General features: G+C 62.1%; 57 protein-coding genes, 1 tRNA gene and 2 pseudogenes (1 of these 60 cut by a window edge). 22 read left to right on the forward strand and 38 right to left on the reverse strand.

All coding sequences use genetic code 11. The annotated features are described in order from the left end of the window. Positions 1-296, reverse strand: the start of a protein-coding gene (locus V1294_RS27570; RefSeq protein WP_334501563.1) for an ABC transporter substrate-binding protein. 1,315 nt of this gene lie to the left of the window's left edge; the window shows 296 of its 1,611 coding nt (coding positions 1-296); it begins with the start codon at positions 294-296; its stop codon lies off the left edge, out of view. A gap of 62 nt (positions 297-358) precedes the next feature. Then, positions 359-745, reverse strand: a complete 387-nt coding sequence (locus V1294_RS27575) for a tetratricopeptide repeat protein (RefSeq protein WP_334501565.1) — start codon at positions 743-745, stop codon at positions 359-361. Positions 746-976: 231 nt separating this feature from the next. Here V1294_RS27575 and V1294_RS27580 point away from each other — a divergent pair, with 231 nt between their 5' ends. Further along, a complete protein-coding gene (locus V1294_RS27580; protein ID WP_334479240.1) occupies positions 977-1,732 on the forward strand; it encodes a proteasome-type protease in 756 nt (251 codons plus the stop codon). A gap of 13 nt (positions 1,733-1,745) precedes the next feature. Continuing rightward, complete coding sequence (locus V1294_RS27585) at positions 1,746-2,510, forward strand: SDR family oxidoreductase (RefSeq protein ID WP_334361069.1); 765 nt, start codon at positions 1,746-1,748, stop codon at positions 2,508-2,510. A gap of 113 nt (positions 2,511-2,623) precedes the next feature. On the opposite strand, the gene V1294_RS27590 is transcribed toward V1294_RS27585, so the two are convergent. Next, on the reverse strand, positions 2,624-3,850 hold the full coding sequence (locus V1294_RS27590) for an MFS transporter (RefSeq protein WP_334501567.1): 1,227 nt from the start codon (positions 3,848-3,850) through the stop codon (positions 2,624-2,626). Between the two features lie 112 nt (positions 3,851-3,962). Between V1294_RS27590 and V1294_RS27595 the strand changes: the two genes are divergently transcribed. Continuing rightward, entirely contained in the window at positions 3,963-5,213 is a 1,251-nt protein-coding gene (locus V1294_RS27595) for a NupC/NupG family nucleoside CNT transporter (RefSeq protein ID WP_334501570.1), read from the forward strand. Between the two features lie 135 nt (positions 5,214-5,348). Here V1294_RS27595 and V1294_RS27600 read toward each other — a convergent pair whose 3' ends face one another. Further along, a complete protein-coding gene (locus V1294_RS27600; RefSeq protein WP_334501574.1) occupies positions 5,349-5,897 on the reverse strand; it encodes a cupin domain-containing protein in 549 nt (182 codons plus the stop codon). A gap of 145 nt (positions 5,898-6,042) precedes the next feature. Then, positions 6,043-6,330, reverse strand: a complete 288-nt coding sequence (locus V1294_RS27605) for an usg protein (protein ID WP_334479234.1) — start codon at positions 6,328-6,330, stop codon at positions 6,043-6,045. 381 nt (positions 6,331-6,711) lie between these two features. Here V1294_RS27605 and V1294_RS27610 point away from each other — a divergent pair, with 381 nt between their 5' ends. The 5 genes from V1294_RS27610 to V1294_RS27630 all read left to right on the forward strand — a co-directional run bounded on the left by V1294_RS27610 (position 6,712) and on the right by V1294_RS27630 (position 10,286). After that, positions 6,712-7,026, forward strand: coding sequence for a co-chaperone GroES (locus V1294_RS27610; protein ID WP_108516645.1), 315 nt, complete (start codon positions 6,712-6,714; stop codon positions 7,024-7,026). Positions 7,027-7,117: 91 nt separating this feature from the next. Then, positions 7,118-8,761 carry a chaperonin GroEL gene (gene groL / locus V1294_RS27615; RefSeq protein WP_334479232.1) on the forward strand — a complete coding sequence of 548 codons (1,644 nt, stop codon included), beginning with the start codon at positions 7,118-7,120 and terminating at the stop codon, positions 8,759-8,761. A gap of 392 nt (positions 8,762-9,153) precedes the next feature. After that, positions 9,154-9,615, forward strand: coding sequence for a phasin family protein (locus tag V1294_RS27620; RefSeq protein ID WP_334479231.1), 462 nt, complete (start codon positions 9,154-9,156; stop codon positions 9,613-9,615). Positions 9,616-9,834: 219 nt separating this feature from the next. Further along, entirely contained in the window at positions 9,835-10,047 is a 213-nt protein-coding gene (locus tag V1294_RS27625) for a hypothetical protein (protein ID WP_108516927.1), read from the forward strand. Between the two features lie 41 nt (positions 10,048-10,088). Continuing rightward, positions 10,089-10,286, forward strand: coding sequence for a hypothetical protein (locus V1294_RS27630; protein ID WP_334479229.1), 198 nt, complete (start codon positions 10,089-10,091; stop codon positions 10,284-10,286). 94 nt (positions 10,287-10,380) lie between these two features. Here the strand turns inward: V1294_RS27630 and V1294_RS27635 are convergent, their stop codons facing one another. The 7 genes from V1294_RS27635 to V1294_RS27665 all read right to left on the reverse strand — a co-directional run bounded on the left by V1294_RS27635 (position 10,381) and on the right by V1294_RS27665 (position 18,549). Further along, positions 10,381-11,142 (reverse strand): Crp/Fnr family transcriptional regulator, encoded by a 762-nt coding sequence (locus tag V1294_RS27635; RefSeq protein ID WP_334479228.1) that lies wholly within the window; start codon positions 11,140-11,142, stop codon positions 10,381-10,383. Positions 11,143-11,714: 572 nt separating this feature from the next. Further along, a complete protein-coding gene (locus tag V1294_RS27640) occupies positions 11,715-12,866 on the reverse strand; it encodes a slipin family protein (protein WP_334501576.1) in 1,152 nt (383 codons plus the stop codon). Positions 12,867-13,274: 408 nt separating this feature from the next. Beyond that, positions 13,275-13,346: transfer RNA gene (locus V1294_RS27645), tRNA-OTHER, on the reverse strand. Positions 13,347-13,567: 221 nt separating this feature from the next. Then, positions 13,568-14,329 carry a signal peptidase I gene (gene lepB / locus V1294_RS27650; protein ID WP_442895467.1) on the reverse strand — a complete coding sequence of 254 codons (762 nt, stop codon included), beginning with the start codon at positions 14,327-14,329 and terminating at the stop codon, positions 13,568-13,570. 314 nt (positions 14,330-14,643) lie between these two features. Continuing rightward, a complete protein-coding gene (locus V1294_RS27655) occupies positions 14,644-15,831 on the reverse strand; it encodes a DUF2778 domain-containing protein (RefSeq protein WP_334501580.1) in 1,188 nt (395 codons plus the stop codon). A gap of 270 nt (positions 15,832-16,101) precedes the next feature. Beyond that, positions 16,102-17,442 (reverse strand): RtcB family protein, encoded by a 1,341-nt coding sequence (locus tag V1294_RS27660; RefSeq protein WP_334501582.1) that lies wholly within the window; start codon positions 17,440-17,442, stop codon positions 16,102-16,104. Positions 17,443-17,853: 411 nt separating this feature from the next. After that, positions 17,854-18,549, reverse strand: coding sequence for a DUF899 family protein (locus V1294_RS27665; RefSeq protein ID WP_334501584.1), 696 nt, complete (start codon positions 18,547-18,549; stop codon positions 17,854-17,856). 391 nt (positions 18,550-18,940) lie between these two features. On the opposite strand from V1294_RS27665, the gene V1294_RS27670 reads away from it, so the two are divergent. Beyond that, the gene (locus V1294_RS27670; protein WP_334501586.1) at positions 18,941-19,462 is read left to right on the forward strand and encodes a FecR domain-containing protein; all 522 of its coding nucleotides are present in this window, start codon (positions 18,941-18,943) and stop codon (positions 19,460-19,462) included. 11 nt (positions 19,463-19,473) lie between these two features. Next, positions 19,474-21,369, forward strand: coding sequence for a CHASE2 domain-containing protein (locus V1294_RS27675; RefSeq protein WP_334501588.1), 1,896 nt, complete (start codon positions 19,474-19,476; stop codon positions 21,367-21,369). A gap of 11 nt (positions 21,370-21,380) precedes the next feature. Here V1294_RS27675 and V1294_RS27680 read toward each other — a convergent pair whose 3' ends face one another. The 3 genes from V1294_RS27680 to V1294_RS27690 form a co-directional block, all read right to left on the reverse strand. Then, positions 21,381-22,880 (reverse strand): glycosyltransferase family 39 protein, encoded by a 1,500-nt coding sequence (locus V1294_RS27680; protein ID WP_334501590.1) that lies wholly within the window; start codon positions 22,878-22,880, stop codon positions 21,381-21,383. Between the two features lie 133 nt (positions 22,881-23,013). Then, on the reverse strand, positions 23,014-24,144 hold the full coding sequence (locus V1294_RS27685; RefSeq protein WP_334501592.1) for a glycosyltransferase family 2 protein: 1,131 nt from the start codon (positions 24,142-24,144) through the stop codon (positions 23,014-23,016). A 324-nt stretch (positions 24,145-24,468) separates the two neighbouring features. Further along, positions 24,469-24,669 (reverse strand): hypothetical protein, encoded by a 201-nt coding sequence (locus tag V1294_RS27690; RefSeq protein ID WP_334501594.1) that lies wholly within the window; start codon positions 24,667-24,669, stop codon positions 24,469-24,471. A gap of 216 nt (positions 24,670-24,885) precedes the next feature. Here V1294_RS27690 and V1294_RS27695 point away from each other — a divergent pair, with 216 nt between their 5' ends. Beyond that, entirely contained in the window at positions 24,886-25,503 is a 618-nt protein-coding gene (locus V1294_RS27695; protein ID WP_334501596.1) for a phasin family protein, read from the forward strand. Between the two features lie 175 nt (positions 25,504-25,678). Beyond that, entirely contained in the window at positions 25,679-26,503 is an 825-nt protein-coding gene (locus V1294_RS27700; RefSeq protein ID WP_334501598.1) for a DUF72 domain-containing protein, read from the forward strand. A gap of 8 nt (positions 26,504-26,511) precedes the next feature. Here the strand turns inward: V1294_RS27700 and V1294_RS27705 are convergent, their stop codons facing one another. Then, positions 26,512-27,480 (reverse strand): Bug family tripartite tricarboxylate transporter substrate binding protein, encoded by a 969-nt coding sequence (locus V1294_RS27705; RefSeq protein ID WP_334501600.1) that lies wholly within the window; start codon positions 27,478-27,480, stop codon positions 26,512-26,514. 141 nt (positions 27,481-27,621) lie between these two features. Here V1294_RS27705 and V1294_RS27710 point away from each other — a divergent pair, with 141 nt between their 5' ends. Beyond that, the gene (locus V1294_RS27710) at positions 27,622-28,089 is read left to right on the forward strand and encodes a DUF488 domain-containing protein (protein ID WP_334479209.1); all 468 of its coding nucleotides are present in this window, start codon (positions 27,622-27,624) and stop codon (positions 28,087-28,089) included. A gap of 130 nt (positions 28,090-28,219) precedes the next feature. Here V1294_RS27710 and V1294_RS27715 read toward each other — a convergent pair whose 3' ends face one another. The 6 genes from V1294_RS27715 to V1294_RS27740 form a co-directional block, all read right to left on the reverse strand. Further along, positions 28,220-29,134 carry a PhzF family phenazine biosynthesis protein gene (locus V1294_RS27715; protein WP_334501603.1) on the reverse strand — a complete coding sequence of 305 codons (915 nt, stop codon included), beginning with the start codon at positions 29,132-29,134 and terminating at the stop codon, positions 28,220-28,222. A 12-nt stretch (positions 29,135-29,146) separates the two neighbouring features. Next, complete coding sequence (locus V1294_RS27720; RefSeq protein WP_334501605.1) at positions 29,147-30,457, reverse strand: adenylate/guanylate cyclase domain-containing protein; 1,311 nt, start codon at positions 30,455-30,457, stop codon at positions 29,147-29,149. A gap of 133 nt (positions 30,458-30,590) precedes the next feature. Continuing rightward, positions 30,591-31,757: an ABC transporter permease gene (locus V1294_RS27725; protein WP_334479203.1), complete on the reverse strand. Its 1,167-nt coding sequence runs from the start codon at positions 31,755-31,757 to the stop codon at positions 30,591-30,593. After that, positions 31,754-32,698: an ABC transporter ATP-binding protein gene (locus tag V1294_RS27730; RefSeq protein ID WP_334501608.1), complete on the reverse strand. Its 945-nt coding sequence runs from the start codon at positions 32,696-32,698 to the stop codon at positions 31,754-31,756. Before V1294_RS27730 ends, V1294_RS27725 begins: the two co-directional genes overlap by 4 nt. Then, positions 32,695-33,480, reverse strand: coding sequence for an HlyD family secretion protein (locus V1294_RS27735; protein ID WP_334479199.1), 786 nt, complete (start codon positions 33,478-33,480; stop codon positions 32,695-32,697). Before V1294_RS27735 ends, V1294_RS27730 begins: the two co-directional genes overlap by 4 nt. Continuing rightward, entirely contained in the window at positions 33,477-34,199 is a 723-nt protein-coding gene (locus tag V1294_RS27740) for a TetR/AcrR family transcriptional regulator (protein WP_334501610.1), read from the reverse strand. The genes V1294_RS27735 and V1294_RS27740 overlap by 4 nt, the downstream gene beginning before the upstream one ends. A gap of 434 nt (positions 34,200-34,633) precedes the next feature. On the opposite strand from V1294_RS27740, the gene V1294_RS27745 reads away from it, so the two are divergent. The 3 genes from V1294_RS27745 (at position 34,634) to V1294_RS27755 (ending at position 36,987) form a co-directional block, all read left to right on the forward strand. Then, positions 34,634-35,668 (forward strand): IS110 family transposase, encoded by a 1,035-nt coding sequence (locus V1294_RS27745; RefSeq protein ID WP_334501612.1) that lies wholly within the window; start codon positions 34,634-34,636, stop codon positions 35,666-35,668. 410 nt (positions 35,669-36,078) lie between these two features. Then, the gene (locus V1294_RS27750; protein ID WP_334479195.1) at positions 36,079-36,450 is read left to right on the forward strand and encodes a nuclear transport factor 2 family protein; all 372 of its coding nucleotides are present in this window, start codon (positions 36,079-36,081) and stop codon (positions 36,448-36,450) included. Positions 36,451-36,675: 225 nt separating this feature from the next. Beyond that, a complete protein-coding gene (locus V1294_RS27755) occupies positions 36,676-36,987 on the forward strand; it encodes a hypothetical protein (protein ID WP_108516583.1) in 312 nt (103 codons plus the stop codon). A 180-nt stretch (positions 36,988-37,167) separates the two neighbouring features. Here the strand turns inward: V1294_RS27755 and V1294_RS27760 are convergent, their stop codons facing one another. Both V1294_RS27760 and V1294_RS27765 read right to left on the reverse strand, forming a co-directional pair. Beyond that, the gene (locus V1294_RS27760; protein WP_334501615.1) at positions 37,168-37,608 is read right to left on the reverse strand and encodes a hypothetical protein; all 441 of its coding nucleotides are present in this window, start codon (positions 37,606-37,608) and stop codon (positions 37,168-37,170) included. 35 nt (positions 37,609-37,643) lie between these two features. Continuing rightward, on the reverse strand, positions 37,644-38,732 hold the full coding sequence (locus tag V1294_RS27765; protein WP_334501617.1) for a TRAP transporter substrate-binding protein: 1,089 nt from the start codon (positions 38,730-38,732) through the stop codon (positions 37,644-37,646). Positions 38,733-39,015: 283 nt separating this feature from the next. Here V1294_RS27765 and V1294_RS27770 point away from each other — a divergent pair, with 283 nt between their 5' ends. Together V1294_RS27770 and V1294_RS27775 are read left to right on the forward strand one after the other, a co-directional pair. After that, positions 39,016-39,969 carry a cyclase family protein gene (locus V1294_RS27770; RefSeq protein WP_334479187.1) on the forward strand — a complete coding sequence of 318 codons (954 nt, stop codon included), beginning with the start codon at positions 39,016-39,018 and terminating at the stop codon, positions 39,967-39,969. Between the two features lie 287 nt (positions 39,970-40,256). Continuing rightward, positions 40,257-40,481, forward strand: coding sequence for a dodecin (locus tag V1294_RS27775; RefSeq protein WP_108516571.1), 225 nt, complete (start codon positions 40,257-40,259; stop codon positions 40,479-40,481). Between the two features lie 133 nt (positions 40,482-40,614). On the opposite strand, the gene V1294_RS27780 is transcribed toward V1294_RS27775, so the two are convergent. From V1294_RS27780 to V1294_RS27795, 4 genes are all read right to left on the reverse strand, one after another. Beyond that, positions 40,615-40,836 (reverse strand): hypothetical protein, encoded by a 222-nt coding sequence (locus V1294_RS27780; RefSeq protein ID WP_334479184.1) that lies wholly within the window; start codon positions 40,834-40,836, stop codon positions 40,615-40,617. Between the two features lie 82 nt (positions 40,837-40,918). Continuing rightward, positions 40,919-41,266: a hypothetical protein gene (locus V1294_RS27785; protein ID WP_334501620.1), complete on the reverse strand. Its 348-nt coding sequence runs from the start codon at positions 41,264-41,266 to the stop codon at positions 40,919-40,921. Further along, positions 41,266-42,546 carry a sulfite oxidase gene (locus V1294_RS27790; RefSeq protein ID WP_334501622.1) on the reverse strand — a complete coding sequence of 427 codons (1,281 nt, stop codon included), beginning with the start codon at positions 42,544-42,546 and terminating at the stop codon, positions 41,266-41,268. Before V1294_RS27790 ends, V1294_RS27785 begins: the two co-directional genes overlap by 1 nt. A 132-nt stretch (positions 42,547-42,678) precedes the next feature. Then, positions 42,679-43,197: a GNAT family N-acetyltransferase gene (locus V1294_RS27795; RefSeq protein WP_334501625.1), complete on the reverse strand. Its 519-nt coding sequence runs from the start codon at positions 43,195-43,197 to the stop codon at positions 42,679-42,681. A 395-nt stretch (positions 43,198-43,592) separates the two neighbouring features. Here V1294_RS27795 and V1294_RS27800 point away from each other — a divergent pair, with 395 nt between their 5' ends. Then, positions 43,593-44,798, forward strand: a complete 1,206-nt coding sequence (locus V1294_RS27800) for an MBL fold metallo-hydrolase (protein ID WP_334501627.1) — start codon at positions 43,593-43,595, stop codon at positions 44,796-44,798. Here V1294_RS27800 and V1294_RS27805 read toward each other — a convergent pair. The 4 genes from V1294_RS27805 to V1294_RS27820 form a co-directional block, all read right to left on the reverse strand. Next, entirely contained in the window at positions 44,781-45,227 is a 447-nt protein-coding gene (locus V1294_RS27805) for an ester cyclase (RefSeq protein ID WP_334501630.1), read from the reverse strand. The genes V1294_RS27800 and V1294_RS27805 overlap by 18 nt on opposite strands. Positions 45,228-45,355: 128 nt before the next feature. Then, the gene (locus tag V1294_RS27810; protein WP_334501632.1) at positions 45,356-45,613 is read right to left on the reverse strand and encodes a hypothetical protein; all 258 of its coding nucleotides are present in this window, start codon (positions 45,611-45,613) and stop codon (positions 45,356-45,358) included. 112 nt (positions 45,614-45,725) lie between these two features. Continuing rightward, entirely contained in the window at positions 45,726-46,592 is an 867-nt protein-coding gene (locus V1294_RS27815; protein WP_334501635.1) for an SMP-30/gluconolactonase/LRE family protein, read from the reverse strand. 224 nt (positions 46,593-46,816) lie between these two features. After that, complete coding sequence (locus V1294_RS27820; protein ID WP_334501638.1) at positions 46,817-47,227, reverse strand: DUF2000 family protein; 411 nt, start codon at positions 47,225-47,227, stop codon at positions 46,817-46,819. Between the two features lie 161 nt (positions 47,228-47,388). On the opposite strand from V1294_RS27820, the gene V1294_RS27825 reads away from it, so the two are divergent. The 3 genes and pseudogenes from V1294_RS27825 to V1294_RS27835 form a co-directional block, all read left to right on the forward strand. Next, positions 47,389-48,228, forward strand: a complete 840-nt coding sequence (locus V1294_RS27825; protein ID WP_334501640.1) for a hypothetical protein — start codon at positions 47,389-47,391, stop codon at positions 48,226-48,228. Next, a pseudogene (locus tag V1294_RS27830) lies at positions 48,225-48,440 on the forward strand (pentapeptide repeat-containing protein); the annotation flags it as partial. The gene V1294_RS27825 and the pseudogene V1294_RS27830, both read left to right, overlap by 4 nt. A gap of 75 nt (positions 48,441-48,515) precedes the next feature. Beyond that, positions 48,516-50,087, forward strand: a pseudogene (locus V1294_RS27835) (ATP-binding protein); the annotation flags it as partial. A gap of 77 nt (positions 50,088-50,164) precedes the next feature. Here the strand turns inward: V1294_RS27835 and V1294_RS27840 are convergent. From V1294_RS27840 to V1294_RS27865, 6 genes are all read right to left on the reverse strand, one after another. Further along, the gene (locus tag V1294_RS27840; protein ID WP_334504850.1) at positions 50,165-50,554 is read right to left on the reverse strand and encodes a DUF4189 domain-containing protein; all 390 of its coding nucleotides are present in this window, start codon (positions 50,552-50,554) and stop codon (positions 50,165-50,167) included. A gap of 168 nt (positions 50,555-50,722) precedes the next feature. Beyond that, entirely contained in the window at positions 50,723-52,327 is a 1,605-nt protein-coding gene (locus V1294_RS27845; protein ID WP_334501642.1) for a molybdopterin-binding/glycosyltransferase family 2 protein, read from the reverse strand. Next, complete coding sequence (locus V1294_RS27850) at positions 52,324-53,028, reverse strand: XdhC family protein (RefSeq protein WP_334501644.1); 705 nt, start codon at positions 53,026-53,028, stop codon at positions 52,324-52,326. Before V1294_RS27850 ends, V1294_RS27845 begins: the two co-directional genes overlap by 4 nt. Continuing rightward, the gene (locus V1294_RS27855) at positions 53,025-53,354 is read right to left on the reverse strand and encodes an XdhC family protein (RefSeq protein WP_025589337.1); all 330 of its coding nucleotides are present in this window, start codon (positions 53,352-53,354) and stop codon (positions 53,025-53,027) included. The genes V1294_RS27850 and V1294_RS27855 overlap by 4 nt, the downstream gene beginning before the upstream one ends. A gap of 12 nt (positions 53,355-53,366) precedes the next feature. After that, positions 53,367-54,572, reverse strand: a complete 1,206-nt coding sequence (locus V1294_RS27860) for a vWA domain-containing protein (protein ID WP_334501646.1) — start codon at positions 54,570-54,572, stop codon at positions 53,367-53,369. A gap of 128 nt (positions 54,573-54,700) precedes the next feature. After that, positions 54,701-55,606 (reverse strand): AAA family ATPase, encoded by a 906-nt coding sequence (locus tag V1294_RS27865; RefSeq protein ID WP_334479163.1) that lies wholly within the window; start codon positions 55,604-55,606, stop codon positions 54,701-54,703. Between the last annotated feature and the right edge of the window lie 39 nt (positions 55,607-55,645).

Below are 55,645 nucleotides of genomic sequence, written 5' to 3' on the forward strand. Positions count from 1 at the left end.
TTTGTATTGGTGGGATCCCACGACCAGCTTTCGGCGAGATCGGGAATGACGGTATCGATGCTTTCGTGGACTTTTGCGGGATCGAACACGACGAGATTGTTGAAGATCGCGGCAAACGGCGTCACCGAGGCAATCGTCGCTTCCTCGTGCAGCGACGTCGAAGGCGGATTGTCGTTGTGATAGAGCCGGAGCGTGCCGCCTTTTTTCTGTGCGGCAGCGGGGAACGCGGCGACCATTGCAACGCAAAGGAGCGCGATGGACGCGGCTGGTTTGAATGACGACCGCATGGCGCGCATGGTGGCCTCCCAATCTTTTTGTTCTTGTCGAGCAGCCAGACTGCCGGAGGCCGCCAGCTTAATCAATACTCGCAGTATCGGTAGTTAGAAGCCTCGCAGGCCAGCGCCATCTGCCGGGCCTGCGACATTTCCGCAGGCGTCATTTTCCTGGAGACGTCACGGAGACCAGCCTTCGCCTTGGCATCTCCGCGCTTGGCGGCGACACTGAACCACATGAAGGCGCGGGTCGGGCTGAACGTCACGCCCTCGCCCCTGCGGTACATCGTTCCAATCTGGGTTTGCGCCTTCGGATTGCCCGCTTCCGCCAGCGGACGGAACAGCCGGATCGCCGGCACATAGTCGCCGCGGTTATAGGCCACCATGCCGTCTTCCCAGGGGCCTGCCACCGCATTGGCGCTGCCCAGGAACAACGCGGCCACGATCGTGCCGATCAGAGCGGACTTCTGCATGCCCTTCCCCCACCCTAACTGCGGTTTTACCCGCCCGGCGCATGCCGCGCCACGGGAATTGGGGTTGGATGCCCCATCGAAATTGGCTACTAGAGCCTCGTCGGTTCTGATTGCATCAGAACCGAGTTCTAGTGTCTTGTTTGACGCGTTTTCTTCATGCGAACCGGTGCCCACTTCGCTCGAAAACGCTATAGTTTGGGCCGAAAAATCAGTCGCGTTCGAGGACTTGGAATGACCTATTGTTGCGGAATTCTGGTGCGGGACGGTCTCGTGATGATCGCGGATACCCGCACCAATGCCGGCCTCGACAACGTCTCGACCTTCCGCAAGCTCCATATTTTCTCCAAACCCGGCGAGCGCATCATGGCGATCGCCAGCGCCGGCAATCTGGCGATCAGCCAGTCGGTGCTGTCGACATTGACCGAGGGCATCGAAGACCCCGACACCGGTGAGGTCGAGACACTGATGAACGCGCCGACCATGTTCCAGGCGGCGCAGCGCATCGGGCGGGCGATCCGCCTGGTCCATGCCACCGAAGGCCCGGCGCTGCGATCCGAAGACGTCAGCTTCGACGTCTCCTTCCTGTTCGGCGGACAGATCAAGGGCTCGCGGATGCGGCTGTTCATGGTCTACACCGCCGGCAATTTCATCGAATGCACCACCGATACGCCCTATTTGCAGATCGGCGAGCACAAATACGGCAAGCCGGTGCTGGACCGCGCGATGCACTATGACGTCGAACTGTATGAGGCGCTGAAGACCGGCCTGATCTCGATGGATTCGACCATGCGGTCCAATCTCGGCGTCGGCCTGCCGATCGACGTGCTGGTGGTGCGCACGGATGCCTGCGTGGCCGATCTCAACCACCGCATCGAGGCGGGCGAGCCCTATTTCCACGACCTGCGCTCGCGCTGGTCGGCGGCCCTGCGCGCGGCGCACCAGAATATTCCGAGACCACCCTACAAATCCGAAACAGAAAAAAACTGAAGGCGAGGAAACAATGGCCGACGCAACAAACAAGATCGCAATCGTCACCGGTGCCGGCACCGGCGTCGGGCGCGCCGCATCGCTGGCGCTGATGAATGCCGGCTTCACCGTGGTGCTCGCCGGACGCCGCATGGAGATGCTGGAAGAAACCAAAAAGCTCGGCGACAATGTCGGCAAGAGCCTGTGCGTGTCGGCCGACATGACCAACCCCGGCTCGATCGCAGCGCTGTTCGCCAAGGTGATGGACACCTATGGCCGGCTCGACGTTCTCTTCAACAATGCCGGCATGGGCGCGCCGCCGGTGAATTTCGAGGATCTCAGCCTCGAACAATGGCAGGCGGTGGTGAACACCAACCTCACCGGCCCCTTCCTGTGCACTCAGCACGCCTTCCGGATCATGAAGGACCAGAACCCGCGCGGTGGTCGCATCATCAACAACGGCTCGATCTCGGCGCACGCGCCGCGGCCGTTCTCTGCCGCCTATACCTCAACCAAGCACGCGATTACCGGCCTGACCAAGGCTTCCAATCTCGACGGCCGCATGTACGATATCGCGGTCGGCCAAGTCGACATCGGCAATGCCGCGACCCCGATGACGGACCGCATGGTCGCCGGCCCCGGCGTGATGCAGCCCGATGGCACGATGAAACACGAGCCGCGCATGGACGCGAAGGCCGTCGGCGATGCCGTGGCCTACATGGCCGGCCTGCCGCTCGACGCCAACGTGCTGTTCATGACGGTGATGGCGACCAAGATGCCGTTCGTCGGACGCGGCTGATTCAACAGCCGTCATTGCGAGGAGCGTTAGCGACGAAGCAATCCATGCCTCCGCAAGTGGCGCAATGGATTGCTTCGCTTCGCTCGCAATGACGACTGAGGGACGCGCGCCCCCTACTCCAGCTTCTCCACCTTCCGCAGCGCCGGAAACAGCTTCATCCAGAGCAGCGCGATCGCGATCGTGCCGACGCCGCCGAGTACGGCGGCCGGCACCGTGCCGAACAACGCCGCCGTGACGCCGCTCTCGAACTGGCCGAGCTGGTTGGAGGCATTGATGAACAGGAAATTGACCGCGCCGACCCGGCCGCGCATCTCGTCGGGCGTCGAAAGCTGCACCAACGAGAAGCGGATCACCACGCTGATCGTATCGGCCGCGCCCAGCATCGCCAGCGCCAGCACCGACAGCCACATCCACTGCGAGAGGGCGAATATCACCGTCGCCGCGCCAAACACGATCACAGCCTGAAACATCCGCAATCCGATATGTCGGTTGATAACGTAGCGCGCCAGCACGATCGTCATCAGCAGCGCCCCGACCGCAGGCGCGGCGCGCAGGATGCCGAGACCCAGCGGGCCCGTTTCGAGAATGTCACGGGCATAGATCGGCAGCAGCGCCGTGACGCCGCCGAGCAGCACGGCGAACAGGTCGAGCGAGATAGTGCCGAGAATGGCCGGGTTGTTGCGGATGAAGCGGACGCCGGCAAAGATGTCACCCGCAACCGCATCCTCCGCTTTCGAAGGCTCCTGCTTCGCGATGTGGATGAAGCCGGTCAGGACCGCGCCCACCAGCCAGAATACGACAATGACGAAATACGGCAGGCTCGGCGCGAACACATAGGCCAAACCGCCGAGCGCAGGTCCCGTGATGGTCGCGACCTGGGCGGCGCCGGAGGAGATCGCGGTCGCGCGCTGCAGCGAGCCCTTTGGCGTTATCAGCGGTAGCAGCGCGGCCGTGGCGGGGCTTTCGAAGGCGCCGGCGATGCCGATCACGAAGGTGGCGATGAATATCTGCGTCACGGTGAGCCAGCCGGCAAAGGTGCTGACGGCCAGAAACAGCGCCGTCGCCGCTTCCGCGAGTTGGCAAAGCTGCACCACGCGCTTGCGCTCAAACCGGTCGGCGGCGTGGCCGGCCACGAACACCAGCAGCGCCGTGGGCAGGAATTGCACCAGCCCGACCATGCCGAGATCGAAGGCGCTGCCGGTGATGTCGTAGATCTGCCAGCCGATCGCGACCGCCGCGATCTGGCTGGAAAAGCGCGACAGGCTGCGCGACAGCAGGAAGAACAGGAACGGGGCGTGCCTGAGCAGATCGCGGGCGCCTACCGGCATCGTCGAGGACATGGGCAAGAGCGGTGGCCGAGCGCGGTGCCGATGTCAACGGGCGGGCCCGCAACACGGCATTGCGCGGCCGCGCAGCGCTGGCATAATCGTTGCCGGGGTTGGCGGGGGATTCATGCTGCAACTGCAATCTGCGTTTGGCGTGCTGGCGTTGCTGGCGATCGCATGGGCGCTTGGCGAGAACCGCCGCGCGGTTTCGTTACGGCAAATCGTGGTTGGCCTTGCCGTCACCATCGTCACGGCGCTGGTGCTGCTCAAGCTGCCGCCGGTGGCAAAGGCGTTCGGCGCCATCAACGACGCCGTCAACACAATCGCGGCGGCGACGCGCGCCGGCACGTCCTTCGTGTTCGGCTATCTCGGTGGCGGCGCACTTCCGTTCGACCTCAAGGCGCCGGGCGCGGATTTCATTTTGGCATTTCAGGCGCTGCCGATTGTGCTGGTCATGAGCGTTCTGACGACACTCTTGTTCTACTGGCGCATCCTGCCGCCGATCGTGCGCGGCATGGCGTGGCTCCTGGAGCACACGCTCGGCGTCGGCGGCGCGGTGGGACTGTCGGCCGCAGCCAATATCTTCCTCGGCATGGTTGAGGCGCCGCTGTTCATCCGCCCCTATCTGGCGCAGCTCACGCGCAGCGAATTGTTCCTGGTCATGACCGGCGGCATGGCCGGCATCGCCGGCACCGTGCTGGTGCTCTACGCCACCTTCCTCGCGCCACTGATCCCGGATGCGGCGGCGCATTTTGTCATTGCCTCCGTATTGGGCGCGCCGGCGGCGATCCTGGTCAGCCTGATCATGGTGCCGGAGACTTCGGACAAGCGCACCGGCGGATCTTTGGAAGATCCCGATATGCACGCGTCCTCGACCATGGACGCCATCGCCAAGGGTACCGCGGCCGGGCTCGAATTGCTGCTCAACATCATCGCGATGCTCTTGGTGCTGGTTGCGCTGGTCTATCTCGTCAACGCGATCCTCGGACTGTTGCCCGAGGTCGGCAGCGCCAAAATTTCGCTGCAGCGCCTGCTCGGCTACCTGATGGCACCGGTGTGCTGGCTGATGGGCCTGCCCTGGCCGCAGGCGATCACGGCCGGCAGCCTGATGGGCACCAAGACCGTGCTCAACGAATTGATCGCCTATGTCGACCTGTCAAAACTCGGCACGGATGCGCTCGATCCCCGCTCGCGCCTGATCATGCTCTATGCGATGTGCGGTTTTGCTAACTTCGCCAGCCTCGGCATCATGATCGGCGGCCTCGGCACCATGGCGCCTGAACGGCGCGAGGAGATCAATGCGCTGGGATTGAAGTCGATTGTGTCAGGCACGCTGACGACGTGTTTGATGGGGGCGGTGGTGGGGGTGATGACGTAACGCTCTCTCCGTCGTTCCGGGGCGACGCGTCAGCGTCGAACTACGATGTGCAATTGCACATCGGAGAACCTCGAGATTCTCAGGTGCGCAATTGCGCACCATAGTTCGCTTCGCGCCCCGGAATAACGGCGAGAATTACGACGCCAATTCCACCGTCTTGAACTCCGCCGGCAAAATCACTTCCAGCAATTCCACATCGTCGGAATAATCCATGATCAGATGCTTGATGCGCGGCGGCTGGGTCCAGGCGCTGCCTTCCTTCATCAGCGTCTCGCCCTGGCCTTCCATGTAGGTCTTCACCCAGCCCTTGAGCACGTAGACCATCTGGAATTCGACGTCGTGGTAGTGCAGCTTTGAAACTTCCGCCGGATTGCACGGGCCGATCAGTCGGATCACATGCGCCTGCGCCAGGCCATGGGTCGCGTCGGCAATGCCGAGGTCGCGGTAATGCGCGTAAGCGCGCAGGCCGTCGGCCTTGAAATCTTCTTCGCGGTGATGGCTGATGGCGATGCGCTGCTTCGGCCGCGCCTTGGACTTGACCGCTTTGGGGTTCGCGGCGGACACGCCCCTCGCCTTCTTGATGGTCTTGCGGGCTGAGGATTTGGCTGCCGTCTTGTGACCCGACCATTTCTTCTTTACGGCGGGCTGCGCCGCGGCGCGCGACGCGACTTTCTTCTTGGCCATGGGTGCCTCCCTTTTTGTTTGTGGCGGGAGGCTAACACAAAATTTTTTTGTAGGGTGGGCAAAGCGCAAGCGTGCCCACCATCGCGAGCGGAGTGTTAGATGGTGGGCACGGCGCAAGCGCCTTTGCCCGCCCTACGGCATCTCATCAATGCAGCCTGAACACGCCGTCGACCGCGCGCAACTCGGCCGGCTTGATCAGCCTGGAATGCGCGACCGTCACCGAAAACAGCGGGCCATCAAGCTTTTCCTGCCAGAAGGCGAGGAAATCCTTCAGCGCCGGGAATTTCGGAAACAGATCGTAATTCTGCCAGACGTAGGTCTGCAGCAATGCGGGATGATCCGGCATCCGATACAGAATTTGCGCCGTCGTCAGCCCGTAACCCAGCACCTGCTTCCGGAAATCGTCGGAAGCAACTCCAACCCGCGAGACCATGCCAAACCTCCATTGCTGGAAGCGCATTTCACGTGGTGGCCACACACCGAGCCACCCCGGCGGAGATGCGCTCACATGAGAGAAATGTGACGCACGCGACCCTCTCATCACAAGCCTAAATGTTTAATGAATTGTTGAAAATTCACGCGTTAGCAGCAGCTTACCGCACGTGCTAATACAGGGTCCTGGGTCCGGCCGACCCGGTTAATCATGATTAATGAAATTGGCAGGTGTCATATTTGAGTGCCAATTTTTCTGCTAGAAGCCCTTGTCCCCCGAACAAGTCTGGCCTAAATCAGCCGCAGCCGAGTTGGCACTCGCTGGCTCGGACTGCCAAAATTCCAGAATCTGATAACATCTTCAGAAACTTAGGAGGACTGCATGAAATTCCGTCCGCTTCACGACCGCGTCGTGGTCAAGCGCATCGACGCCGAAGAGAAGACCGCTGGCGGCATTATCATTCCGGACAGTGCCAAGGAAAAGCCCTCGCAGGGCGAAATCGTCGCCGTGGGCCCGGGTGGCCGCGACGAAGCCGGCAAGCTGATCCCGATCGACCTCAAGGTCGGCGACCGCGTGTTGTTCGGCAAATGGTCGGGCACCGAGGTCAAGATCGACGGTGAAGATCTCCTGATCATGAAGGAGTCCGACGTCATGGGCGTGCTCGACGTCCCCGCCACCAAGAAGAAGGCTGCCTAAGCGCTTCGCCTGCAACGCTCACCCTGAGGAGCGCCCGCAAGGCGCCTCCCCGACAGGGTGAGAAACAAAGATCAACTCAGGGAAACCAAATATGTCAGCTAAAGAAGTCAAATTCGGCGTCGATGCCCGCGACCGCATGCTGCGCGGCGTGGACATTCTCGCCAACGCCGTCAAGGTGACGCTCGGCCCCAAGGGCCGCAACGTCGTACTCGATAAGTCGTTCGGCGCTCCCCGCATCACCAAGGACGGCGTCACGGTCGCCAAGGAGATCGAGCTCGACGACAAGTTCGAGAACATGGGCGCGCAGATGGTGCGCGAAGTCGCTTCCAAGTCGGCCGACGCGGCCGGCGACGGCACCACCACCGCGACCGTTCTCGCGGCTGCGATCGTCCGTGAAGGCGCCAAGTCGGTTGCCGCCGGCATGAACCCGATGGACCTGAAGCGCGGTATCGATCTCGCGGTGGAAGCCGTGGTCGCCGACCTCGTCAAGAACTCCAAGAAGGTCACCTCGAACGAGGAAATCGCCCAGGTCGGCACCATCTCCGCCAACGGCGACGCCGAAATCGGCAAGTTCCTTGCCGACGCCATGAAGAAGGTCGGCAACGAAGGCGTCATCACGGTTGAGGAAGCCAAGTCGCTCGAGACCGAACTCGACGTCGTCGAGGGCATGCAGTTCGACCGCGGCTACATCTCGCCCTACTTCGTCACCAACGCCGACAAGATGCGCGTTGAAATGGACGATGCCTACATCCTGATCAACGAGAAGAAGCTCTCCTCGCTGAACGAGCTGCTGCCGCTGCTCGAAGCCGTGGTGCAGACCGGCAAGCCGCTGGTCATCGTCGCGGAAGACGTCGAAGGCGAGGCCTTGGCCACGCTTGTCGTGAACCGTCTCCGTGGTGGCCTCAAGGTCGCGGCCGTCAAGGCTCCGGGCTTCGGCGATCGCCGCAAGGCCATGCTGCAGGACATCGCCGTTCTGACTGGTGGTCAGGCGATCTCGGAAGATCTCGGCATCAAGCTCGAGAACGTCACCCTGCAGATGCTCGGCCGCGCCAAGAAGGTGATGATCGACAAGGAAAACACCACCATCGTCAACGGTGCCGGCAAGAAGGCCGACATCGAGGCGCGCGTCCAGCAGATCAAGGCGCAGATCGAGGAAACCACCTCGGACTACGACCGTGAGAAGCTGCAGGAGCGTCTGGCCAAGCTCGCGGGCGGCGTCGCGGTGATCCGCGTCGGCGGCGCGACCGAAGTCGAGGTGAAGGAGCGCAAGGATCGCGTGGATGACGCGATGCATGCGACCCGTGCGGCGGTTGAAGAAGGCATCGTGCCGGGCGGCGGCGTCGCCCTGCTCCGCGCCTCCGAGCAGCTCAAGCGCATCAGGACCGCCAACGACGACCAGAAGACCGGTGTCGAGATCGTGCGCAAGGCGCTCTCCGCGCCGGCCCGCCAGATCGCGATCAACGCAGGCGAAGACGGCTCCGTCATCGTCGGCAAGATCCTCGAGAAGGAGCAGTACAATTACGGCTTCGACTCGCAGACCGGCGAATACGGCAACCTGGTCTCCAAGGGCATCATCGACCCGACCAAGGTGGTTCGTGCGGCGATCCAGAACGCGGCGTCAGTCGCGGCTCTCCTGATCACCACCGAAGCCATGATCGCCGAACTGCCGAAGAAGAACCAGGGCGCCGGCGCCGGCATGCCTCCGGGCGGCGGCATGGGCGGCATGGACTTCTAAGTCCAGCGACTCAGGCGATCCAAGAAATGCAAAACCCCGGCAGCGATGCCGGGGTTTTTGTTTGGACGGACGATGGAAATGCCTGCCGCGACGCGACGAACGCCGACGTTCCCCTCGCAACGCTACGCTGAAGAAAAAGCTTCCTGCTCCCTGAGATATCCCTCTTATGCACAGGGCTCCGTAGATATACGATCGTATGCGTTGACAATCTCAAAAAAAATTTTTGCGAGAGTCGCAATTCGAACCGACGCTCCGCTTCTCTTGACGCAAAGTCGTATCGGGTCGGGGCTAAATCAAAGCTCATCCAAAATCTGATCGAACACGGAGCGTGAGCTCTCGTGACGCAAGCGAGCGTTGCGGAGAATGCTTTCGCTTGAGAGGAGTAATGCTGCGTGAGTGAAAGCGAAATGAAAGTAACAGCCAACGGAACCAATGTCTTCGGGATGCCGCTACCGGACTTCTCGAAATTCGCCTTGCCCGGCATCGGCGGCAACGAGCAGGCCCTCGCCCGCACCCGGGAAGGCTTCGAGAAGATCAAGGCCGCGTCGGAGGAGATGACGGAAGCGCTGCGCGAGACCTATTCGGGCAACGCCAGAAGCGCGACCGACTATGGGCTGAAGGTGCTTGAAATCTCAAACGCCAATGCCGCCTCAGCGCTCGATTTCTTGATCCATCTCTGTGGCAGCAAGTCAGCGACCGAGGTCTTCACCTTGTCGGCGGCGCAAACGCGCAAGGCGTTCGACACCGCTTCCGACCAGAACAGGGAATTGTGGGCGCTTGCCCAGAAGCTTGCGACCGAAACGGGTGAACCGATCAGGAAGCACTTCACCAAGGTTATCCACCAAGCAGGCTAAAAAAGCCCGCTCAGTTCACGTCTAGGAATTTGTTCTGAGGAGGGATCCGGCCGGTTGGAACAAGCCAAGCAGCGAGCATGCAGCCCCCACTGGCCGACGCTCGCGCTGAACAAGGTGCGCGATGCCCCCCAAGTAACCCGCACCGACAACAGGCGCATTCCAACCGGCCGGTGCTTTCTTTCGAAATACACACACAAACCAATCGCAAGGGAGGGCGACATGGGTATGGTCATGGTCAAATGTCCGCAAACCGGACTGGCGATTCCCACCGGCATCAAGACTGATCGCGAAAGCTTTGGGCGCAGCGCGGTGTTTTTCTCGCGCACGCGTTGCGTGATCTGCCACACCGATCACGCGTGGTTTGCACGCGAAGCCTGGGTCGACGAGCCGAGCATCCGGGTGCGGCGTCGCAGGGCGGCCTCCCCGGCCTAATCGTCGACACAGATCGAACGACGATCGCGATGGAGGACACCATGGCGCGCATGCAAATCTCATCTGAAACTTCAACCTGGCTGCTGCAGGCCAAGGCCTTTCTCGACGAAGCGCGACGGCGGAAGCCGGGCCCTGAACGCAACGAGCTGCGCGAGACGGCAAAGGTACTGCGCGAGCTTGCGAAACTCGAGGCGGCGTCCGAGCAAGCCCTCGAACGTGATTGGCGGCAGAGAACCTGACCGAGCGCAGGATCCGCTCGTTGATGGGCTTTTCCCGGAACGCCGCAGCAGCACGTCGCGACGTGGAAAGTTCAAGCGGTCGCGCGAAACGCGCTTACCTGACACCGCCCGATTTGATTTCGGGGGTGCGCCCGGCTTCGAGCAGACCTCTCGCGCGGGATTGGTCCGAATTCGCTAAGAGAATCTCCTCAACTTCGAGGCGCATGACCCGATGGCATTCGCACGCGGCCGCCGCGAGCCGCGCCCGGTCGATCTCGATCAGACCTCGTCGATCGGACCTGATCGCTCCGCGCGCGCGCAGATTACGCATCAGGAGCGTCACCGTCGTGCGTCGCACACCGAGCATTTGCGACAGCGCGTGCTGGGTGAGCGGGAGCGCATCATGGTCGACGCGGTCGCGCAACTGAAGCAGCCAGCGGGCCATGCGGGCTTCGACCGGGTGCAGCGCGTTGCAGGCCAAGCCGAGCTGGAACTGCATCAACATCGCCTTGACGTGATTCTGAACCATGCGTCGGATCGCGGGACTGCGGTTAAAGAGGCCAAGGAATCGCGATGCAGGGATTCGAGACGCGGTGCCGGCCGCGCGAACGACGGCTGTCGTGGCCGAAGGTGATGGCCCGAGCACCGAAAGAATGCCGACGGCTCCCTCACGCCCGATTGCCGCGGTGGCAACCGTGTGCCCGTCCGCCATGTCAATCATCAAGGTGATCGCGCCGCTGTGGGGAAAGACGACGTAATCGATATCGTCACCCGCCCGCGAAAGAACCGCGTCCTGATCGAGCGCGATCATTTCAAGTTCGGGTTCCAGCAAATCGAAGTCCGGTGCAGGCAATGCTGCAAGAAGGCGATTGCCCATTCCGCCGCGAGGCTTCACTGCGGAGAACCCGCTGTGACGTGTCTGCGGCGTTCTCCATTGGGAGTGTCGCGAAACGGCCGATTCAACATTGATTAAATTTGCTCTCTCTAAGCGTACTCACACAAACACGCTCTCACCCTAACAACAAACTCCAAACGCTCGGCCGCGAGGCGGACCTTCTGCTCGCAGGGCCTTAGGAAGTTAGATGCAAATGGGCCGACGAACGCAACCGCAAAATACGCATGGGTAACACCGTAAGCTTACGGGACCGTGCGGTTCCAATTCCGGCGCATGGCATGCCGACAGGCGTTTGCGGCCTTTGCTTCTCAATGGCGGCCGTAGCCACGACGAGAGCCGCGTCGCGCGTTGCGGTAATACAGCCACTAGTGTCACGCTATTGCACTACCGTCTCGATCCGCTCGTAACGAATAGCAGGCGGCGTGCCATTGCCGCCGGCATCGAGCGAAAAGAAAATCATGCCCACGCGACCGACGACATTCTCCAGTGGAATGTATCCTACCGCCGATCGGCGGGCATGAAAATGAAGGGCCGCCCGTGGGCGACCCTTCCTGTCACGCATTCTCCGCGGGCTTGAAGCGGACCAGCTTTGTGAGCAGCGCGTCGAAGCCCTGCCCGTCACCCGCATGAAGGTCGATCCGGCCGACCTTCTCCACCAGCCGCTCCAGCGACTCCAGCTCCTTGAGCCGGAGCAGCAGAGGGTTCTCCTCCATCAGCTTGGCGGTGTTCAGGAGCGAGCGCGTCGCCGCGGTCTCTTCCTGCCGGCGGATCAGGTTCGCCTTTGCGACCCGCTCCGCCTCCACCACCTTGTTGACGAGCTCGCGGATCTCGCCAGGAAGGATCACGTCCTTCACGCCGAGTTCGGAGACCTCGACACCGCTGTCGGCGATGCGCTCGCGCACGTAGTCGCGCAGCTCCGCATCCAGCGCAGCCTTCGCCGAGAGCACCTCGTCGAGCGTGCGGCCGGCAACCGCCTCACGGATAGCGAACTGCACCAGCCGGTACAGCCACGCATCCACGTCGGGCACGGCCGCGACCACGCGCTCGGGGTCGACGATCCGGCGGAATGCCGTCAGGGTCACCCGCAGTGCGATGCGATCCCTGGTCAGCATTTCCTGCGCGGTGATCTCGACCGCCTGGGGACGCAGATCGAGGCGCTTCACCTCGATCTTGCGGCCGGCGATCCAGAAGGCGTGCCGGCCGGGCGCGAGCCGCTCCACCAGCCGGCCCTCGACATAGAGCAGACCGGCCTCGTGGTTCTCGACCACCGCTTCCGTCACGATGGTAGGACGGTTGCGCTCGATCATCGCCAGGTGACGCGCGGTCACGCGGGGATCGCTGGCCACATCGATGCGCTCGACATCGACCGAGGTTGCGACCTTCCAGTAGACGCGCGCCTGCCAGGGCGTCATCAGGTGCACGGGACGACCGTCAAGGCTGACGATGGCGATCTCGTTCGCCTTGGTCTCGACAGCCTCGAACAGCTCGGCGGCCAGATCAGGCCGCGCGGCCTTCAGCACCGCGTAACGCTCCGCGGGGAATTCCGCGCGAACGACGCTGAAGATCTCCGCCGTCAACTGACGCCGCAGATCGAACAGCCGGTGACGACCGGGTTCGAGCACGCCCTCGAGCCTGCCGTTACGCGTCAGCAACGCGCGCTCGCCATCCTTCACTGTCAGCGTCTTCATCAGCAAATGCCAGGTCATGGCACGCCTCCATGGTTTGCCGTCCGGCCCTCGCGGGGTCGGAAAGCGGGTTTCGTTTTGCAAACGACGTGAGGACGCGGACGACGCTTCCTGAAAGCTCGGCGGGCCGGGTTTGAGCTTGCGCAGATAGCGGGCGCACGCGCTCAATCGCTCGACGTGCGTCGAGCGGTCAAACGTTGCCACCCGGCATCAACGCAAGCGGTATCCACCGCGGCGCAAAGCCGGTCTCACAGTGTCTAGGTTCGGACGAAAAGCCTTGCGGCAATACGGCCGGACTGCGACTGAAGCGCGCGTCCGGTCCCCTTCAATGGGAATCAGCGTATTAGGCTGAACCGGAGCGGAGCGGGATTCGAACCCGCGACCCGATGATTATGATTCATCTGCTCTACCCAACTGAGCTATCCTTTGTGGTGCCATAGACCGGAATCGAACCGGCGACCTTCGGGTCACCCCGACGCCCTACCGCTGAGCTACTATCGCGTCTTCACCTGGCGGAACACGAAACCGGAAACCGGCCCGCGCCAGTCGGGATCACAACGAGCCCGAACCCATGGCCAAAGCGAAGGAGCGGGTCAATAAACGAAACATCTTTCAGTTGCAAGAGCGTTTTCAAAAATTCCGCACCCGTTGTGACTTCTCCGTCACAATGCGATCAGTCGATGCCGCGGCCATAGTAAGCCGTCGCCGCGCGAAGATCGCGATCAATGCACAAGCATGCCTATGCGTTCGGTCCGCACGATCGAAGGGGCTCCGCCGGCACGGGGCGCCCGTGAAAAATAGATAAGACCTGCGCGGCCGACGATATTCTCCAGCGGTATATAGCCGACCGCCGAAAGCACCCGGCTGTCGGTGGAATTGTCGCGGTTATCGCCCAGCACGAAGATGTGGCCATCCGGGACCTGGTAAACATTCGTGTTGTCGTAGAAGCCGTTGTCGACGCAATCGAGCGTCTCATAGCTCACGCCGTTCATCAGTGTTTCGCGCCAGCGCTTGGTTCGGTTGCCATCACCTATCCCGCACGGCTCGTCGACGGCGATATCGGACAACCTCTGCCGCACGACTGGTACGCCGTTGATGAAGAGCAGTCCTTGCCGCATTTGAATAGTGTCGCCGGGCAATCCCACGACGCGCTTGATGTAATCGACCGAGTCGTCTTTTGGAATCCGAAACACAACGACGTCGCCGCGTTCCGGCACCGAGCCGAATATGCGTCCTGGAAACAGACGCGGTGAAAACGGCAGGGAATAGCGGCTGTAGCCGTAGGCATACTTCGAGACGAACAAATTATCGCCTACCAGCAACGTCGGCATCATCGAGCTAGCCGGAATGTAGAACGGATGGAACAGGAACGTGCGGAGGACGATCGGCGAGAATAGCGGGATCGCCAAAATAACGGCTACGGCAATAAGAGCGATCTTGCCCCATCGCAGTGGGGATCGGCCTGTGTCCCGAACCAATGTCATATTTGCCCAGCCCTGATCGCTCGCGACCAAAATAGCCGAGATGACGTCAAATGCAACCATACATTGTTTACAGGCAACCGTCGTCGAAACAGCTTCGTCGCCCGAATGAGCGACATCCGGGACGCTCTAACACTGCCACCGTCATTGCGAGCGAAGCGAAGCAATCCATTGCCACCTCGTGCGCGGAAAGATGGATTGCTTCGCTTCGCTCGCAATGACGTGGGTGAGCCGCGTGCGGGATCGTCCGGCCAGGCCGGACAAAAACCTCGGCGAGCTGCTTGAAATTCGAATCTGGTTTGAGGCGGCGGCGCCGCCTACTGGATCTTCGCCAGCACCGCGAGGCGGCGGATGCCCTTGTTCTTGTAGGCGTCGAGGAACGCGTAGTAGTCCTTGAACGAGACGCAGCCGTTGGACTGGCCGCTCGGCCCGAGCATGTAGGTGTGCGCGAGCAATCCGTCGCGGCCGTGGATTTTTTCCTCGCCGCCGATCGGCGTCAGCCGCAGCGCCGGCACGCCGTGAAACAGCGCCTCGCGCGGCTTCAGTTCGTAAATGTGCGGCGGCGTCACGCCCTGCATCCGCACATGCGAATAGCGCACGTCATCCATCTTGGAGCCGAGCCCCGAATGCGCTTCAAGCCTGGTGCCGTCGGGCAGATACACTGTCTTGGCGGCGATATCGTAGACCGCGGTCTGGCGGTCATAGGGCGGCGCGCCGCCCATCATCGGATTCTGGCTTCGTGTATCGATGATACTGCCGGTCACGCTGGCGTCGGCGGATGCATAGGCCAGGAACCCTCCAGCTGCCGGCTGCTTGCCCCACAGCTTTTCGACCATGGTCTGTTTGTCGTTGGAAGCAATCGACATCACGGCCGCCTTGGCGCGCTGCGCCATGTCGCGAACGGTGGAGCCGGATGCCTTCGCGGTCTTATCCTCCGCAGCCTTGGCTTCCAAAGTCTTGGCTTCGGTCTCTTTCGGCGCCGTGGCCGGAACGTTCAAGGCGAGCTTGGTAGCCGGCGTGGAAACTTTCGGCTTCGGCGTCTCCGCAGGCTTCGACGCCTGAACGGCCTTCGGCGCTTCGGCCGGCGGCGAAGCTTCCGCCAGCCTGGTCGTTTCGACGGGTTGGGGATCGACAGTTCTGGATGGCTGGCCTTGCGCTGCCGCTGCGGCGAACCGTTCGGTGAACATCAGCGAAGACGCAACGTTCTCCGGCGCGGGGATCACCAGCGATTGTTGCGGCAGCGACGCGAATATTTCGTTGAAAGCCGGTCGCACCGGAGGGGCAGCGACCACGGTCGGGTTCTTGACGGCGGGCGCCTCGAAGGCGGCGCTGTTCACGGATGGATAGACGCTGGCGCCGAACACGTTGGTGTAAACGGTCCAGGCGCAGCCCAGCACCAGGCCCGCGACCGCGACACTGCCGAGGAAATATTGGGGAATACCTTTACGGGAAGGTTTCCTGCGGTTGTGCACCGCAGGGCCGAACGCACGCATACGCTTACTCATTCACACAACGCCCAGAACAACAATTCCACCAAGTCCCCCATTTGATGCCGCGTCCGGATAGGTCCCCGACAGCATCTCGCAGAGGCACAGAGCGTCATTAAGGCGACTTTTAGTTAAATCCGGATTAAACCCGGGCGGATCTAAGGCGTGGCTCAACTGCATGGAACTATTAGAGAAATTATCCCCGTAGCGATGCGGGGATTCCGCCACAATCAGGGACATCCGGCGTTTCTGCCCACCGGATGTCCCATATCGGGCCAAATTAAGGCATTAGTCCTTGAACGGGTCGAACTCGTTCTCGCCGGCCATGGCGACCGCGAACGGGCGCAGCGTGTGCTGCACCTTGATCGAGCGAGCGTGTTCGGCCAGCACCTCCGGCAGCCGGCGATAGGCCATCGGGCTTTCATCGAGGTCAGCGCCTACCAGCGTTACGCCACGTGATTGCAGCCAGGCGTCCATCTCGGCCCGCGTGAACCGCCGCTTGGCCTCCTTGCGGCCAAACAGGCGGCCTGCGCCGTGCACCGTCGAGTAGAGCGAAGCCTTCGCCTCCTCGCTGTCGACGCCCTCGACGATGACAGCGTCGTCGCCCATCGATCCGCCGATGAAGCCACGCTGGCCGGGAAATGCCGGGGTTGCGCCCTTGCGAACCACCCACAAATCCTTGCCGCCATGGTTCTCCCGCCACGCATAATTGTGGTGGTTGTGAACCATGTCGGTGACCTCGCCGCCGATGATCCTGCGCACGCGCTCGATCACCCATTCGCGGCCGGCATAGGAGTAGCGCCCGGCGAGTTGCATCGCCGCGATGTAGCGCCGCCCGATCTCGCTGTCCTCGTCGATCACAGCGGGCGGCACGTTCATTCCGTCCTTGCCGCCCGCGGCCTTGAGGTAGCGGGTCGCGCTGGTGTGGCCGAGGCCGCGGCTGCCGAAGTGCACGCCGATCCAGACAAAGCCCGCCTCGTCGCGCAACAGATCGACATAGTGGTTGCCCGATCCGACGGTGCCGAGTTGGGTGACCGCCTTCTGCCGGTAGGCGCCCATGTCGGACTCGCGCCACGCATCAGCGTCGTCGAACAGTTCATGTTCGACACGCTCGTCATTGGTGCGTCCGACGCCGAACGAAATCACGTTGTGCACGTCCTTGATGATCGTGCCGACGTTGCCTTCGATCTGGCTGAACGGCGTGTCGAGGCGCACGGCCATGTTGCCGCAGCCGATGTCGAAGCCGACACCGGAGATGCTGATCTGCTTCTCATAGGCGATCACGCCGCCGACCGGCTGCGCATAGCCGAGATGGCCGTCAGCGCAGATCACACCGGCTACGGCGTTGCCGACCGACATGCAATTGCGCATCTGCGCGATGGTTGCCTCGTCATGCTTGCCGAAGACCTTGAGCGGGCTGTTCTGGTATTGCGCCGCCTGCGGCTTGAGCGCGATATCGGCGGCCACGGCCTCGGCGTCGCGCGCAAGCTTCTCCTTGCGCGCGGCGTCACGAAACAGGCACCACGTCGGCATCGGGCGCTGGCCGGGCCGGTCGATCTTCGCATTGGGGTCGAGCCCGGCCTCAACGGCCAAGGCCCGGGCGCGCTCCTGGTAGGGATCGGATCGCATTTGATCCTCCTTCACTGCAATATACCTCGTTCCGAAGGCCCTTCGGGACTCCGGTAGAATCCCATGTCAGTCGCGACACGGGCCGGTTCGGTTTGCAGGCAGGGAGTCAGGGGGTGCATTTAGCCACGAGGGGCATCGTGCGGATCATTTCTCTCTGCCTGGACGGCAGAGGGATGACCCGCTGCCGCTACGCTGCTAGTTCGCTTGGCGAAATCGGTGCATTCACTGGATACACACCAACCGCACACGCCAAAGCGCGACCACGCCGGACGACCGGCTGGCCTGCATAACGTGAAGCATTGGTATCTATACGAAGCATCGTCTTTCCAAGAGATCGGCGAGAAGCGCGCGATCAGATACAGCAATTCCAGGATTTGTAAATAGGGCCGGCAACGTCCACTTGTGCCGGCGCTAGTAACTCAGGCGCGGATACCAATCCTTGCCGCGCCCTTCGGGTGTGGTGTCGAGGATGGTCCACAGCGGATCGATGTCGGGCGCGCCGCGCGGGTCCTGTCCGGGGTCGGCCGTCGACGGTCCCATTTCGCCGGACCAGAAATGGCGGATGCTGCCGTCGCGGCGTGTGAACACGTTGTAGCCGGGTGCGTCCGCATCGGCTGCGCTGACGTAGTCGCGCGTAAAATCGCCCGACGGGTCCGAGTAGATCCGGTGCCGCGTCCAGCCGCGCGCCCTCTTCGCCTCGATCAGCCGCGCGATCGGCGAGCGCGCCACGAACACGAACGCGATGCGCTGTTCGACATCGGGCAGCTTCGCTTCCCAGGTACTCATGAAGGACGTGCACATCGGGCACGGCTGCTCGCGTGCGGGGCCGAACATGTAGCTGTAGATGACGAGCGTCTGCTTGTCGCCGAACAGGTCCGGTAACGTCGCCTTGCCGCCCTCGCCTTCGAACGCATAGTTCTTCGTCACTGCGCCGCCCGGCGGCAGCGCGCGGCGCAATTCGGCGACGCGCTCGATGTGACGGCGCAGCTCGATCTCTTCCGCCAGCAATTGCGCGCGGGCGCGGCGATACTCGACGCTCTCGTTGGGAAAGTGCACGCCGTTGCCGCGTGCGAGTTCTGTTGCGGGTTTCAGGGCGGAACCGGACATGGCAAAATCTCCGTTTGGTTGACCTGTTACAAGACGTTTCGGGCCCCTCCGGTCCGACACGTCAGCGAAAAAGGTGCACCCTCGAAATCTCCCTTTTGGCGCTCACGCGACAAGCTGCATACAGGCCTTGCGTTCCCGCGGGGGGCGTGGGGCGGCCGCAACCGGAACGGGTCCATTCAACTCCTTCTAATTTCTGCCATTTCAGCGCTGTAAACCGCCGTTTACGACGCCTTTTGGGGTCGCGTTGCACGATCGCAGTTTTTGCCGAACCTTATGGCTCGCCGGCAGACACATTATCTGCGCACCTCTTTCGCTTTGCACGCGGAGGCGCCATCATGATACGGTACCGTATCAATCCAATTTTCTCCCGTGCCCGGAAGGGGAAGCTGCCATGAGAATGCTGGCACGCGCCGGATGGATTGCTTTTTCAAGCTTGCTGCTGCTCGCCGGTGACGCGGCAGCCCAGCCGGCGAAATTCGGTTGCAATGCCCAACAGACGGCGCAAGCGACGCAGACGCTCCAGTGCCCGACGGCGATCACGATCGTGGCCGAAAGCGGCGCGAAGTTCGAGCTCAGGGATCGCAATCGCGACGGCCATGTCGATTCCGTCGAACTCAGCAACAGGGCCCTGCTGCTCGAAGTGCCGAAGAAGCCGGGCCGCGCCAGGTTCGACGTGGTGACGCCGCAGGCGATTGCGGCGGTGCGCGGCACCAAATGGGCCGTGGACGCCGAAGGTGCAAAGACATCGGTCTTCGTCGTCGACGGCCGCGTCAGCGTGGCGCGCCCCGCCGGCCGCGGCAGCGTCGTACTCGGCGCCGGTGACGGCGTCGATGTCGAGCCGTCGGGCGACCTGATCGTCAAGCGCTGGCCGCCTGCGCGCGTTACGGCCCTGATGGCAAGATTGGGACAATAGAAGACACGCAAATGAGCCGTCGACGTCCTCATATTCTGATTGCGTTGCTCTGCACGGGATTGTGGGCAGGCGCGATATGGCTTGGCCATAGCAGCGGCCATCTGCGGTTTCTTGACCGGCTCGAGTCGGCATTGACCGATGTGCGAACGCTTGCGCGCGGCGTAAAGGCGCCGCCGGACCTCGTCACGATCGTCGCGATCGACGACACCATCGTCAAACTCGGCGGCACCTATCCGCTACCGCGCGCAGAGATAGCCAGGATCGTCGAGGCGATCGCGCGGCTGGAGCCGAAGGTCATCGCGATCGATCTTCTCCTGGTCGACAAGGGCCCCGCCGATGGCGATGCGGCGCTCGCAAAATCGCTCGCGGCGAGTCCGAGCGTGCTGGCGGCGGCGGCGGTATTTTCGAACATCCTTCAACCTTCCGCCGAGGACGACGGGCCGCTGGCCCGCTTGCCGAAGGCCGACCGCTTCCTGCTGCCGCTCCCGGCATTGGCCGACCACGCGGAAGTCGGCATCGCCAATGTGACGACGGGCCAGACCGGCACGCCGCTGTCGGTGCCGATGCTGTTCCGGACACATGACAGAATCGAATTGTCGTTTCCGCTGCGTGTCGCGTCAATCGCGATCGGCCAGAAGCTGACGATCGAGCCCGACCGCCTGCTGTTCGGCGACCGGCCGATCGCGACCGCTTCCGATTATGCGCTACCGATTTCCTACTACGGCCCGCGTCGCACCATCCGCACCGTCAGCGCCGCAAATCTGATCGAAGGTCAGGTCGACAAGGAGGCCATTCAAGGCCGGATCGTCGTCCTCGGCGCGACGGCAACCGGCGCCGGCGACTTCTTTCCGACGCCGTTCGATTCACTGATGCCGGGGGTGGAAATCATTTCCACCGCGATCACGCATCTGGTCGCAGGAGACGGCGTCGTGCGCGACCGGCCGGTTCGTATCGTCGAGGCCGTCACGACGATCCTGCTCCCGATACTGCTGGTCGGTTTGCTGGCGTGGCGGCGAAACGCAGTCGGTCTGCTCACGGTCAGCGCGGTGATGCTGGCATGGGCGACTGCCAATTCGGTTGCTTTCGCGTACGGCATATGGCTCGACGCCGCGACGACAATGGCCGCGGCAGTGCCGCCGGTCGTGCTGTTCGGTACGTTACAACTATGGTCGGACCGGCGCAGCGCAGAGCATCTCGCCGTCCAAAACAAGCTGCTCGAACAATTCCAGACGCCGGGCCTGCAGGAATGGCTGACGCGCGATCCCGACTTCCTGCTGGCGCCGGTCAGACAGAATGCCGCCGTCGTGTTCGTCGATCTGTCCGGATTTACCTCGCTCAGCGAAACGCTCGATCCGGATGCCACGCGGGGGCTGTTGAAGGAGTTTCACGCCCTGGTCGACAAGGAAGTGACGCGGTACGGCGGCATGATCACGAGCTTCCTCGGCGATGGCGCCATGATCCTGTTCGGCCTGCCGGAGGCGGCTCCGGATGACGCGACGCGCGCGGCGCAATGTTCGATCGCGCTGTGCGTCAAGACCGAACGCTGGATCGAGGCCTTGCCGTCGCCGATCGGGTTGCGCATCGGCTTCAAGATCGGCGCGCATTTCGGACCGATTGTCGCCTCCCGGCTCGGCGGCCGCAACCATCAGCACATCACGGCAACCGGCGACACTGTGAACGTGGCGAGCCGCCTGATGGAAGTGGCGGCCCGCCACGATGTCAGGCTGGCGCTGAGCGATACGCTGCGGGTCGCGGCGGAGCGCACCGGCGCGCGGCTGAAAACCGGCAGCCTCGCCGGCCCCGTCGAGACGCAGATTCGCGGCCGATCAGGCTCGCTCACGGTCTGGCTGTGGCGGAGCGAACAACCCACGGTGGATCAACGCACGCACCCCGACGCCGCGGAGTGACCGGCCGCACCCTACTGCAGTTCCGGCGGCGGCGTGCGGTCGAATACCTCGCCCTTCGGCCCTTCCAGCAGATGCAGCGCATAGGTCTCGATCACGAGCGGTCCGCGCCTGCGCTCGACCTCGCCGACCTTCTCGACGCGGGCGAACATGTCCTTCAAGGGAGCTTCGCCGGGCCAGACCTCGCGGACGTAGAGCAACGGCCCGGCTAGCTGCGCCGCATCGGGCTCGGGCATGTTGACCCAGCGGATACGCTGGTTCTGCTGCGCAACGCAGGTCCCCTTCGGCAGATGGAAGGCAAGCCAGCCGGTGGTGCCGTAATCCGAGGCCAGTACGCATGTGGCTCCCGTTCGCGCCCTCGCCGCTTCGATCGCGCCGGCCGTTTCGCGCCAGCCGATACCGACGCTGCGCACAGTGGCATCGCGGCGATAGCCCGACAGCACGCCGGTGTCGGCCTGCACGACCAATAGCACGAACATCAGGACACCGCCCGGCGCCGCCCAGCGCCGGCAGAAATCGACCAGCCGTTGCCGGCGCGGCTCCCAATCGACCAGATGCGCGGCGACGGCGGCGGCGATTACGAATGCCGGGTAGACCGGCGCAAACCAGTTAGCCTCGACGCGGGCATGCAGCGAATGCCAGACGAAATAGGCGACGATGACCCAGAACATCGTATTGACGAGCGCACGCGCCGGCAACGTTCCAGCGCGGCGCCGGTAGATCGCGTACAGCCCCATCGCGCCGAGCATCCACACCAGAGGCGTCGCGAACGCGATCTGCGTCGGGATCAGTTCGGCGATGAAGATCGGGCGGAAATCCTCGATCCTCGCCCGCCCCATCTGCTTGACGAAGGACACCCAGTGGTGCCCGGCGTTCCAGAGAATGACCGGCGCAAACAGAAGCAGCGCGACGAGCCCGCCGAGATAAAGCCAGGGCGAGATCAGCCAGTGCCGCAGTTTGGGAACGGCGACCAGCCAGAGCAGGATCGCCGGCCCGAAGAACAGCGCAGTGTATTTCGACAGCAGCGCGCAACCGGCGGCGGCGCCGACCGCCAGCCACCACACGCCGCGGCCGGTATGCAGCACCTTGGCGAGCGATAATACCAGAAGACTGGAAGCCACCAGGAGCGGCGCGTCCGGCGTGACGATCATGGTGCCGACCGCGGCCATCAGCGTGATGTTCAGAAGGATCGCCGACGACGCGGCCACGCGCCGGCTGCCGAACAGCATGGCCGCGGCCTGATAGATCGCCCAGCTCATCGGCAGCGCCAGCAGGATCGAGACCAGCCGCACGCCGAACTCGGTATCGCCTGCGATCATCGTGCCAAGCCGGATGACCACCGCGACCATCGGCGGATGATCGTAATAGCCGCCGGCGAGATGCTTCGACCACATCCAGTAATAGGCTTCGTCGAAGGTGATCGGCGTGAACGCCGCGGCAATCAGGCGCAAGCCAACCAGCGCCAGGATTGCCAGACCGGTGTTGAGGGCAACCCGCGCTTCGCTCGGATTCATCTTGGAGCCCTTTTGGTTCTGATTAAATCAGAACCAGGCTCCATTTTATCGTTTTGACGCGTTTTCTTCACACGAACCGGCATCCACCCCCGGATCAAGTCCGGGGGCATGCTTCGCTCGAAAACGCTATCGGTCATCGCTTGCGCCAGACGAACAGTCCCGACATCGCGTAGTTCCAGACCACGCCCATCAGCGCGCCTGCGGCACCTGCGAGCCACCAGATCGGTTCCTGGTCGAAGACCGCGAACGCGACGCCGACATTGGCGAGCAGTCCGACGCCGCAGACGAGATAGAACAGCAGCAGGCCGCGGAGGATCGCAAATCCCTTCAGCCGCTGGTCGCGATAGGTGAGAAAATTGTTGAGGATGAAGTTGCTGGTCATCGCAATCAGCGCGCCGGTGGCCTGCGCCTCCGCAAACGGCATCTGCAAGATTTCGTGCGCGATGAACAACGCCGTGAGGTGCACGACAAGGCCGGTGCCCCCGACCATTGCGAACAGCAGGAAACGCAGCGAGACCACGTCGTTGGTCAGCTTGGCCAGCACCAGGCCGAGGAAGTCCAGCGCCACCATGGAATCGAGCTTGCTCTCGCCGTGCTGGCGCGAACCGAAAGTGTAGGGAATTTCGATGGCGCGCAGCTTGCCCTGCGCGGTGGCGATGACATCGAGCAGGATCTTGAAGCCCTGGATGGAGAGCTGCGGCGCCAGTTGCTCGAAGCGGTCGCGGCGGATCATGAAGAAGCCGCTCATGGGATCGGCGACCTCGACCTTCAGCACGCGCCTGGCGACCTCGGTTGCAAGCTGGCTGGCCCCTGCCCGCTGCTTGTTGAAACTGTCGGCGCTACCGCCCTCGATATAGCGGCTGCCGACCACGAGTTCCGCCTCGCCGCTCCGCAGCAGCGCGACCATCTTCGGCAGTTGCGTTTCGTCATGCTGCAGATCGGCGTCGATGACAGCCGCATAGGGGCCGCTCGAGGCCAAAATGCCCTCGATGCATGCACCCGACAGTCCGCGGCGCCCGATCCGGCGGACACAGCGGACGCGGGAGTCCTTCCGCGCCAGCCCCCGCACCACTTCCCAGGTCCCGTCAGGGGAATTGTCATCGACAAAGATCACTTCCCAGGAAATGCCTGATAGCGTGGCCTCCAGCCGCCGGTACAGCACGGTGACGTTGTCGCGCTCGTTGAAGGTCGGCACAACGACCGAAAGCTCAGGCAAACCGGCCTGCGACGGGGTTTCGGGGCCCGGTTTGATGGCGTCATTCATGATCGCCAGCGTATATCCGCCGCCGCCCGACATGCCAAGGCGAGCTTGGGGAACGAGGTGACTGGACGGTGAAAACGGGGTTGAAATCGACCCCGGTGTCTGCCCGGCGCGGGCAAATCGATAGCCGCCACCGGATCGGGTCCGGGGCCAGCTTCGCTTGAAAATGCTCTGAAAATGCCAACGACCACGAACAGAGGGCGCGCGTACATCCGGCGCAGCCAAACTATTCATGGTCGTTCCAGCGCCGGAGCCTTGAAGCGTCAACGTCGCCGTTAAAGGCTAGATAGGAATGCCCAGGGCATTCCGCTAGGTGCGACTCCTACCCTAATTCGGCACTTCCCGAATCACCGGCCCGCGCGGGGCTGGCGCCGCAGGAGCCGGCTGAAGCCCTGGCGCGGGTTGCTGGATGCTCGCCGGCTTGGCGGGCTTTCCGAACTGGCCGATCGGCCCGTAGGCGATTGCAACCACCATCACGATCGATGCGACGATGGCTCCCAAAAGACCGGCGAATGACTGCGAATTCATGCTCAACGATCTCCTACGCCTGATGGGGAACTGATATCACGGAAAAAGCTTGTGGAGGAATAGTCCCGGCCTCAGCCATCGACAAATCGGGCGGCCTGCGCCGCCCTCCAAAATCTCACCACGCGAGCGCCGCGTAACGGACAAGCAAGAACCGCGATTCCATCGCAAACAAGGCAGAGTCTCGACCTTTGGGTTGACAGGGATTAGGGGAAGAAGATGTCGAATACAGATCAGGGCAAACCGGCCGGGAAATCCGGACGGCGCAACCGGAAGGGCGAGCGGGGCAAAAAAGCCGCTCCCCAGGAAAGCCCGGCCGTGAGCCCGGCGCCGGTTGAATTGCAAAGCCCGGATCAGGATCAGCCACCGCGACCGGAACCGGTTCACGCGGAGAGCCCGAAGGTGGATCAGCCGGCCGTCGAGGAGCCCATCGTTGCTGTCACCGCGTCGCCCGAGGTGCAGCCGACCGCGGCGCCCTCGCCGACCGAGCCCGCACCAGTCGAGGCTGCGCCCGCCGAGGCTGCGTCCATCCAGCCCGCACCGGTCGAGTCCGCGGCGGAGCCTGCGCCGGTGAGCCTGCAGACCATCGCGAATGCGTATCGCGATTACACGCGGAAATCGATCGAGGAGTTCGGATCGTTTGTCGAGCAGCTCAGCGGCGTTCGTTCGCTCGACAAGGCGATGACGGTTCAGAGCGAATTCGTGAAGCGGGCTTATGAAACCTCGGTCGCCGAATCCCAGAAGATCTGCGAACTCCACAACCGCCTTGCCAAGCAAACCCTCGACCCATTCAAGGGGTTGACGGGCAAGACGCCGGCGACGCACGGCAAGCCCTGAGGTTCATTCGGGACCGGTTCGACGCAAATTGATGGAATCAAGAGGCTCCGATTTTCCGGAGCCTTTTTTGTTGAGGGATCATGCCTTTGACCCGGCGCCTGGCAAACTGGCCAATCAGTGCCGACTTGGGTAACATGCACTAGCTGCCTCCCCCATTTTTCCGACGAGCCCTCCCGTGAGCAAGCCTTCGAAATCGACCGCGAAAAACAGCGGCAACATCTATATCGGCATCGGCGGCTGGACCTTCGAACCGTGGCGCGGGGTGTTCTATCCCGAGAAGCTCACGCAGGCGAAGGAGCTGTCCTACGCCGCCTCGAAACTGACCTCGATCGAAATCAACGGTACGTATTACGGCTCGCAGAAGCCGGAGAGTTTTCGCAAATGGGCGCGCGAGGTGCCGGACGGATTCGTGTTCTCGTTGAAGGGACCGCGCTTCGCGACCAACCGCCGTGTGCTGGCGGAGGCCGGCGATTCCGTAAAACGCTTCTACGATTCCGGCGTGCTGGAACTCGGCGACCGGCTCGGTCCCGTGCTATGGCAGTTCGCACCGACCAAGAAATTCGACGAGGCCGATTTCGGCAAGTTCCTCGAACTGCTGCCGCGCAAACTCGAAGGGCGCGCGCTACGCCACGTCGTCGAGGTGCGGCATGACAGTTTCTGCGTGCCCGACTTCATCGCGTTGCTGCGCAAGTTCGAGACGCCTGTCGTATTCGCCGAGCACGGCAAGTATCCGGCGATTGCCGACGTCGTCAGCGACTTCGTTTATGCGCGGCTGCAGAAGGGCAATGACGAGCTCAAGACCTGCTATCCGCCGAAGCAGCTTGACGCCTGGGCCAAGCGCTTTCAGGCCTGGGCCGGCGGCGGCGAGCCCGACGATCTGCCGCGCGTCGACAAGGCCAAGCCGACGAAGGCGCCGCGCGACGTGTTCGCTTACGTCATCCACGAGGGCAAGGTGCGCGCGCCGGCTGGCGCGATGGAGCTGATCGAACGCGTCAAATAATTCCGCGGTCAATCGAGCTTGATGCCGGCCTCGCGGATCAGTTTTGTCCAATTGTCGTATTCGGAGGCGACGAAGGCGTCGAGCTTGTCATCCGGCAGATCCCACACCTCTCCGCCGCTCTTCTCGAAACGCTCCTTGAGTTCGGGCAGCGAGGCGCGGATTTCCTTCCGCAGTTTTGCGATCGCATCCGGCGGCGTCTTTGCGGGTGCGAATATCCCGAGCCAGGAATCGACATCGAGGCCGGGCACGCCGGCTTCCGACATCGTCGGCACGTCGGGCGCCAGCGGGCTGCGCTTCGATGACAATACCGCAATGCCCTTCGCCTGCCCGGACTGCACGTAAGGCAGCCCCGCGGCAATCGAATCGAAAAACAGGTCGATGCGGCCGGCGAGCAGGTCGGTGAAGGCCGGCGGCGAACCCTTGTAGGGTATCTCCTGAAATTTTACGCCGGCCGCCTTCATGAACGCAGCCGCCACCAGATGCTGGCCGGTGCCGACGCCGGCGGTCGCCACCGAAATCGAGCCCGGGTTGGCCTTTGCGGCGGCGACGATGTCCGCCAGCTTGCCATGCGGCAAATCCTTGCGGGCGACCATCACGTAACCGAACTTGTAGATAAGTGCGACCGGTACGAAATCCTTGCGCGGATTGTAAGCGAGCTTCGAATACAGCGCCGAATTGAACGCCATGTTGGAGAGCCCGCCGACCACCAGCGTGTAGCCGTCCGGCTCGCTCTGGCTTGCCGCCTGCGTGCCGACGACGGTTCCGGCGCCCGGCTTGTTCTCGACGACGAAGGCCTGCCCCATCCGCTTCGACAGCGCATCCGCAAGCTGCCGCCCGACCAAATCGTAACTGCCGCCGGGACCGATCGGAACGATGATTTTCACCGGACGGTCGGGATAGCCGGTCTGGGCGTGCGCTGCGGCAATGCCGCAAACGAGAAGCGCGAATGTCCACAATGAGCGGCTAATTCGGTTCATCTTGTTTCCCCCAGCGAGAATGGCCATCGACCGGCTCTTTCTCTGGACTATGCGACACGCCACCTCCGGCCACAACGCGGATGTAGCAATCGATCGACCATTACCGTAGCCTTGCGCCAGCGACATAATGTCTGGATCGACATGGCCCGCAAGATCAAACGCCTCCTCTTCACGATCGGTTACGAGCAGACGCCTTCGAAGGCGGTGCTCGACGAATTGGAGGGCGCCGGCGTGAAGCTTTTGGTTGACGTGCGTGCGGTCGCGTCCTCGCGGCGGCCCGGCTTTTCGAAGAATCAACTCGCCGCAGGTCTCGACGAGCGCGGCATTTCCTATCTGCATCTCAAGGGCCTCGGAACGCCGAAGAGCGGCCGCGAGGCGGCGCGTAGCGGAAAGTTCGGCCTGCTGCACAAGATCTATTCGGCGCATCTGAAGACGGCCCAGGCGAAGGAGGAGCTCGATGAGCTGTCGGCGCTGGTGAAGCAATCGGGTCCGGTGTGCATTCTCTGTTATGAGCGCGACCACACCCATTGTCACCGGCAATGGATCGCGGAGATCATCGAGGAGCGCGACGGCGTGAAGGTGGAGAATCTGGTCGCGCCACAGGTGTAAAACGCGGCCGGTAGCCCGGATGGAGCGCAGCGCAATCCGGGAACGGTGCCGCAGGCGGATCGACCTGCCCCGGATTACGCGGAGCCTGTCATCGGGCGCGCATTCGCGCGACCCGTTGGCTCCATCCGGGCTACAAGATACCCTCAAGCCGGAACGTTCCCTCCATGATCTTCACGCTTCCGCCGCCGACGTGAATGGAAGCAACCGCGCCATCTTTCTTGCGGACGCGCGTCAGCAGCAGGCTGGGCCGGCCCATGTCGACGCCCTGCCCGATCTTCAAGCTCAGTTCGCCATCCCTGATGTCGTCGAGATCGGCCAGCAGCGCCGCGCAGGCCGCCGTTGCGCTGCCGGTGGCCGGGTCTTCGGAGAGCCCGCTGGCACCGGGGTGAAACATTCGCGCCTGCAGCTCGCACGGCTTTTCGTCGGCCGGTACGTCGCGCGTATAGAAGTAGACGGCGTCGCTGCCGTCACACGGGAAGGTTTTTGCGAACGCCGCAGCATCGGGCCTCGCCCGTCGCAGCGCCTCGCGGGAGGCGACCTCGACGGCCAGGAACGCCAGCCCGACCGAGATGATCTGCGGCGGATGCCGGTCGGTCCTGACGTCGCCAGCCGGCAGCGAGAGGCAGGCAGCGGCCTGTTCGACGGGAAGATGCGACATCCGCTTCAGCGGCTGCGGCGCCGTGAATTCGGTGCTGACGACCCTGCCCTGCTCGGTCACGATCTCGACCGGCACGAGGCCTGCACCCTCCTCGAACAGCAGCCGCGCCGGCGGCGTTGCCGCCAGCGTCGCCAGCACGAAGGCGGTGCCGACATTCGGATGGCCCGCAAACGGCAGCTCCCGGTTCACCGTGAAGATGCGCACCTGTGCGTCGTGGGCGGGATCGGCCGGCGGCAGCACAAACGTCGTCTCCGAATAATTGAACTCGGTGGCGATCGCCTGCATCTGTTCGGTCGACATCCCGCCGGCATCGAGCACAACGGCAAGCGGATTGCCGCCGAAGGCGCGGTCGGTGAAAACGTCCACAGTGATGTAACGCCGCTGCATTTCGATACTCCCTTATCCCAACCGCCACACGGCCATCGGCTGCTCATAGCCCCTGACCTCGACCTCGCCGAGCGAGACGGCGTCGCCGCAGGCTTCGCCGAGCGCATCGCGAACCGCTTCCGAGATCAGGAACTGCGAATTGAAATCCTTGTTGAGCGCTTCGAGCCGTGAGGCAAAATTCACGGTGTCGCCGATCACGGTGTATTCCTTGCGCCGCGGCGAGCCGATATTGCCGGCGACCACTTCGCCGATGTGGATGCCGATGCCGATGCGCAGCGGCCAGCTCGTCTCCTCATTGATCCTTGAATTGGCTTCCAGCATCTCGCGCGCCGCGGCAACGGCCCTGTGCGCGGGGTCCGGCGCATGGAGGGGTGCGCCGAACAACGCCAGAAATCCGTCGCCCAGGAATTTGTTCACGATGCCGCCGTGGCGGTCGAGAATTTCGACCAGCACGGCGAAGGCACCATCGAGCCGGTCGACCACTTCCTGCGGCGTGCGCGTGCGCGCGCCGGCGGTGAAGCTGCGGAAATCGACGAACATGACAGCGACGCGGCGGATGTCGCTGTTGGTTTTGGTGCCCTCGGCCATCAGGCGTTCGACCACCTGCGGCGAGACGTGCTGGCCGAACAAATTGGTGATGCGGTCGCGCGCGGTCGCCGCCTTGATGCTCGACTCGAACTGCCGCCGCAATTGATGTCCGACCGCGCCAGCGAGCACGCCGCAGATCAGAATGATCAGGCTGCGCGCGGCGTGATAATAAAGGGGTTCGGCCTGGTCGCCGACCGCGGGATGATAGAACATCGCCATGCAAAACAATTGAACGGCGGCGACCGCGCCGGTGAAGGTCGAGAGCCAGAAATCCAGCCGAAGCGTAGAGAGGATGATGAAGATGAAGTAGATCATCGGCGTCACGAAGCCGAGCGCGGCCACCGACCCCATGCTGTTGATGTGCAGCGCCAGCGCGACCGTCGGCATCGAGGTCTCGATCAGCGCGCCGATATAGCGCCGGATCACCGGCAGGTCGCGGCCCTGCTGCATGTGGCGGGTGATCTGGCCATGCACCCACAATTCGAACAGGATGAACGGCACGATGATCGAATAGAGATATTCCGGCCTCAGGTTGCCGTGCCAGACGCGGCTCACCGCCTCGGACGCGAAGAAGTAGACGGTCCCGAGGATGATGGCGAGCAGCGCGGTGGTTGCGATCAGCGCCTTGATCCGCAACAGCTCGGTCGTCATCACTTCCTGCATCAGCGCGCGCTGGAAGTCGGCCGACACGCCGGTGTCTTGGTCGTTTTTCTTTTTGCCCCGGAATCCCAGCATTATTGCCCCTTGTCATTCCGGGGCACGCGAAAGCGTGAACCCGGAATCTCGAGATTCTCAGATGTGCAATAGCACATCATAGTTCGCCTCTTCGAGGCGCCCCGGAATGACGCCGACACGATGACCATATGCCTCAATCGAGCGTGCGACGGAAGCGTGTTACGGCGATCGTCATCGCGATCAGCATCAGTGCAATGAGTGCAATCGTATCGTACTGCAGGTTGGAAGGCGCGGCGCCCTTCAGCATGATGGCGCGGACGATGCGGATGTAGTGGGTCAGCGGCAGAGCCTCGCCGAGATACTGCGCCCAGACCGGCATGCCTGCGAACGGAAACATGAATCCGGACAACAGAATGCTGGGCAGGAAGAACATCATCGACATCTGCATCGCCTGCAACTGGTTCTGCACGATGGTGGAGAAGGTGTAGCCGATCGACAGATTGGTGGTGATGAACAGCGTCGTCAGCGCCGCGAGTAGTGTAACACTGCCGAGGATCGGCACCCCGAACAGCAGGACCCCGATGCTGACGATCAGTGTTGCCTGGATGAAGCCAACGATCACGTAGGGAATGATCTTGCCGAACATCACCTCCACCGGCTTGATCGGCATCGACAGCAGGCTTTCCATGGTGCCGCGTTCGATTTCGCGCGTCACCGACAGCGCCGTGAAGATCAGCATGGTCATGGTCAGGATGGTGCCGACGAGGCCCGGCACGATGTTGAGCCGCGACTCGGCCGCCGGGTTGTAGCGGGCATGCGCCCTGATCTCGAACGGCATCGCGGGCGGATCGCCGATGTGGAGGTCGTGCGCGAGCGCGGTCTGCACGACGACGCCGAGCGTTCCGAGCGCCGTGCCGGATGCGACCGGATCGGTCGCATCCGCCGCAACCAGCAGCGCCGGCTTGTCGCCGCGCCGCACCGCACGCTCGAAGCCGCGCGGGATCTCCACGCCGAACAGCACCTTGCCGGACTGCAGCAGATCGTCGAATTCGGCGACGCTGTGCACTTCGCGGGTGAAGCGGAAGTAGCTGGTATTCTCCATCGCCTTCAGCACCGAACGCGCCAGATCGCTGTCCTCCTGGATCAATACCGCCGTCGGCAGATGGCGCGGCGTGGTGTTGATGGCATAGCCGAACAGCAATAGCTGCATCACCGGGATCATCACGATCATCGCGAACGAGACGCGGTCGCGGCGGAGCTGGATGAACTCCTTGACCAGCATCGCATAGCTGCGGCGCCAGAAGCCGAAGGCCGGCTCCCTCGCCTCGTTCACGGGATGAACAGCTTCGGTCGCACTCATTGGAAATTGTCCTTTGAGCGGGTCATGAGATCGATGAACACGTCTTCCAGCGACGGTTCGCTATCCTGCCACTGCCATCCCCTCGTATTGCGATAGGGAGCAATGGTCGCCTCGAGCGCCGACTTGTCGCGCCCCGAGACGTGCAGGCTGGTGCCGAATGGCGCCACCATGTCGATACCGGGCTTGCCTGCGAGTTCGGCCGCAAGCCCGTTGAGGTCGTCGCCGGAGACCGTCCAGGTCGACAACGCCGATTTCGCGATCACCTCGTCCACTGTGCCGTGCGCCAGCAAATGGCCATAGGCGATATAGGCGATCTCGTGACAGCGCTCGGCCTCGTCCATGTAATGGGTCGAGACCAAAACCGTCAGCCCGTCGGCGGCGAGCGCGTGGATCTCGTTCCAGAAATCGCGCCGCGCCTTGGGGTCGACGCCGGCGGTCGGCTCGTCCAGCAGCAGCAATCGCGGATTGGGCAGCGTGCAGGCGCCGAGCGCCAGCCGTTGCTTCCAGCCGCCGGAAAGCTCGCCGGCCAGTTGCTCCTCACGGCCGTTCAGTCCGATCCGCCGGATCATGTCGCGTGCGGCCCCCCGCGCGTCGCGCATGCCGTAGAGCCGCGCGACGAATTCGAGGTTCTCGCGCACCGAGAGATCCTGATACAGGCTGAAGCGCTGCGTCATGTAGCCGACCTGGCGCTTGATCTTGTCGGCATCACGGCGGATGTCGTAGCCGAGACAGGTGCCCTCGCCGGCATCCGGCGTCAACAACCCGCACAGCATGCGGATGGTGGTGGTCTTGCCGGAGCCGTTGGGCCCAAGGAAGCCGTAGATCGAGCCGCGCTTCACCTGCATCGAAAGGTCATGCACGACCTCGCGGCCGCCGAATGATTTTGACAGGCCCTCGACGTTGATGGCGATGTCGGGGCCTGATGCGGGAGCCGAATTCATCGCTTGTCCGCCATTGGCGTTCGAGGGTTGAGAAACACGCTGATCGGCTGGCCGACGCGCAGGACGTCAGGCCGGCTCGGCCGCGCCTGGATCAGGTAGACCAGCTTGTTGCGCTCATCGAGGCTGTAGATGACCGGCGGGGTGTACTCGGCGGTCGTCGCGATGAAATAGATCTTTGCCGTGAGGTCGGCCGCGCAATTGTCGCAGGTCACCTTCACTTCGTCGCCGATCGACAGCTTTGGCAATTCCGCTTCCGGCACGAAGAAGCGCAGCTTCATGTTGCCGGGCGGCATGATCGACAAGACCGGCCGCCGCTCCGGCACCATTTCGCCTTCGCGGAAATAGATCTGCTGGATGGTGCCGCCGACCGGCGCAAAGCCGCTGCGCCGCGCCAGCCGGGTCTGCGAGGTGTTGACGCGGGCTTCCGCCACCCGCAACGCCGAGGTCGCCGAATCTAGGTTGGCCTGCGTGCCGGAGCCGGTCTTGCTCAGCGACGCCGCGCGATCGAAGGTCTGCTGCGCATTGGCGAGCGTGGCCTTGTTCTGATTGAGGTCGGCCTGCTGCAGGTCGTCGTCGACCGTATATAGCAGCATTCCGGGCTTCACCTCGTCGCCCTCGCGCACGTTGAGCCTGGTCACGCGGCCGCTTTCATCCGGGCTGACGAAGATCATGTCGGCCTCGACCCAGCCCTGGAAGCCCGGGTCTTTGCGCTCCGTGCAGCCCGCAAGCACGGCGGCGAGGGCCAGCGCAGCCAGAATTGCCGTCATTCGCGACGAAGTCATGTCGTCCTCCGTTCGCCAAAAATCAGATCGAGATGCACCCGAAACATTTCGAGGGCGTCCAGTGGCGCATGTCTGCTGAAAAGGCTCTGCCAGATCACGGCGATCAGCGCGGGCGCCACCATGATTTGCGGAAACCGCGCCAGGTTTTTCTGTTTGATCTCGCCGCGCGCGATGCCGAGTTCGATCAGCGCGCGCATGCCGCCGAGGCCTCGCGACACCACTTCGCGGTAATAGAAGTCGGCCACTTCAGGAAATCGCGGGCCTTCGGCCACGATCAGCCGCACGAGGTCGCCGCGGCGCGTGGTCGCCACCTCCTCGATGAAGGTTTTGGCAAAGCCCTCCACCATGTCGCGTACCGACGCCCCGGGCTGCGGTGGCGTGCTCCAGAGGCGGTTGATCATCGGCACGATGGCGGTGCGGATCAGCTCCTCGAACATCGATTCCTTGTCCTTGAAGTGCAGATAGATCGTGCCCTTGGCGACACCGGCCCGCTTGGCGACGTCGTCCAGCCGCGTCGCGGCAAACCCGCGCGCGATGAATTCGTCCATCGCCGCCTCGATAATGGCCCCGCGCCGCTCGGCCGCGCGTTCGGCGCGGTTGGAGGCGGGCTTGGGCGACGCCGGAGCGGCCGATCCCGTCTCCCCGGCCCGGCGATTGGCCGGTTTCGGGGCGGTTTTCAGGCCGGTTTTCCTGGAGGTCTTGTTGCTCGTTTCCGTCATGGTCACAATATGACTGACTAGTCAGTCATTGTCAATTCGAGATGAAAAAGCAGGTTTCACATGGGCGTGACCGACGCCGGTGAAACTTGGTCGCGCTGCCGGTTCGGAGGATCTTGCGCCTCGCCAAAGGCGCGCCATACCCCACACATGCGGGGGTCCCGGCACACCGCGGCCCATCCACGTCATTGCGACCGCAGCGAAGCAATCCACGCCTCCGCACGCCGCTCTATGGATTGCTTCGCTGCGCTCGCAATGACGTTGATACAGCCACGTAGATGGGGTAACGGGCCGGCCGAAGCAGCCGCTCGCTCGCTACGGCGCGATTTGAAAGCGCGCTCGCGAGCGGCTTCCGCTGAAGGCGGTCGTCCCTCACACTGATGGTGTCAAAAACCGGAGTCGGGCAGGCCCGCTCCAAGCATCATAGAGGGACGACCGTGAACCATTATGCAGGAATTGACGTGTCTTTGGAAAGCTCGACGATTTGCGTTGTCGATGGCGCGGGCAAGATTTTGCGGGAGGCGAAGGTTGCAAGCGAGCCGGAGGCCCTGATCGCCTGGTTCCGTTCGTTGGGGCTGGCCCTTGATCGGATCGGGCTGGAGGCCGGTCCGTTGTCGCAATGGCTCTACGCGGCGCTGCGCGAGGCGAAGTTTGCGGTCGAGCTTTTGGAGACGCGGCACGTCCGCGACGCCTTCAAGTCGATGCCGGTGAAGTCGGATCGCAATGATGCCCGCGGGATTGCCCAACTGATGCGGCTTGGCTGGTTCCGGCCGGTGCACTGCAAGTCGATCGAAGCGCAGGAGACGCGGGCGGTGTTGACGGCGCGCAAGCTGCTGCAGTCGAAGCTGCGCGATATCGAGAACAGCCTGCGTGGCGTGCTGCGGGGCTTTGGGCTGAAGGTCGGCGAGACCACCGAGCGTACCTTTGCGGGACGGATCAAGGAGCTGGTCGCCGGCCATCCCGGGCTTGAGATCGTTGCACAGGCCCTGCTCGAAGCGCATGCGGTGCTGCAGCGCGAGTTCGGCGGCCTGGACAAGCGGACGCAGAAGCTGGCCAGATTGCATCCACAGGCCAAGCTTCTGATGACGACACCGGCCGTCGGTCCGATCGTGGCGCTGACCTATGCCTCGGCAATCGACGATCCGGCGCGGTTCCGGTCATCGAAGGCGACAGGGGCGCATTTTGGCCTCACTCCGAAGAAGTACCAGTCGGGGCAAACCGATTATACCGGCCGCATCAGCAAGATCGGCGATGCTTCCGTGCGGGAGGCGCTCTACCAGGCCGCTCACGTCATGCTGACCAAGCCCGTGAAGAATTGCTCGGCGCTGAAGAGCTGGGCGATGCGGATCAAAAATCGCGCAGGCATGCGCAAGGCCAAGGTGGCGTTGGCGCGCAAGCTCGCCGTCATCCTGCACCGCATGCTGGCCGATGCAAAACCCTTCAACCCGATGGCCAAAGCCGCCGCAACCTAAGCTAAGGAGCATCAACCGAATCCGGGCGGGCCACGACACCAGGCCTTCCCCGAGCGAAGTCCCTCGCCGGGACGATGGATCCGGTCAGGCCGCCATCCGGGAAGTCGGCTCACAACCACGCTTCCGTAGATTGGCCGGCCGGCTCCTCTCATGCACCCCATTAGGCGACGGCCACCGCGCCGATCCCGTACAGAAGCAAGTGCCCGGCAAGTGGATAACGCAAAAAGGGATTGACTAACCAAGGCCCGTTACAGAAGCCCGGATGGAGCGGAGCGCAATCCGGAATTCCTTGACCGCGTCGTTCGAGGCCTCGCCCCAAAGCGTTGTCCGCGCCAGGATGACGTGATTGACTAAGTTATGAAGCGTTAGCCTGCCGAAATAGCGGTGTGTTGAAGTCGAGCGAGGCGCAGATGGATATTCGAGCCAAGCTAATAGAGATATGTGATGCGTTTAACGCGCACGATCTGGATCGGATCATGAGCTTCTTTGCCGATGATTGCGTTCTGGAGATGCCAAGGGGGAATAAGCCGTATGGCTCCCGTTTTGAGGGCAAGCAGAATGTGCGGCAAGGGCTGGCTGCGCGTTTTGAAGGACTGCCCGACGTCCATTACGGGAACGCCGAGCATTTCGTGGATTCGGAATCTCAAACCGGCATTTCGAAATGGTGCCTCACCGGCACCGGTCGGGATGGCAAGAAGCTGGAAGTCCAAGGTTGCGACTTCTACACCTTCCGCGACGGCAAAGTGCTTCGAAAAGACTCATATTGGAAACTCGTCGAGTGAACCCGGGATGGCCGGTTGATTCAACGTCCCGGCAAATGTCGGCTGGCGCGATCGTCGGCAGACCATCTCGGAAGCCGCCCAACGACGAACGTCTGGCGCTGGCGTCAATTTGCCGCTCGACACGGCCCGTAAATCTTGCGAAAATTTCCGGCGATACAACCGTCTTATCGGTGCATCACCCGATATCTGACATGTGAATGTAGGGAACCAGCGAGGGGACCTGCCATGGCTAGTATCGAAGAAGCTCCGGGCAAGCTCGTCTTGAAAGCAGGCTCAACGACGCTTACGCTCGACAAGGATTCCGGCAAGGCCACGCTGCAGCAAAAAATACTGCTGTGGAACAGAAAGCCTGTCGAATTCCCGCTCTCCAATATCGACGACATCGCGGTGAAGTCGAACGTCGACGGCCTTTCAGGCGCGGCCATCCATCACAGCGTCTTGCACGAGCGTACCGGCGAAATCATCGTCCTGACGACCGAGGAAGCCGAGGACGCCGCTGAAACAGTCAAAAAGCTGCGTGGATTTATTGGAATGTAGGGTTCATCGCCGGCTGCTCCGAATTTATCGGTCCACGCGCCGGCTGTGAAACTTCAGCAGGTAGCCGGATGAGCCAACGGGTCGCGCATTCGTGCGACCCGTCGGCTCATCCGGCCTACACTTGCTGGACATCTGAAAGGCCGCCGAGCCAGCACGAAAATGCTTGAAAATTTCATGCATTCAGAAACTCGGCGGAAAAACGCGAATGCTCTCAAACTTCTCTAGGTTGATTTTTCTCCAGCCGTTCAGCGGATATTCATAGTGAAAGCCGAGTCGGTCGGAGCCGGTCACGTATAGATTAAGTTCCTTTGGGCAGTCTTTTGGCGAATCGATATTTAGCGCGAACGGAATAGGAAACGTCGTCTTGGCATTCTGGAATACGAACGACTGAAAGCTCTTCTCCACGGTGTAGCCGTTCTCTTGCACGATTTCATCGAGCCCAAAAGATAGCCACTTCGGAGGAACGAAGGGAAAGAACCGCTTTGGATTGTCGTCCGGCACGAGTTCTCCATACAGCGTCGTCTTGCAAGCCCCAAGCGCGGCCGTCGATATCAACGTCACGACACATGCCGCCGCCAGAGCGAATATGGCGGCCGCCGAAACGCGCGGCATGTTGTTCACGGTGGCCCCCGGCGATCGAACATCGATGACGCGCTTCAGCCCTTGCGCATTTTGCTGAGCAGGAAGTTGTCGTAATAGTTTTCCGCGATCTGCGTGTAGAACAGCACTTCCTTCATGTACGCGTCGTGGCTCTCCTTGGTCTTCTTGAAGAGCGCGCTCTTCTCGGCAATCTCGTTCAGATGGTCCTGGGTTGCCTTGTAGCAGGCCTCCAAGACCGGTTGCGGGAACGCGCGCAGCTCCGCCCCGCCGGCGACAAGGCGCTTCAAGGCGGCAGGGTTTACGCTGTCGTATTTTTCGATCATCCACGCGCCCGCGGCCGAACCGGCCTGGTTGAGGACCGCCTGGTATTGCTTGGGAAGCGCATTCCACTTCTCTTCGTTGACGATCATGTGCAACATGGCGCCGCCTTCCCACCAGCCGGGGAAGTAGTAGTACTTCGCCACCTTGTAGAAACCGAGCTTCTCGTCGTCATAGGGACCGACGAACTCCGCGGCATCGATCGATCCCTTCTCGAGCGCTGAATAGACCTCGCCGCCCGCGATCTGCTGCGGCACGATGCCCAATTTGGCGAGCACATGGCCGCCCATGCCGGCGATGCGGAACTTGAGGCCTTGGAGATCCTCTGGTGTCTTGATCTCCTTGCGGAACCAGCCGCCCATTTGCGTACCGGAGTTGCCGCACAGGATCGCATGCGTCTTGAAAGGTTTCAGCGCCTCGTTGCAGAGTTCGGCGCCGCCGCCGAACGTCCACCAGGAATGCTGATGGCGATGGTTCATGCCGAACGGCGCGCCGGTCGCATAGGTCAGCGCCGGCTCCTTGCCGATGTAGAAATAGAGCGGCGTCTGCGCCATCTCGACGGTCGCCGAGCTCACGGCATCGAGCGCCTGCAGGCCTGGCACGATCTCGCCTGCCGCAAAAGTCTGGATCTGAAACTTGTTGTCGGTGGCGTCAGCCACGTATTTCGCAAAGGTCTGCGCCGTGCCGAAGATGGTATCGAGCGATTTTGGAAAGCTCGAGGTCAGGCGCCACTTGATCTCGGGCGCACCTTGCGCGATCGCAGGCGCCGCAACCAGCGCCGTCGCGCCGGCCAGGGCGCTGCCTTTGAGGAACGTACGGCGTTTCATGATGTGCTCACTCCCTTGAATTGCGAATCCATTGGCGCGGGGGCAAGGCGCCTTCCGGGACCATTCGACCCCCATCATAACGAACTTCGAGACGTGCGTGGAAGCGTGAAACCGAGCAAATTTGGTGTGCTGTCGCCTTACACCAAAACCTCGCCGCACCGCCGCAACTGCCGGTGGCACGTCGTCCCAGGCACCTTGTCGGACTTGAAACCGCCCCGATGGCATCAGCATTATTTGTCCCAGGGCGCCGTCTCCAGAGCGCCCTCTCTTGGGAGGATTGCAGATGAAAGCATTCACATTGGGTGCGACGATCGCGCTAGCGTTTTCCACCGCCGCTTACGCGCAGGCACCAAGCTGGACCGTTCCGGCAGAAAGCCAGCGCTGTCCGTCGAAATGGGGCGCGGCCGACGAGCGCGGCTCGGGTAATCATCAGAAGCCCGCGGCCGTGATGAACGCCGCGAAGCTGATCAAGACCGGCGAGGTGATCGAACTCGCGCACGTGCTCGGCCCCAGCATGGCGTTCTTCGGAACGCGGCGCTTCGACATGCACACCAAGCGCACCTTCATGAACCAGTTCTCCAACATGCGCGGCTCGAACGAGGAGATCATCATCACCGAGCTCGGCCAGGTCGGCACCCAGTTCGACGGCTTTGCGCACCAGACCCATCTCAACAGCTGGTACAATTGCCAGAAGGTCGACGAGAACTCAGATCGCACCGGCTTCAAGAAGTTCGGTATCCATAATGTGGGCACGCTGTTCACGCGCGGCGTCCTGATCGACGTTGCGGGCTTCAAGGGCGTCGAGATGCTGGGCGACAATTACGAAATCACGGTGGAAGATCTCGAGGGCGCCCTGAAGAAGCAGAACCTGACGCTGCAGCCCGGCGACGCCGTCATCATCCACACCGGCTGGGGCAAGCTCTACGGCAAGGACAATCCTCGCTACGTGAAATCCTGCCCGGGCATCGGCGTGCCGGCCGCGCTCTGGCTTGCCGCAAAGGACCCGATGCTGCTCGGCGCCGACAACTGGCCGGTCGAGGTCGCGCCCAACCCCGACAAGCAATTGTCGCTTCCGGTGCACCAGGTCGCGCTCGTGGTGAACGGCATCCATCTGCTGGAGAACCTCAAGCTCGACGAGCTCGCGCAAAAGGGCGTCGGCGAGTTCGCCTTCGTGATGCAGCCGCTCAAGATTCAGGGCGGCTCGGGCTCGACGGTGTCGCCGATCGCGGTGCGGTAGCGGCGGTTCTTCGATTTCGGCAAGGCTTGGCGCTGTCTGATATCGCAGACCACGATCACGCCCGGGCGCAGCGTGACTTCCGCTCTGGAAACGAGCGGACGTCGCGTGACCGTTGCGCGTGTCCATTCCAGAGCCGACGTGGACTTCACATCATGTGGCCCTCGCCCATCATAACTAAGTCGTCGGAACTCGGATGAGGGCATGGAGTTGGCTCACAGTCGGATCAAACGCCACAGCGGAGGCGGTGAACCCAGATTGCCCCGCTGACATTCCAACGGAGCTTCGCCATGCCAAACACCGAAATGAAGGATCACGTTTACAAGATCCTGGACCTCGTCGGATCCTCCGAGAAAAGCATCGAAGATGCCATTCAGAACGCCATAACCCGCGCATCAAAGACCGTTCGCTCCATGAAATGGTTCGAAGTGGTGCAAACGAGAGGCCACATCGAAGATGGATCCGTGCGCCATTACCAGGTAACCTTGCGGGTTGGATTTACCCTGGAGGGGTAATTCCTGGCAACTCAGCAGGACGAACAGAGTGAGGACGAGCAGAGTGCGTCAAGAAGCCGACGCACGTTTCGGTACGGACTTGCGTGCCCGCGCATCAAATAGCTGACATTGGGCGCTGAAAAATAGATGTCCGCTATAGCGTCGTCAGCGACCTGTCGGGGCCCGCGGCGCCGACCCGGTCTCTCAACTGATCGAACTCGCCGGGCTGATAGGTGGCCCCATCGGGCGTTACGATTTCGACGTTCCAGCAGCCGTCCGATATCAGTTCCGCGGCTTTCTTCAACGCAGCCGGAACCGACCCCCGGTTGAGGGTCACGTTTCCCGCCGTATCCTGCGCAGTAATCAAAAACCTCATATCACCGCCTCCCGGCGCAAGCCGCCGGCCATTCTGGCCTGGCGCGCGGCTGCGTCAAGAGCATAGCCAGATATCCGGGCATTCACTTCGCAAACGGGTTCACCCAGCCTCCCCGGCCCGCCGGCGCGCGCGGCGGATAGGCCGTCTCGAGATAGGTCAGCACCCTTTCGCGGTCCTTGTCGTCGAGCGGCGGCATGTTGTGGCGGCGGATCATCAGGTTGATCGAATCCTCCCACTGCGCGCGCGTCATGCCCTGCTGCGCCACCAGCCTAAAACCGTGGCAGGCGGTGCAGGCGTAGAAGGTCTCGTCGCGACCGGCGCCCGCGGCGAATTCCTCCGGGCTTTCGTCGCGCGGCGTGAAGCCCGTTTGCGCCATGGCCGGCGCTATCAAGAGTATGCCGGCCAAAGCGAGCCACGCAAAACGCCGCATCATCCCACCAGCACGGCGATGCGGTGCATGGCGTTGCCGCCATAGCCTTGCGGATTCCAGAAGCCGGCCTGATGCGGCTGCATCGCGCCCCTGGAATCGGTGGCGCGGGCCCAGATCTCGAAATAGCCGTCGCTCGGCAGCTTGATGGTCGCGGTCCAGCGCTGCCAGTCATATTTGTTCTTCGGCTTTTCCAGCGTGGTGCGCTGCCAGCTCGCGCCGAAATCGGTCGAGACATCCACCTGCTTGACGGTGAGATCGCCGGCCCAGGAGGCGCCGCGCAGCTTCAGCTCCTTGGTGCCGGCGGCGAACTTGGCGCCGTTCGCGGGATTGGTGATGATGGAGCGCACCGGCATCGACTCCAGAATGCGGAAATTCGCCGGATCGGCCTTGCCGCCGGGCACCATCGGCTTGATCGCGAGCCGATAGGAAAACTCCGTCATGCCGGGGCCGTCATGCTCGCGGTCGCGGATGGTGATGCGCGTCAGCCATTTTTGCGAGGCCGAACCCGCCCAGCCCGGCACAACCAAACGCACCGGCCCGCCATGAATGTTCGGCAGCGGCTTGCCGTTCATCGCCCACACGATCATCGTGTTCGGGTCCATCGCCTTTTCGATGCGCACGCCGCGCGAGATGCTCGGCTTGCCCGGATCGCCCGACAGATGCAGGTCGGCCGCATAATGCGCGGTGTATTTCGCTGATGGCTTGAGGCCGGCCTTCTTGAGCAGGTCGGCCAGCGGCACGCCGGTCCATTCCGCGCACCCTGCCCCGCCATTGGTCCACTGGTTGCCGCGCGCCGGCGGCGAGAACGCCGCGCGGCCGTTGCCGCCGCACTCCAGCACCATGCGCCGCGTCACGGCCTTGTATTTCGATTTCAGTTCGCCGAGCGTGATCTCAATCTTGTTGTTGACCTCGCCGTCGATGGTGATCTTCCAGGCGTCGGGATCCTTGGTCTCCTCGGGGATCTGCCCGTTGTTGCGGATATAGAATTTTTCGATCGGCGTGGTGTCGTCGTCGAGCAGGCTTTCCGGCGTCTCGGCAACCAGCGGCTTTTCGCCGAGCACGACGAGGCCTTCGTTCTTGCCGGGGAATTTCAGATATTGCGGGCCCTTGGCCGCGGCCTGCGCGTGGGCCTCCGGAATGCCTATGCCGTTGCGCGACAGCGGCAGACCGCCGCCGATTGCCGCGCCCAGCGCCACCAGACCTGAACTGCCCAAAAATCTGCGCCGGCTGGTATCGAACCCATTGCCATCAGCCGCACTGCCGCTCGTTTCCCGCGCCATGACGTCTTCTCCCTTGTTGCCCGCCCCCGGGCTTTCTTGGCCGGACTCCCTCCGGGAATCCAACTAGGGGGAGTATTTGCGTTTTGCAGCCGTGCCGCAAGATGGCGAGTTCGTAGCCCGCGCCGTCGCAGGTCAGTCAACGGGATGCCGAAGGTTCGTTCTCATCACATGGTTTTCGTAAGCCTGATCGCCGATCACAAAATCCGTGGAGCCGATCCTGGCAAAACCATGCCGGAGATAGAAGTCGATGGCCCGGCGGTTTTTGGCTTCGACCTTCAGCCAGGCGTTTTCGCCGCCAATGTTCCGGCAGTGGTCCAGGGCATGACGCAACAGCGCGCCGCCCCTTCCGCCCGCCTGGTGCCTCGGTTGAACATACAGAGTGGTGATTTCCAGCGGCGAACAATCGGCCTGCGGCGGCGCGGCCGTCGAACAAACCGTCACAAAGCCGTCAATTCCCGTCCGGTTCTCCGATACCCAGATCGCCAGATCGGGATCAACGATCGAGTTGCGAAACTTCTGCGCCGTGAATTCCGAAAGCACATAGTCCGCGAATAACGGACTGACGCCATCGCGCAGATACGTGTTCACCCAGACTTCAATGCTCACCGCAGCCAGACTGGACGCGTCTCGTTCCTCAGCCTTCCTGATCATGCCTGCTCACATCCGTTGCACGAGGCCTTCAAAGCGGGGCGTCGGCCTGCCGTTTTGAATTTATCGGCCCCACGCGCTAGCTGTGAAACTTCGACGATCTTGTCAATCACCTTGCGCTCGGCGAGCACCGGCGAGCCTGACTTTCGTAGTGACACCTGCGGGGGAAGGGCGTAATTTTCCAATGCGCTGATCAGCGGGCAAAAAAAACGCCCTGATCGAAAGAGCCCGAATGGCCTTTGGGAACAGCGACCGACTGATCAACTCAAACCGCGTTGGACGCTAGATCAAAAGATCATCTGCACAACGGCGAGCTTGACACGGGAGTCCAATCGCGAAGTCGCGTGAGGCGGCTACAAGCAAGCGCAAATGGGGGTCCCGAAAGAGGAGGAACTTCCATGGAACTTCGCACAAAGTTTTTTATTGCGGCCGCACTTGCCGGCGCCGCTGTCGTGGTTGCCCCGGCTGGCGAAGCGACGGCTGAGCCCAGCAGCCAGATCACGATCCTCTACGACGCCTTCGGCACTGATGCCGCGATGAAAAAGGATTGGGGCTTCTCCGCACTTGTGGAGATTTCCGGCAAGCGAATCCTGTTCGACACCGGCAACGACCCGGATATCTTCGCAGCCAACGTCAAGGCGAAGAACATTGACCTCACCAGCATCGACTTCGTGGTGCTGTCACACCGCCACTCCGATCACATGGCTGGCCTGAACCATGTTCTGAGCGTGAATCCGACGGTGAAGATCTACGCACCCAGGGAAGGATTCGGAATTTATGGCTCGTCGCTGCCGTCGAGCTTCTACCGAAAGTACGAATCCTTGCCGCCCGAGATGCGCTACTACGACGGAAAGCCGCCGGAAGTCATGAAATTCGGCACCGCCTGGCAGCGAGCCAATATCGAGCCGATCGACAAGACAACGGAAATTGCCCCAGGCATCACGTTGATTGCGCTTGTCTCCGATGCCCCCGGCACAAAGGAGCTCAAGGAGTTGTCGCTGGCTGTCAACACCTCGGACGGCATCGTGCTCGTGGTCGGCTGCGCGCACCCGGGGATCGAAAGGATCGTCGAGGCGGCGACAGCCATCAATCCCAAAATTCGTTTGATCGCCGGCGGCTTCCACCTCGTCGTCGCACCGGACGAGGTCATTGCCAAAGCCGTGGCAATGCTCAAGGAAACGTTCAAGGTAGAGAACATCGCTCCGGGGCACTGCACCGGTGAGCCGACCTTCGCAGCATTGAAGCGAGCTTACGGTGATCGATACCTCTATGCGGGTGTTGGCACCTCGCTGCCGTTGGGACCAGCCATGGGTTCTGTTGGGCGACGTGGCGAGGGACCGGTGCTCCAGGAGGATGATCTGGCCACCTACCGGAAGCTGGCCCAACGAGAAGACCCCTTCGGCATTCATCGGGCGCGGCAAAGCGAACAGAGCTTTCGCATCTCTAGGCGAGGTGCCGGGCTCTGCGCAGGCTTCGGCTATCGCGAACTAGCCTTCCACTTTGGTTCGCTGCGCATTGTCAGAGAGCGAGCCCGCCGGGATGAACCGGCGGGTTTCTGCTGTGTTCGGAGTTACTCTATTTTATGTCTATGCCGCACTCTTTGAAGGCGTTGCAGCTCCCGTCACGCCGATCTGGTTTAGCAACGTGAGCATATCGAAATAGTGCGTCGCACTCCTGACCTTTCCGCCTTCGACCCGGAAGACCTCGCAAGCTGGCACTTCGATCGGCCTGTTCGATGCCGGGATGGCACCGGTCGGCGTTTGCAGCGGCCCGGTGTGAACGCCCTTCCATACGAGTTCCAAGATGGCAGTATCGTTGCTGGCAAACTCACGTATGAATGTACCCTTGGAGTCCGGGAAGGCCTGGGCCCAGCCTTGGAGGGCTTCGATGATCTGACCCGAGCCCTCCAGGCGACGGCTCGTTGCCTTTTCGTCATACACGGCGTCGGCAGCCAACAAGTCTCTCACCTCATTCCAGTTCTTGTTGTTGTATGCGGCAACTGTGGCCTTTGCGATTTCAATGACGTTCGCCATGGCTGATCCTCCAACTGGCGCCAATGACACGCTGCGCCGAAAGCAAAGCATGTTCGCTCTTGGCGCGGCGGTCAGGCGCAGAGCACCGCTCCCAGCCGCTCACTTTGTCTATGCGCGGCGAAAAAGGTTCAAGCCCTCGCATTCGATGCGCCAAAGGAGAGACGGTAGCCGTACATCCTCGTCGGGCTCGCAAGATACGCTGGTAACAGCGTACTCAAAATGGACGTCGCTGGCAGGTGCATGACTATGCGCTCCCCGAGCGCGAACGCATCGTTCGAAACGCCGCCATAGGCCACCGGAGCGCGAAACACCGCCACCACGCAATTGCCGATGCGCTGGTCGCGTCCCGCCGTACTCGGCGCCGCAATATTGCTGTGCGTATTCATTTTTCGATCGCGGGTGCATCCTTCGGCGTTCGTGATGACAGGAGAAAGTCGTGGCCGAAGCGGCGCACTTCATCAGAAGCCACGCCGCACTCAGCCAGGCGCACTCCTGTTCTCAGCGTGTATCGACCCTGTAAGCCACAACAGTGCCATCCATCATCATCGGGATGATGACGATGCCATCCGGCCCCATCCCGAGATCGGCGCTCCCCTTCGCGAGCGGAAGGAGGCGCGTCGCTGTGCCATTGCTCGCGATGCGGAACAGCCCGCCGGTCATCCAATCGGTGACAAGATAGCCGCCCTTGCCATCGGGTTCGACACCGTCGAGATTACCGACTGGTGTCGAGCTACCTAGATCGGACACTTTCTTCGTCACGAGATCGACCGCCTTCATGCGGCCGGGCACCTTCGTTGAGAAGTCCGGGGCCATCTTGCCCCACGACGCGACCACAAGCCGGCCGTCCTCGACGAGGAGCCCGTTCGGATTTTCGAGCGCGTCATCCTGCAACAGGAGAGACAGCTTGCCGCCGTCGAGCACCCAAATGCTGTTTGACACCATATCGGAAGCGTAAATCCGTCCACTCTTGTCAGCCGCGAGATCGTTCAAGAACTTCGATCCGGGTGCCTCGAACCGGTTCAGGACTTCGCCCTTGGCGAGGTCGATTTCCGCAATGCGGTCCACATCTGCGACGTACAGCTTGCCATTCGCAAGCGCGAGCCCGGTCGGACTGTCGAGTCCCTTGACCCACTCGATCGTTACGACCTTTCCATCCGGCCCGAGCTTTGAAACGAAGCCGTTGCCATCCTTTTTCATCGGATCGCCGTTGACGTTCGACACATAGATGGCTCCCGCGGATCGATCGAAGACCGCCGATTCGGGGTTCTTGAAGCCACTCGCCTCCCACAGCTTCTGAGGTTCCGCGGCGCCGGCGCTGAAGGTAAGAACAGCTAACATTAATGCGGAGAGCTGAGGTGTCCTCATGGTAGCCTCCTCGTGCTGCCCCGACGAACGAACAAGCCTGTTACCGCAGATGTTCCTCGGTTCTTCTTTGAAATTGCGCAGCCGGATTAATCGGGTAGATGCAGCTGACTTGGTAGGTGGATCGCAGTGCCTGCCTTGAGGTCGCTCGCTATTCTATTACCTCTTTCAACGAGCCAGCCCTGGCGCAATGCCAAGCCAATAACTCAGGCGTTGCTCGAAAACGCCTAGCTGTGAAACTTCAACCCGTCGACGATCTTGTCGATCACCTTGCGCTCGGCGCGCATCGCGAGGCCAACCAGGTTGAGCTCGGCGCGGATCACGGCCCTGACCACCTCGCGGTTGGCGGCGTCGTGCGTGGTCTTGAACATGTCCTCGGTATAAACCGCGGGCGTGACGTTTCGCGCCAGCGCCCGTTCGAGCGCGCGGGTGAGCGCGACGCGGTCAGCGCCGTAGATCAGGATCGGCTGGCCGATCAGCGACAGATATTTCGTGCCGGAGCCGTCGCCATAGGGCTCGCCGATACATTCCGGAAAGGCGGCAGCAATGCCGCCGGCCAGGAACGAAGCGACGTTGAGTTTTTGCCACGGTTCGAGGTCGGTCCGGATGATGACCGCGATCTTGGTGTCGAATTGCATGGATTATAAACCGACCACTGAGATGGGCTTTGACGCTAACTCCAATTTCCTAGCGGCGGAAGTGGGCTCGTCCTAAATCTTCGAATCAATAGCGCAATCTCTTAGGTTGTGTCATTATGTCTGCATATTTCATGTCTGCATATTTCGCGGCGAGGACATCAATGTGGACTGTTTCCATCCTGGCGACGCAATATGCCGACGAAAAATTGGCGTCTCTTTCTATTGAGAGTCCCACCAATCTTCACACTAGCGAGGGGCTTGGGCTGCTAGTCGGTTTATGGTGCGGACGGTTGCACGATCGGGTCCAAACCGACGAAGGAGTACTTCAGTTTGCCGTTGGATTCCAGATTGGCGAGGTAGTTGTCGAACCAAAGGGCGGACAAATAAGCAATCGAGGGCGCCTACAGACGACGGGAGGGCATCTTAAGGTTACACAATCGGAAGTCGACCAAGCGAAGCGACATGGAACAGTTGGGGGACAACTCGGCGTTAACTTCACAAAGTGGATAGGCAGCCTTGCGAAAGCTGACGCAAATGTCGGAGGTCAAGTTGAGCGAACGATCTCTCAATCAGAGCACAAAGACCGAGAGTATATTCAGCACTTTTGGCGCGTTGCTGATGCAGGCCACAACTATTGGCGGGTCTATGGATTGGGGCTCAATCAAGAGAACGTATTGGAACACAAGATCATAGGGGACGAGCCGCTCTGTCATATTCTACCAGAACTAGAGAGTACGTCGATAGACGTTCATGTCACCTTCAGATGCTCGCTTAGAGACCTTTGGTTTCAACGCACCAGTACTGTACCGGCCCCAGTAGACGCTCGATTCAATCAGAAGCAAGCGGAGATAAATCGCGCTGCCGTTGCTGCACGCATTGCTGCCCTCGCGATAAGTCGAACGATGAATATCGGCGATTCTGGAGTTACCGAAGGGGATGTAATTCTCGCTCGACAAACTTTGCGCGCGGTTAGAAAGACCAGGGGGGAATCACAACAATGACTGAGCATGCCCCGCCGTCAATTTCGGAAACTCATGGTTGGTTAGATGATGCGGATAGACGCAAACTCAAGGACGTCTACCAATCAGACACGGCTTGCTTTTCGGACCTTGTAGAGCTTTCTGATCTGAATCCAGCCGTTGATTTTCGATTTGCAGATCTGACCGGAGTTGACTTTAGCGGGTCGGATCTTCGAGGGTACAATTTTGTCGGAGCGAATTTATCTTATACTCGCTGGTTCAAGGCGACGTGGGATACAACGACAAATCTCGAAGGAGCTCTCCTTACCGGTGCGAGAGGATATGAACGGGCGCTTACAAGCGGAACAGCGGTGGATGTGCTACCTCAACCGTTCTTTGAGAACACGCCAATGGCTGTGGCGAGAGTTGACAAGCACTGCAAAATCCTTAGCGGCAATACACGATATGCGGAACTGACGCGCAGCATCGCGGCGGCAAACGTCGGAGGTTCAATTCTCTCAGCGGTGCACCCACGTGATCGCGAAATTCTGGAAGCCGCGATCATCAAAGCCACGAAGGGCCGTCATGATAACCCGCCAATCGAAGCTTTGCTCGCTGACGATAAGGAGCGTTGGGGTCAGTTCTTTGTGACAACTGAAGACGCAACGTTAGAAACAGCTCATATTTATGTCCTCGATATCAGCGAACGACGATCGCTTGAGCACCAGCTCAACCAATCGCAAAAGATGGAAATGGTCGGCCAACTCGCGGGAGGCATCGCGCACGACTTCAACAACGTGCTCTCGGCAATCATGATGGCGAACGACTTTCTCTTGAACGCGCACAAGCCAACCGACCCATCGTTCCAGGATCTTATGCAGATTAAGCAGAACACGACCCGCGCTGCGACGCTGGTGCGGCAGCTACTCGCATTCTCGCGCCGTCAAACGCTGCAACCCCAAGTGCTCGACCTCGGTGACGCGCTGTCCGACCTCACTATGCTGCTACGGCGACTGATTGGCGAAAAGATCAAGCTCGAACTTGTGCACGGCCGCGACCTCTGGCCGATCAAGGTCGACGTCTCGCAGTTCGAGCAGGTGATTGTCAATCTAGCAGTCAACGCCCGCGACGCAATGCCCGACGGCGGTAGGCTGACGGTGAAGACCGCCAACTTGGCTGCCGAAGACTCCGTCAAGCTGGCCCACAGGGGTCTGTCACCTGCCGATTACGTCCGCATCGACGTCTTGGACACTGGCACCGGCATTCCAGCCAACATCATTGATAACGTTTTTGAGCCGTTCTTCTCGACCAAAAAGGTTGGCAAGGGAACCGGATTAGGTCTGTCAACGGTGTACGGAATTGTAAAGCAGAGCGGCGGGGTCCTTTTTGTAACCTCGGTTGTATCCCAAGGCACTTCATTTTCTATCTTATTCCCACGACACCAACCTTCTGCTGAAACCCGACCGAGCAATCCGGGCATGCGGATGGTTGCGTGGCACAAAGCCGCTCCGGCGGTTTACACCGAAACGATTAGTGTGCTGCTCGTCGAACCAGATTCGAGCTTACGTTCCCTTAATGCTCGCGGCATGCGTTCGCGTGGATATACGGTCGTCGAAGCCGCTGACGGGGTAGAGGCGCTCGGCGTCTACATTACACACGGCAATAAGTTCGACATCGTCGTGTCAGAAGTCCACTTAGCGGAGATGGACGGACCAGCTCTTTATCGCGAAATACGAAAACGAAATGCAGACCAGCCGTTTATTTTTGTTTCTGGTTACGCAGAAGATGTTTTCGAAGACAGCTTTCCAGAAGGAGAGATTGTTGCCTTTTTACCAAAGCCGTTTGTTTTAGATCAGCTTATCGTTGCCATAACAAATGAAATTGGCCTCCGCGTTAGCTAGCGACAACACATTCCCAGACGCTGCAAGCACGTATCTCCCGTCCGAACGTGAGATCGAACCGCTGCGCACATCGCGACTCACCCCTTGGCGTCGCAGGCCCAGGCGCGGATGACGCATTCCTTGCCGCCGAATTCGTAGCACTTCTTTGTCGCGGCGTTGAGCGAGCTCGAAATTTTGGGTTTTACGGCATAGCCGTGGGGACCGCACGGATTGGTCATGTCGACCGCGAGCGCGGCGCAGGCCCGATTCATGGTGAGCGCGGTGCAGTTGCCCTTGCACTGTTTCAGCGCCGCGGCACGCGCGGTGGCCTCGGCCGGATAGTCATAGGCCTGGCCGTAAGCGCCGCACTTGCCGACGGCGAACGCGCCCGCCGCCCATGCCCTCGTGATGAAGCCCGAGACGCCCAGTATCAGCGTCAGCGCAACGATAAAGAGCGCGCGGCGCTGTGCCGCCACGGTCGAAACGATCAAATGCCCCTCCCCCGAGGTAACGGGGAAGAATCTAGCCGCGGGGAGTTTTAAATTTGGTGAACGGAAGCTTCGTAGCTTTGTAGGGTGGGCAAAGCGCAGCGTGCCCACCATAGATCAGCGAACGGGAGAGATGGTGGGCACGGCGCAAGTGCGCCTTTGCCCACCCTACAATCCTCGCGCGGCTTCCAGCGCCTGCGGCGTGTCGATATCGAGAAAGGCGCTCTGACCATCGACCGGGACTTCGGCGACGGCCTCAGTGTGCTTGGCGATCAGATGGCGGGCGCCGACATCGCCGTCCAGCGTCATCAACTCCTTGAAGAAACGCCGCGACCACAGCACGGGATTGCCGCGGCGGCCGTCGCTGACGGGCACCGCGATCAGATGGCCGCGGTCCGGCGCAAAAGTTTCGATGAGTTGGTCGATCAGTTTTGCGGAGATCAGCGGCATATCGCCGAGACAGACGACGGCGCCGTCGGCGTTTTCTGTCACTGCCGCGATGCCGGCCTTGACGGAAGAAGCGAGCCCGCCGGCGAAATCCGGATTGCGGACGAACTTTACATTCAGCCCGGCCAGCGCCTGTTCGACGAGATCGGCCTGATGGCCGGTGACGACGATCACCTCGGTCGCCTTCGACGCCAGCGCCTGCTCGGCCACGATCCGCACCAGCTTCTTGCCGTCGATTTCGGCGAGCAGCTTGTTGGGACCGCCCATCCGGGTCGAGCGCCCGGCGGCGAGCACGATTGCCGCGACATTGCGGTTGGCTTCGAGGTCGGCAACGGTGCGCGGCTGCGGCCGCGTGACGATTTCCATCAACAGGCCGCCGACGCCCATGCCGGTCAGTTCCGCGCGCGTGACCTTCAGCCCGGCGAGAAGGCGCATCAGCACCCAGTCAAAGCCGTTCTCGACCGGCGAGCGCGCGCAGCCCGGCGCGCCCAATACCGGCACGCCGCCGGCGCTGCCGATCAGCAGCAAATTGCCGGGATCGACCGGCATGCCGAAATGCTCGATCGCGCCGCCGATCTCGGTGATCGCGGCCGGGATCACGTCGCGGCGGTCGGCGATCGCGGAGGCGCCGAACACGATCACCAGCTCAGCGCCGAGGCCGAGCAATTCCTTGATCGATGCCGCGAGATCAGCCTCATCGTGCGGCACGCGGCGCTCGGCAATGATGCTGGCACCGGCGGGCGCCAGCCGCTCCGCCGTCACCCGCAGGGTCTTGTCGATCACCTTTGGCGAAAGCCCCGGCAACAGGGTCGAAACCACGCCGACCTTCTTGGTGACATAAGGCGCAATCCGCAGCGTGCCCTTGCCAGCGACATTAACGGCCGCATCACGCAGCTTCGCTTCGACGCCGAACGGAATGAGTTTGACCGTTGCGATCATCTCGCCTTCGACCACCGGCTTGAAAGCCGCGAGCGTTGCAAAGGTGATGGCTTCGTCGACACCGTTGATGCGGTCGACCGCGGCGCGATCGACCACCAGCACGCCGGCCTGTGCGGCGAACAGATTGGAGCGGCCGGTAAAGGCGCGCTCGACATTGACGCCCTCGCCGGCAACGGCCTGCGCAATGCTGGCAGCGGCTTCGTCTTCGGAGACGTCGCCCGCCTCCAGCCGCACCACGACGATTTCCTTGACCCCGGCCTTGTTGAGCGCCTCAACCTCAGTGGGGCCGATCGTGGTGCCTTTCTTGAGCACCAGCGACCCCTGCCGCAGCGTATGCACGGTCACGCCGCCAATCGCGTCTTCCGGACTGGCGGGACCGAACTTCATGCCGCCTGTACCTTCGAGGTTTCTTTCGGCAACCGCAGCTCGGCGGTGATCTCGGCCATGATCGCGACCGCGATCTCCGACGGCGACACCGCGCCGATGGAAAGGCCGATCGGCGCATGGATGCGCGCGATATCGGCATCATCAGCGCCCTGCGCCTTCAGCCGCTCGGCGCGCTTGGCATGGGTCTTTCGCGAACCCAGCGCACCAATATAGAAACAGTCGCGTTCAAAGGCATGCAGCAGCGCCGGATCGTCGATCTTGGGATCGTGCGTCAGCGCGACGAACGCCGTGTAATGATCGATATTGAGCGGCGGCAGCGCCACGTCGGGCCACTCCGCGATCAGCGGCACGTCGGGAAAGCGCTCGGGGCTCGCAAAGGCCGTGCGCGGATCGACCACCGTCACATCGTAGTCGAGCGAGCGCGCGAGCGGTGCCAGCGCCTGGCTGATATGAACCGCGCCGATGATCACGAGACGCGCGGTCGGCGCGTAGACGTTGAGGAAGAGCTTCTTGCCGCCGCTCTCGATCATGCCGCTCTTGCCCATGCGGAGCTGCTTGGCAAGTTCGGCGCCCAGCGGATCGACGGCGATGTCCTTGGCCTTCACCAGCCGCTGCTCGCCATTGGCGGTATCGGTGATCACGATCACCGGGCGGCGCCCGGCGCGCTCGGCATTGACCTGCGTCAGCGTTTCGAGTTTCACGACTGGCCCACCTTCTCGACGAAGACGCGGATGGTGCCGCCGCAGGACAGGCCGACATTCCAGGCGGTTTCGTCGGCGACGCCGAATTCCAGCATTTTTGGCTTGCCGCTGGCGATCACGTCCAGCGCCTCGGTGACGACCGCGCCCTCGACGCAGCCGCCGGAGACGGAGCCCAAGAATGTGCCGTCATCGTTGATGACGAGGCTGGAGCCGGCCGGCCGGGGCGCCGAGCCCCAGGTCTCGACCACGGTCGCCAGCGCCACGCCGTGGCCGGCCTTCTGCCAGTTCTCGGCGGCCTGCAGAATGTCTTCGTCGCGGTTGAGCATTTTGAAGCCCTTTCAAGCTGCGGAGCGGATGCGGCTCATGTGGTGCGGCGGGGGCGGCGCCGAAAGCGCCGCGATCAGCCCTTCCATCGAACTCAAATTATGTACCGGCCGGAATTCGTCAACGTGCGGCAGCATCATTTTGATACCCTGGGCCTTGGCCTCGAAGGCGCTGTAGCGCAGCAGCGGGTTGAGCCAGATCAGGCGGCGGCAGGAGCGGTGCAGCCGGTCCATCTCGAACGCCAACTTGGCGTCGGCCTCGCGCTCCAGCCCGTCTGATATCAAGAGCACGATGGCGCCCTGCCCCAGCACCCGGCGGCCCCACAATTTGTTGAAGCTGTGCAGCGAGGTGGCGATCCTTGTGCCGCCGGCCCAGTCCTCCACCGAAGACGAACAGCTCGCCAGCGCTTCGTCCGGATCGCGCGCCCGCAGCGCCCGCGTCACATTGGTCAGCCGCGTGCCGAACAGGAACACGGAGACGCGCTTGCGGGCGTCGGTGATGGCATGGAGGAAGTGCAGGAACAGTCGGGTATATTCGCTCATCGAGCCCGAGATATCCAAGAGCGCCACGATCGGCGCCGGCTTCTCGATCAGGCCGAGCTTTCTGATGTCGATGATCTCGCCGCCGGTGCGCAGACTGCTGCGCAGGGTTCGCCGCATGTCGAGCTTGAGGCCCTTGGCGTCCGGTTGGTAGCGGCGGGTGCGCAACTCGGCCTGCGGCAGCTTCATATTGGCGATGGCGCGAGTGACCTCGGCGATCTCGGCCGCGCTCATCTGCGCAAAATCTTTCTTGTGCAGGATCTCCTTGTCGGAGACCGACAGCCGCAGTTCCTGTTCCTGCACCTCGTGCGCCTCGTCGCGCATCGACGGCTGCGCCAGCGCCTCCTGCACGCGGCGCGAGGCCGGCGGCGGCTTCTTTTTGGCGTGATCGGGCAATGGCACCGAATCCAGCATGTGCTTCCAGTCTTCGGCGGCGCGGAAGAACAGGTCGAAGGCCTGGGCAAAGATCAGCATATGCTCGTGGCGCTTGACGAAGATCGCTTCCAGCGTGGCGTAGACGTCGGCGCGGTGGCCGATCTCGATTGCCTGCAGCGCGTTGAGCGCGTCGATGACGGCGCCGGGGCCGACGGGAATCCCTGCCGCGCGCAGCGCGCGGGCGAAGCCGACGACATTGTCGGCCATGTGGCCGGTCGGCGGATTGAGATGGTCGATGTTGGTCATGGTCAACCCGGTTTCCACTCTCTCGTCATTCCGGGGCGATGCGCAGCATCGAACCCGGAATGACGAGATTCTCAGGTGCGCAATTGCGCACCGTAGTTCGATGCTGCGCATCGCCCCGGAATGACGACTTAATCGCTCGTCGCTTCCTTCAAAACCTTCTGCAGCGTGTCGCCCTGCATGCGCGCGATGTCGTCCTGGTATTTCAACAGCGCGCCCAGCGTGTCGCCGACCATTTGCGGCGTCAGTGAGCGGGCGTCGAGTTCGGTCAGAGCGGTGGCCCAGTCGATGGTCTCGGCCACGCCCGGCGACTTGTAGAAATCCTGGTCGCGCAGCGCCTGCACGAAGCGCACGACCTGCTGCGACAGCTTTGCGGAAATATCAGGCACGCGCGACTTGACGATCGCAAGCTCGCGCTCGGCCTCGGGGTAATCCACCCAGTGATAGAGGCAGCGCCGCTTCAGCGCGTCGTGGATCTCGCGGGTGCGGTTCGAGGTGATGATGACGATCGGTGGCTGCGGCGCCTTGATGGTGCCGAATTCGGGGATCGTGACCTGGAAGTCGCTGAGGATCTCCAGAAGATACGCCTCGAACGCCTCGTCGGCACGGTCGAGTTCGTCGATCAACAGCACCGGCGCGCCGGCGACGTCAGGCTCCAGCGCCTGCAGCAGCGGGCGCTTGATCAGAAAGCGCTCAGCGAAAATGTCCGACGACAATTGCTCGCGGTCGGTGTCGCCGGCGGCTTCCGCCAAGCGAATCGCGATCATCTGCGCCGCGCTGCTCCACTCGTAGACGGCGGAGGCGACGTCGAGCCCCTCGTAGCATTGCAGGCGGATCAGTTTTCGCCCGAGCGCGGCGGACAAAACCTTTGCGATTTCGGTCTTGCCGACGCCGGCCTCGCCTTCGAGAAACAGCGGCCGGCCCATGCGCAGCGACAGGTAGGCCACCGTCGCCAGCGACCGCTCGGCCAGATAGCCGCGCGAGGTCAACAACTCGAGCATGCCATCGACGGATTTGGGCAGCGCCGATGCACTCATGGGCAAACCTGTTCTGGGAAAGCCAATCTTGATACGCTA

This window comes from Bradyrhizobium sp. AZCC 1678 (assembly GCF_036924765.1).
Taxonomy (GTDB): domain Bacteria; phylum Pseudomonadota; class Alphaproteobacteria; order Rhizobiales; family Xanthobacteraceae; genus Bradyrhizobium; species Bradyrhizobium algeriense.

Excerpts from the sequence above, each read along its gene's own strand:
- V1294_RS27575 (WP_334501565.1), bottom strand. The coding sequence starts at position 745 with ATGCAGAAGTCCGCTCTGATCGGCACGATCGTGGCCGCGTTGTTCCTG.
- V1294_RS27580 (WP_334479240.1), top strand. The coding sequence starts at position 977 with ATGACCTATTGTTGCGGAATTCTGGTGCGGGACGGTCTCGTGATGATC.
- V1294_RS27585 (WP_334361069.1), top strand. The coding sequence starts at position 1,746 with ATGGCCGACGCAACAAACAAGATCGCAATCGTCACCGGTGCCGGCACC.
- V1294_RS27590 (WP_334501567.1), bottom strand. The coding sequence starts at position 3,850 with ATGTCCTCGACGATGCCGGTAGGCGCCCGCGATCTGCTCAGGCACGCC.
- V1294_RS27595 (WP_334501570.1), top strand. The coding sequence starts at position 3,963 with ATGCTGCAACTGCAATCTGCGTTTGGCGTGCTGGCGTTGCTGGCGATC.
- V1294_RS27600 (WP_334501574.1), bottom strand. The coding sequence starts at position 5,897 with ATGGCCAAGAAGAAAGTCGCGTCGCGCGCCGCGGCGCAGCCCGCCGTA.
- V1294_RS27605 (WP_334479234.1), bottom strand. The coding sequence starts at position 6,330 with ATGGTCTCGCGGGTTGGAGTTGCTTCCGACGATTTCCGGAAGCAGGTG.
- V1294_RS27610 (WP_108516645.1), top strand. The coding sequence starts at position 6,712 with ATGAAATTCCGTCCGCTTCACGACCGCGTCGTGGTCAAGCGCATCGAC.
- groL (WP_334479232.1), top strand. The coding sequence starts at position 7,118 with ATGTCAGCTAAAGAAGTCAAATTCGGCGTCGATGCCCGCGACCGCATG.
- V1294_RS27625 (WP_108516927.1), top strand. The coding sequence starts at position 9,835 with ATGGGTATGGTCATGGTCAAATGTCCGCAAACCGGACTGGCGATTCCC.
- V1294_RS27630 (WP_334479229.1), top strand. The coding sequence starts at position 10,089 with ATGGCGCGCATGCAAATCTCATCTGAAACTTCAACCTGGCTGCTGCAG.
- V1294_RS27635 (WP_334479228.1), bottom strand. The coding sequence starts at position 11,142 with ATGGGCAATCGCCTTCTTGCAGCATTGCCTGCACCGGACTTCGATTTG.
- V1294_RS27640 (WP_334501576.1), bottom strand. The coding sequence starts at position 12,866 with ATGACCTGGCATTTGCTGATGAAGACGCTGACAGTGAAGGATGGCGAG.
- lepB (WP_442895467.1), bottom strand. The coding sequence starts at position 14,329 with ATGACATTGGTTCGGGACACAGGCCGATCCCCACTGCGATGGGGCAAG.
- V1294_RS27655 (WP_334501580.1), bottom strand. The coding sequence starts at position 15,831 with ATGAGTAAGCGTATGCGTGCGTTCGGCCCTGCGGTGCACAACCGCAGG.
- V1294_RS27660 (WP_334501582.1), bottom strand. The coding sequence starts at position 17,442 with ATGCGATCCGATCCCTACCAGGAGCGCGCCCGGGCCTTGGCCGTTGAG.
- V1294_RS27665 (WP_334501584.1), bottom strand. The coding sequence starts at position 18,549 with ATGTCCGGTTCCGCCCTGAAACCCGCAACAGAACTCGCACGCGGCAAC.
- V1294_RS27670 (WP_334501586.1), top strand. The coding sequence starts at position 18,941 with ATGAGAATGCTGGCACGCGCCGGATGGATTGCTTTTTCAAGCTTGCTG.
- V1294_RS27675 (WP_334501588.1), top strand. The coding sequence starts at position 19,474 with ATGAGCCGTCGACGTCCTCATATTCTGATTGCGTTGCTCTGCACGGGA.
- V1294_RS27680 (WP_334501590.1), bottom strand. The coding sequence starts at position 22,880 with ATGAATCCGAGCGAAGCGCGGGTTGCCCTCAACACCGGTCTGGCAATC.
- V1294_RS27685 (WP_334501592.1), bottom strand. The coding sequence starts at position 24,144 with ATGAATGACGCCATCAAACCGGGCCCCGAAACCCCGTCGCAGGCCGGT.
- V1294_RS27690 (WP_334501594.1), bottom strand. The coding sequence starts at position 24,669 with ATGAATTCGCAGTCATTCGCCGGTCTTTTGGGAGCCATCGTCGCATCG.
- V1294_RS27695 (WP_334501596.1), top strand. The coding sequence starts at position 24,886 with ATGTCGAATACAGATCAGGGCAAACCGGCCGGGAAATCCGGACGGCGC.
- V1294_RS27705 (WP_334501600.1), bottom strand. The coding sequence starts at position 27,480 with ATGAACCGAATTAGCCGCTCATTGTGGACATTCGCGCTTCTCGTTTGC.
- V1294_RS27710 (WP_334479209.1), top strand. The coding sequence starts at position 27,622 with ATGGCCCGCAAGATCAAACGCCTCCTCTTCACGATCGGTTACGAGCAG.
- V1294_RS27715 (WP_334501603.1), bottom strand. The coding sequence starts at position 29,134 with ATGCAGCGGCGTTACATCACTGTGGACGTTTTCACCGACCGCGCCTTC.
- V1294_RS27720 (WP_334501605.1), bottom strand. The coding sequence starts at position 30,457 with ATGCTGGGATTCCGGGGCAAAAAGAAAAACGACCAAGACACCGGCGTG.
- V1294_RS27725 (WP_334479203.1), bottom strand. The coding sequence starts at position 31,757 with ATGAGTGCGACCGAAGCTGTTCATCCCGTGAACGAGGCGAGGGAGCCG.
- V1294_RS27730 (WP_334501608.1), bottom strand. The coding sequence starts at position 32,698 with ATGAATTCGGCTCCCGCATCAGGCCCCGACATCGCCATCAACGTCGAG.
- V1294_RS27735 (WP_334479199.1), bottom strand. The coding sequence starts at position 33,480 with ATGACTTCGTCGCGAATGACGGCAATTCTGGCTGCGCTGGCCCTCGCC.
- V1294_RS27740 (WP_334501610.1), bottom strand. The coding sequence starts at position 34,199 with ATGACGGAAACGAGCAACAAGACCTCCAGGAAAACCGGCCTGAAAACC.
- V1294_RS27750 (WP_334479195.1), top strand. The coding sequence starts at position 36,079 with ATGGATATTCGAGCCAAGCTAATAGAGATATGTGATGCGTTTAACGCG.
- V1294_RS27755 (WP_108516583.1), top strand. The coding sequence starts at position 36,676 with ATGGCTAGTATCGAAGAAGCTCCGGGCAAGCTCGTCTTGAAAGCAGGC.
- V1294_RS27765 (WP_334501617.1), bottom strand. The coding sequence starts at position 38,732 with ATGAAACGCCGTACGTTCCTCAAAGGCAGCGCCCTGGCCGGCGCGACG.
- V1294_RS27770 (WP_334479187.1), top strand. The coding sequence starts at position 39,016 with ATGAAAGCATTCACATTGGGTGCGACGATCGCGCTAGCGTTTTCCACC.
- V1294_RS27775 (WP_108516571.1), top strand. The coding sequence starts at position 40,257 with ATGCCAAACACCGAAATGAAGGATCACGTTTACAAGATCCTGGACCTC.
- V1294_RS27780 (WP_334479184.1), bottom strand. The coding sequence starts at position 40,836 with ATGAGGTTTTTGATTACTGCGCAGGATACGGCGGGAAACGTGACCCTC.
- V1294_RS27785 (WP_334501620.1), bottom strand. The coding sequence starts at position 41,266 with ATGCGGCGTTTTGCGTGGCTCGCTTTGGCCGGCATACTCTTGATAGCG.
- V1294_RS27790 (WP_334501622.1), bottom strand. The coding sequence starts at position 42,546 with ATGGCGCGGGAAACGAGCGGCAGTGCGGCTGATGGCAATGGGTTCGAT.
- V1294_RS27795 (WP_334501625.1), bottom strand. The coding sequence starts at position 43,197 with ATGATCAGGAAGGCTGAGGAACGAGACGCGTCCAGTCTGGCTGCGGTG.
- V1294_RS27800 (WP_334501627.1), top strand. The coding sequence starts at position 43,593 with ATGGAACTTCGCACAAAGTTTTTTATTGCGGCCGCACTTGCCGGCGCC.
- V1294_RS27805 (WP_334501630.1), bottom strand. The coding sequence starts at position 45,227 with ATGGCGAACGTCATTGAAATCGCAAAGGCCACAGTTGCCGCATACAAC.
- V1294_RS27810 (WP_334501632.1), bottom strand. The coding sequence starts at position 45,613 with ATGAATACGCACAGCAATATTGCGGCGCCGAGTACGGCGGGACGCGAC.
- V1294_RS27815 (WP_334501635.1), bottom strand. The coding sequence starts at position 46,592 with ATGAGGACACCTCAGCTCTCCGCATTAATGTTAGCTGTTCTTACCTTC.
- V1294_RS27820 (WP_334501638.1), bottom strand. The coding sequence starts at position 47,227 with ATGCAATTCGACACCAAGATCGCGGTCATCATCCGGACCGACCTCGAA.
- V1294_RS27825 (WP_334501640.1), top strand. The coding sequence starts at position 47,389 with ATGTGGACTGTTTCCATCCTGGCGACGCAATATGCCGACGAAAAATTG.
- V1294_RS27845 (WP_334501642.1), bottom strand. The coding sequence starts at position 52,327 with ATGAAGTTCGGTCCCGCCAGTCCGGAAGACGCGATTGGCGGCGTGACC.
- V1294_RS27855 (WP_025589337.1), bottom strand. The coding sequence starts at position 53,354 with ATGCTCAACCGCGACGAAGACATTCTGCAGGCCGCCGAGAACTGGCAG.
- V1294_RS27860 (WP_334501646.1), bottom strand. The coding sequence starts at position 54,572 with ATGACCAACATCGACCATCTCAATCCGCCGACCGGCCACATGGCCGAC.
- V1294_RS27865 (WP_334479163.1), bottom strand. The coding sequence starts at position 55,606 with ATGAGTGCATCGGCGCTGCCCAAATCCGTCGATGGCATGCTCGAGTTG.